50 protein-coding genes and 1 riboswitch (1 of these 51 running past the window's edge) are annotated in these 56,912 nt (G+C 75.4%); of the genes, 37 read left to right on the top strand and 13 right to left on the bottom strand.

The window, feature by feature from the left end:
- Positions 1-208 carry the 3' portion of a sulfite exporter TauE/SafE family protein gene (locus K1Y72_RS31560; RefSeq protein WP_220170180.1) on the top strand. It extends 563 nt beyond the left edge of the window, so the window shows 208 of its 771 coding nt (coding positions 564-771); the start codon falls outside the window, past its left edge; the stop codon is at positions 206-208.
- On the opposite strand, the gene K1Y72_RS31555 is transcribed toward K1Y72_RS31560, so the two are convergent.
- On the bottom strand, positions 187-1,794 hold the full coding sequence (locus K1Y72_RS31555; RefSeq protein ID WP_220170179.1) for a glycoside hydrolase family 15 protein: 1,608 nt from the start codon (positions 1,792-1,794) through the stop codon (positions 187-189). The two genes, K1Y72_RS31560 and K1Y72_RS31555, sit on opposite strands and share 22 nt — an antisense overlap.
- A 283-nt stretch (positions 1,795-2,077) precedes the next feature.
- Here K1Y72_RS31555 and sucC point away from each other — a divergent pair, with 283 nt between their 5' ends.
- The 3 genes from sucC to K1Y72_RS31540 all read left to right on the top strand — a co-directional run bounded on the left by sucC (position 2,078) and on the right by K1Y72_RS31540 (position 4,762).
- A complete protein-coding gene (gene sucC, locus K1Y72_RS31550) occupies positions 2,078-3,256 on the top strand; it encodes an ADP-forming succinate--CoA ligase subunit beta (RefSeq protein WP_220170178.1) in 1,179 nt (392 codons plus the stop codon).
- A 2-nt stretch (positions 3,257-3,258) separates the two neighbouring features.
- Positions 3,259-4,146 carry a succinate--CoA ligase subunit alpha gene (gene sucD, locus K1Y72_RS31545; RefSeq protein ID WP_220170177.1) on the top strand — a complete coding sequence of 296 codons (888 nt, stop codon included), beginning with the start codon at positions 3,259-3,261 and terminating at the stop codon, positions 4,144-4,146.
- 88 nt (positions 4,147-4,234) lie between these two features.
- Positions 4,235-4,762, top strand: coding sequence for a DUF4240 domain-containing protein (locus tag K1Y72_RS31540; RefSeq protein ID WP_220170176.1), 528 nt, complete (start codon positions 4,235-4,237; stop codon positions 4,760-4,762).
- A 313-nt stretch (positions 4,763-5,075) separates the two neighbouring features.
- Here the strand turns inward: K1Y72_RS31540 and K1Y72_RS31535 are convergent, their stop codons facing one another.
- The gene (locus tag K1Y72_RS31535; protein ID WP_220170175.1) at positions 5,076-5,456 is read right to left on the bottom strand and encodes a MerR family transcriptional regulator; all 381 of its coding nucleotides are present in this window, start codon (positions 5,454-5,456) and stop codon (positions 5,076-5,078) included.
- A 104-nt stretch (positions 5,457-5,560) separates the two neighbouring features.
- The gene (locus tag K1Y72_RS31530; protein ID WP_220170174.1) at positions 5,561-6,004 is read right to left on the bottom strand and encodes an Hsp20/alpha crystallin family protein; all 444 of its coding nucleotides are present in this window, start codon (positions 6,002-6,004) and stop codon (positions 5,561-5,563) included.
- A gap of 206 nt (positions 6,005-6,210) precedes the next feature.
- Between K1Y72_RS31530 and K1Y72_RS31525 the strand changes: the two genes are divergently transcribed.
- Positions 6,211-8,268 carry a cell division protein PerM gene (locus K1Y72_RS31525; protein ID WP_308287317.1) on the top strand — a complete coding sequence of 686 codons (2,058 nt, stop codon included), beginning with the start codon at positions 6,211-6,213 and terminating at the stop codon, positions 8,266-8,268.
- A 15-nt stretch (positions 8,269-8,283) separates the two neighbouring features.
- Here the strand turns inward: K1Y72_RS31525 and K1Y72_RS31520 are convergent, their stop codons facing one another.
- Positions 8,284-8,718, bottom strand: a complete 435-nt coding sequence (locus K1Y72_RS31520; RefSeq protein ID WP_220170173.1) for a DUF4190 domain-containing protein — start codon at positions 8,716-8,718, stop codon at positions 8,284-8,286.
- A 149-nt stretch (positions 8,719-8,867) separates the two neighbouring features.
- Between K1Y72_RS31520 and purN the strand changes: the two genes are divergently transcribed.
- The 4 genes from purN (at position 8,868) to K1Y72_RS31500 (ending at position 12,652) form a co-directional block, all read left to right on the top strand.
- On the top strand, positions 8,868-9,557 hold the full coding sequence (gene purN / locus K1Y72_RS31515; protein WP_220170172.1) for a phosphoribosylglycinamide formyltransferase: 690 nt from the start codon (positions 8,868-8,870) through the stop codon (positions 9,555-9,557).
- A complete protein-coding gene (gene purH / locus K1Y72_RS31510; RefSeq protein ID WP_220170171.1) occupies positions 9,538-11,103 on the top strand; it encodes a bifunctional phosphoribosylaminoimidazolecarboxamide formyltransferase/IMP cyclohydrolase in 1,566 nt (521 codons plus the stop codon). Before purN ends, purH begins: the two co-directional genes overlap by 20 nt.
- A gap of 176 nt (positions 11,104-11,279) precedes the next feature.
- Positions 11,280-11,459 carry a hypothetical protein gene (locus tag K1Y72_RS31505; protein WP_220170170.1) on the top strand — a complete coding sequence of 60 codons (180 nt, stop codon included), beginning with the start codon at positions 11,280-11,282 and terminating at the stop codon, positions 11,457-11,459.
- Between the two features lie 198 nt (positions 11,460-11,657).
- Positions 11,658-11,745, top strand: a riboswitch (ZMP/ZTP riboswitch).
- A gap of 52 nt (positions 11,746-11,797) precedes the next feature.
- The gene (locus K1Y72_RS31500; protein WP_220170169.1) at positions 11,798-12,652 is read left to right on the top strand and encodes a bifunctional methylenetetrahydrofolate dehydrogenase/methenyltetrahydrofolate cyclohydrolase; all 855 of its coding nucleotides are present in this window, start codon (positions 11,798-11,800) and stop codon (positions 12,650-12,652) included.
- Positions 12,653-12,703: 51 nt separating this feature from the next.
- Here K1Y72_RS31500 and K1Y72_RS31495 read toward each other — a convergent pair whose 3' ends face one another.
- Positions 12,704-13,447, bottom strand: a complete 744-nt coding sequence (locus K1Y72_RS31495) for an FHA domain-containing protein (RefSeq protein ID WP_220170168.1) — start codon at positions 13,445-13,447, stop codon at positions 12,704-12,706.
- A gap of 288 nt (positions 13,448-13,735) precedes the next feature.
- Between K1Y72_RS31495 and K1Y72_RS31490 the strand changes: the two genes are divergently transcribed.
- Positions 13,736-14,050, top strand: coding sequence for a DUF3017 domain-containing protein (locus tag K1Y72_RS31490; protein WP_220170167.1), 315 nt, complete (start codon positions 13,736-13,738; stop codon positions 14,048-14,050).
- A 134-nt stretch (positions 14,051-14,184) separates the two neighbouring features.
- Positions 14,185-15,402, top strand: a complete 1,218-nt coding sequence (locus K1Y72_RS31485) for an NADP-dependent isocitrate dehydrogenase (protein ID WP_220170166.1) — start codon at positions 14,185-14,187, stop codon at positions 15,400-15,402.
- Positions 15,403-15,473: 71 nt separating this feature from the next.
- Here the strand turns inward: K1Y72_RS31485 and K1Y72_RS31480 are convergent, their stop codons facing one another.
- Positions 15,474-17,570, bottom strand: coding sequence for a prealbumin-like fold domain-containing protein (locus K1Y72_RS31480; RefSeq protein WP_220170165.1), 2,097 nt, complete (start codon positions 17,568-17,570; stop codon positions 15,474-15,476).
- Positions 17,571-17,850: 280 nt separating this feature from the next.
- Here K1Y72_RS31480 and K1Y72_RS31475 point away from each other — a divergent pair, with 280 nt between their 5' ends.
- The 5 genes from K1Y72_RS31475 (at position 17,851) to K1Y72_RS31455 (ending at position 24,846) form a co-directional block, all read left to right on the top strand.
- The gene (locus tag K1Y72_RS31475; protein WP_220170164.1) at positions 17,851-18,840 is read left to right on the top strand and encodes a malate dehydrogenase; all 990 of its coding nucleotides are present in this window, start codon (positions 17,851-17,853) and stop codon (positions 18,838-18,840) included.
- Positions 18,841-18,978: 138 nt separating this feature from the next.
- Positions 18,979-20,751, top strand: coding sequence for an HSP90 family protein (locus K1Y72_RS31470; protein ID WP_220170163.1), 1,773 nt, complete (start codon positions 18,979-18,981; stop codon positions 20,749-20,751).
- The gene (locus K1Y72_RS31465) at positions 20,748-23,381 is read left to right on the top strand and encodes a tetratricopeptide repeat protein (protein ID WP_220170162.1); all 2,634 of its coding nucleotides are present in this window, start codon (positions 20,748-20,750) and stop codon (positions 23,379-23,381) included. Before K1Y72_RS31470 ends, K1Y72_RS31465 begins: the two co-directional genes overlap by 4 nt.
- An 87-nt stretch (positions 23,382-23,468) precedes the next feature.
- Positions 23,469-24,287, top strand: coding sequence for a COG1361 family protein (locus tag K1Y72_RS31460; protein ID WP_220170161.1), 819 nt, complete (start codon positions 23,469-23,471; stop codon positions 24,285-24,287).
- Between the two features lie 40 nt (positions 24,288-24,327).
- Positions 24,328-24,846 (top strand): isochorismatase family protein, encoded by a 519-nt coding sequence (locus tag K1Y72_RS31455; protein WP_220170160.1) that lies wholly within the window; start codon positions 24,328-24,330, stop codon positions 24,844-24,846.
- A gap of 149 nt (positions 24,847-24,995) precedes the next feature.
- On the opposite strand, the gene K1Y72_RS31450 is transcribed toward K1Y72_RS31455, so the two are convergent.
- Both K1Y72_RS31450 and galE read right to left on the bottom strand, forming a co-directional pair.
- Positions 24,996-26,102, bottom strand: coding sequence for a galactokinase (locus K1Y72_RS31450; RefSeq protein WP_308287316.1), 1,107 nt, complete (start codon positions 26,100-26,102; stop codon positions 24,996-24,998).
- Positions 26,099-27,052 (bottom strand): UDP-glucose 4-epimerase GalE, encoded by a 954-nt coding sequence (gene galE / locus K1Y72_RS31445; RefSeq protein WP_220170159.1) that lies wholly within the window; start codon positions 27,050-27,052, stop codon positions 26,099-26,101. The genes K1Y72_RS31450 and galE overlap by 4 nt, the downstream gene beginning before the upstream one ends.
- Before the next feature lie 77 nt (positions 27,053-27,129).
- On the opposite strand from galE, the gene K1Y72_RS31440 reads away from it, so the two are divergent.
- From K1Y72_RS31440 to K1Y72_RS31425, 4 genes are all read left to right on the top strand, one after another.
- On the top strand, positions 27,130-28,083 hold the full coding sequence (locus tag K1Y72_RS31440) for a hemolysin family protein (protein WP_220170158.1): 954 nt from the start codon (positions 27,130-27,132) through the stop codon (positions 28,081-28,083).
- Positions 28,084-28,101: 18 nt separating this feature from the next.
- A complete protein-coding gene (gene trpS / locus K1Y72_RS31435; RefSeq protein ID WP_220170222.1) occupies positions 28,102-29,157 on the top strand; it encodes a tryptophan--tRNA ligase in 1,056 nt (351 codons plus the stop codon).
- Entirely contained in the window at positions 29,147-29,704 is a 558-nt protein-coding gene (locus tag K1Y72_RS31430) for a 2'-5' RNA ligase family protein (protein WP_220170157.1), read from the top strand. Before trpS ends, K1Y72_RS31430 begins: the two co-directional genes overlap by 11 nt.
- A gap of 63 nt (positions 29,705-29,767) precedes the next feature.
- Positions 29,768-30,784: a YihY/virulence factor BrkB family protein gene (locus K1Y72_RS31425; protein ID WP_220170156.1), complete on the top strand. Its 1,017-nt coding sequence runs from the start codon at positions 29,768-29,770 to the stop codon at positions 30,782-30,784.
- Between the two features lie 9 nt (positions 30,785-30,793).
- Here the strand turns inward: K1Y72_RS31425 and K1Y72_RS31420 are convergent, their stop codons facing one another.
- Complete coding sequence (locus K1Y72_RS31420; protein ID WP_220170155.1) at positions 30,794-32,122, bottom strand: D-alanyl-D-alanine carboxypeptidase family protein; 1,329 nt, start codon at positions 32,120-32,122, stop codon at positions 30,794-30,796.
- Between the two features lie 530 nt (positions 32,123-32,652).
- On the opposite strand from K1Y72_RS31420, the gene K1Y72_RS31415 reads away from it, so the two are divergent.
- The 8 genes from K1Y72_RS31415 (at position 32,653) to K1Y72_RS31380 (ending at position 42,454) form a co-directional block, all read left to right on the top strand.
- Entirely contained in the window at positions 32,653-33,819 is a 1,167-nt protein-coding gene (locus K1Y72_RS31415; RefSeq protein ID WP_220170154.1) for a glutamate--cysteine ligase, read from the top strand.
- A 139-nt stretch (positions 33,820-33,958) separates the two neighbouring features.
- Positions 33,959-35,224 carry an amidohydrolase gene (locus tag K1Y72_RS31410; protein WP_258574262.1) on the top strand — a complete coding sequence of 422 codons (1,266 nt, stop codon included), beginning with the start codon at positions 33,959-33,961 and terminating at the stop codon, positions 35,222-35,224.
- 279 nt (positions 35,225-35,503) lie between these two features.
- On the top strand, positions 35,504-36,547 hold the full coding sequence (locus tag K1Y72_RS31405; RefSeq protein ID WP_308287315.1) for a BMP family lipoprotein: 1,044 nt from the start codon (positions 35,504-35,506) through the stop codon (positions 36,545-36,547).
- Between the two features lie 99 nt (positions 36,548-36,646).
- Positions 36,647-38,272: an ABC transporter ATP-binding protein gene (locus K1Y72_RS31400; protein WP_220170151.1), complete on the top strand. Its 1,626-nt coding sequence runs from the start codon at positions 36,647-36,649 to the stop codon at positions 38,270-38,272.
- The gene (locus tag K1Y72_RS31395; protein WP_220170150.1) at positions 38,269-39,384 is read left to right on the top strand and encodes an ABC transporter permease; all 1,116 of its coding nucleotides are present in this window, start codon (positions 38,269-38,271) and stop codon (positions 39,382-39,384) included. Before K1Y72_RS31400 ends, K1Y72_RS31395 begins: the two co-directional genes overlap by 4 nt.
- A gap of 5 nt (positions 39,385-39,389) precedes the next feature.
- Complete coding sequence (locus K1Y72_RS31390) at positions 39,390-40,697, top strand: ABC transporter permease (RefSeq protein WP_220170221.1); 1,308 nt, start codon at positions 39,390-39,392, stop codon at positions 40,695-40,697.
- A 53-nt stretch (positions 40,698-40,750) separates the two neighbouring features.
- Positions 40,751-41,167 carry a cytidine deaminase gene (locus K1Y72_RS31385; RefSeq protein WP_220170149.1) on the top strand — a complete coding sequence of 139 codons (417 nt, stop codon included), beginning with the start codon at positions 40,751-40,753 and terminating at the stop codon, positions 41,165-41,167.
- A 12-nt stretch (positions 41,168-41,179) separates the two neighbouring features.
- Positions 41,180-42,454 carry a thymidine phosphorylase gene (locus tag K1Y72_RS31380; protein ID WP_220170148.1) on the top strand — a complete coding sequence of 425 codons (1,275 nt, stop codon included), beginning with the start codon at positions 41,180-41,182 and terminating at the stop codon, positions 42,452-42,454.
- 61 nt (positions 42,455-42,515) lie between these two features.
- Here the strand turns inward: K1Y72_RS31380 and K1Y72_RS31375 are convergent, their stop codons facing one another.
- Both K1Y72_RS31375 and K1Y72_RS31370 read right to left on the bottom strand, forming a co-directional pair.
- The gene (locus K1Y72_RS31375; protein WP_220170147.1) at positions 42,516-42,764 is read right to left on the bottom strand and encodes a hypothetical protein; all 249 of its coding nucleotides are present in this window, start codon (positions 42,762-42,764) and stop codon (positions 42,516-42,518) included.
- Between the two features lie 112 nt (positions 42,765-42,876).
- Positions 42,877-43,179 (bottom strand): hypothetical protein, encoded by a 303-nt coding sequence (locus K1Y72_RS31370; RefSeq protein WP_308287314.1) that lies wholly within the window; start codon positions 43,177-43,179, stop codon positions 42,877-42,879.
- A 314-nt stretch (positions 43,180-43,493) separates the two neighbouring features.
- Between K1Y72_RS31370 and K1Y72_RS31365 the strand changes: the two genes are divergently transcribed.
- The gene (locus K1Y72_RS31365; RefSeq protein WP_220170146.1) at positions 43,494-44,498 is read left to right on the top strand and encodes a hypothetical protein; all 1,005 of its coding nucleotides are present in this window, start codon (positions 43,494-43,496) and stop codon (positions 44,496-44,498) included.
- A 141-nt stretch (positions 44,499-44,639) separates the two neighbouring features.
- Here the strand turns inward: K1Y72_RS31365 and K1Y72_RS31360 are convergent, their stop codons facing one another.
- The gene (locus tag K1Y72_RS31360) at positions 44,640-45,851 is read right to left on the bottom strand and encodes a hypothetical protein (protein ID WP_220170145.1); all 1,212 of its coding nucleotides are present in this window, start codon (positions 45,849-45,851) and stop codon (positions 44,640-44,642) included.
- Between the two features lie 448 nt (positions 45,852-46,299).
- Positions 46,300-46,533: a hypothetical protein gene (locus K1Y72_RS31355; RefSeq protein ID WP_220170144.1), complete on the bottom strand. Its 234-nt coding sequence runs from the start codon at positions 46,531-46,533 to the stop codon at positions 46,300-46,302.
- A gap of 463 nt (positions 46,534-46,996) precedes the next feature.
- Here K1Y72_RS31355 and K1Y72_RS31350 point away from each other — a divergent pair, with 463 nt between their 5' ends.
- The 8 genes from K1Y72_RS31350 to K1Y72_RS31315 all read left to right on the top strand — a co-directional run bounded on the left by K1Y72_RS31350 (position 46,997) and on the right by K1Y72_RS31315 (position 56,816).
- Entirely contained in the window at positions 46,997-48,484 is a 1,488-nt protein-coding gene (locus K1Y72_RS31350; RefSeq protein WP_220170143.1) for a sugar transferase, read from the top strand.
- Positions 48,481-49,848: an O-antigen ligase family protein gene (locus tag K1Y72_RS37440; RefSeq protein WP_220170142.1), complete on the top strand. Its 1,368-nt coding sequence runs from the start codon at positions 48,481-48,483 to the stop codon at positions 49,846-49,848. Before K1Y72_RS31350 ends, K1Y72_RS37440 begins: the two co-directional genes overlap by 4 nt.
- Positions 49,845-51,464: a lipid II flippase MurJ gene (locus K1Y72_RS31340; RefSeq protein ID WP_220170141.1), complete on the top strand. Its 1,620-nt coding sequence runs from the start codon at positions 49,845-49,847 to the stop codon at positions 51,462-51,464. Before K1Y72_RS37440 ends, K1Y72_RS31340 begins: the two co-directional genes overlap by 4 nt.
- Complete coding sequence (locus K1Y72_RS31335; RefSeq protein WP_308287313.1) at positions 51,461-52,207, top strand: polysaccharide deacetylase family protein; 747 nt, start codon at positions 51,461-51,463, stop codon at positions 52,205-52,207. The genes K1Y72_RS31340 and K1Y72_RS31335 overlap by 4 nt, the downstream gene beginning before the upstream one ends.
- Entirely contained in the window at positions 52,204-53,373 is a 1,170-nt protein-coding gene (locus K1Y72_RS31330) for a glycosyltransferase (protein WP_220170140.1), read from the top strand. The genes K1Y72_RS31335 and K1Y72_RS31330 overlap by 4 nt, the downstream gene beginning before the upstream one ends.
- A 40-nt stretch (positions 53,374-53,413) precedes the next feature.
- Positions 53,414-54,043 (top strand): YveK family protein, encoded by a 630-nt coding sequence (locus K1Y72_RS31325; RefSeq protein ID WP_220170139.1) that lies wholly within the window; start codon positions 53,414-53,416, stop codon positions 54,041-54,043.
- Positions 54,040-55,260 carry a GNAT family N-acetyltransferase gene (locus tag K1Y72_RS31320; RefSeq protein WP_220170138.1) on the top strand — a complete coding sequence of 407 codons (1,221 nt, stop codon included), beginning with the start codon at positions 54,040-54,042 and terminating at the stop codon, positions 55,258-55,260. Before K1Y72_RS31325 ends, K1Y72_RS31320 begins: the two co-directional genes overlap by 4 nt.
- A 443-nt stretch (positions 55,261-55,703) precedes the next feature.
- Positions 55,704-56,816: a glycosyltransferase gene (locus K1Y72_RS31315; protein ID WP_220170137.1), complete on the top strand. Its 1,113-nt coding sequence runs from the start codon at positions 55,704-55,706 to the stop codon at positions 56,814-56,816.
- Positions 56,817-56,912: the final 96 nt, after the last annotated feature.

Here is a 56,912-nt window from a genome sequence, read left to right as displayed (position 1 = left end):
CACCAACCTCGGCGCGCTCGCCGTCTTCGCCGTCCAGGGCCACGTCCTCTGGGCGCTCGGCCTCGCCATGGCCGCCGCGAACATCGCCGGGGCGCAGCTCGGCGCCCGCACCGCCGTCCGGCGCGGCGCGGGCTTCGTCCGCGTCGTGCTGCTCTGCGTCGTCACCGCGATGGTCGCCAAGCTCGGCTACGAGCAGTTCTGGGCCTGACCGGAACCGGCCGCGACCGTGCGGACGCCCGTGCTGGCGCTCGTGCAGACGCCCGGTACCGGTAGCGGCGCCTCCAGCGCGGACAGGCTCAGCACGACCAGCGACGCCGTCCAGCCGAGCGGCGCGACGGCGGCCGGGCGCCCGGCGTCGTCCACCTTCTCGGGCAGCGAGCCGAGCGAGGTGCGGTGCGCGGCGAGCCAGTCCAGGCGGTGGACGGCCTCGGCGGTGCGGCCGGACGCGGCCGCCGACAGCGTGAACAGCGCCATCTCCGGCGTCCAGGCCACCTTCTGGTTGCCCGACCAGCGCTCGCCGGGCAGCACCCCGCCGTTCGGCAGCGCGAGCTTGTCCGCGGCGCGCCGCACGGCGCCCGCCACGAACGGGTCGGCGGGCGCGAACGGCGGCGTGAGGAACGTCACCGAGGTGTCCATGCGGCCGTCCCGCACCGCCGACCGCGGGTAGCCGAGCGGCGCGAACCGCGCGGCCACCGCGCCGTCCAGCCGGGCGGCGGCCGCCTCCCAGCGGGACGCGTCGGCGGCGTGCCCGGTCTCGCGCGCGAACTCCGCCGCCGACCGCATCCCGGCGAGGACGGGCGCGACGACGCCGAGCGTCGCCGTCCCGGGGTCCTGCTCGCTGCCCGGCGAGCGCTCCCAGTAGTCCGAGGACGGCGGCGGCATCCCGTCCGCCCCGAGCGAGCCCGCCAGGCGGTCGGCGGCGCGCCGCACCATCGTCCACAGCTCGGGCATGCCCGCGGCGGCGTCGGGGTCCTTCTCGTGGAACAGCCAGGCCGCCCACAGCACCCAGCCGAGCGAGTCGGACTGCGGCGCCCGCCCGTCGGCGACGGCGCTCCCGCCGGCGTTGTAGCGGGCCGCCCACATCCCGTTCCCGGCCTGCACACCGGCCAGGAACCGCAGGATGCGCTGCGCCTCGACGCGGTGGCCCGTCACGGTGAACGCGGCGGCGGCGAACGCGGAGTCACGCGGCCACGAGTAGCGCCACGCGCCGTACCAGGACGCCAGCGACGCCCCGTTGGGCTGGGTGAGGAGCCGCAGGTCCAGCAGCGCGCGCGCAGCCATGTCCCGGTACTTCTGGTTGGACTGCGTGACGACCGTCCGCGTGGACGGGGCGCGCGTCGCGGGCGCCGTCACCGACGGCGCCTCACCGCCGCGCGGCGCCGTCACCACGTTCTCCGGCAGCACCGGCACCTTCAGGCCGGGCACCGAACCGCGCGCGAGCCACGCCTTGTCGATCGTCACCGCCGACGCCACCCGCGGATCCGACGCCGCCAGCGTGGCCGCGGTCTCGGCGCCGAGCGGGATCAGCCGCACCCGGCCGTCCTTCAGCCGCACCACCGAGCTGTCGGGGACGTAGGCGGCGCCCGCCGCGTCCGCCGGGTCCAGCGGCTGCGAGGCGAACGGCCAGCCGCCCCCGCCGACGAGGCCGGGACTGGCCCACGGCGGCTCGCCGCGCCGCGGCAGCTCGGCCGAGCCGAGCGCCGACACCAGCGCCGCCGCCGCCAGCAGCGCGGTGACCCGCACCGTCCGGCGCGCCCCGCCGCCCGGCGCGAAGCGCCTCCCGCCACCGGCCACCTGCGTCGATCCCTTCTCGCCCCCGCGACCCCGGCCGTCCCCCGGGGCCCTCCAAGTAGATCAAACCGCGGCAAATCACGGGACACCCGGAGGGGGCCGCCACCACCCCCGCCGCCCTGCACCGACCTGCGGGAACGACGGGAACGGCCCCGGCGGCATGACCATGGACCTGGGAGGACTAGGCTGCATCGACGGAGCGGACCGCGAAGTGGCGGCCGCACGGAGATCCCCGTGTACCCCCACTTGAGTGGTCATTTGGCTGTCGATCCGTTAAGGACGCCTCGTGGACCTGTTCGAACATCAGGCGAAGGAGCTCTTCGCCGAGTACGGGGTACCGGTGCCTACCGGCAAGGTCGCCCATACTCCCCAGGAAGCGCGTGCCATCGCGGAGGAGCTGTTCTCCGCGGGCAGCAAGAAGGTCGTCGTCAAGGCCCAGGTGAAGACCGGCGGGCGCGGCAAGGCCGGCGGCGTCAAGCTCGCCGACGACGCCGCCGAGGCCGAGACGCTGGCCGGCCAGATCCTCGGCATGGACATCAAGGGCCACACGGTCCACAAGGTCCTGATCGAGGAAGGCAGCGCGATCGCGCAGGAGTACTACTTCTCCTTCCTGCTGGACCGGGCGAACCGCACCTTCCTGTCCATCTGCTCGGTCGAGGGCGGCATGGAGATCGAGGACGTGCCGCACGACCGGCTCGGCCTCGTCCCGGTCTCCCCGCTGGACGGCGTGGACCTCGCCAAGGCCCGCGCCATCGCCGAGGCCGGGCGGCTGCCCGCCGAGGCGCTGGACGGCGCCGCGCAGATCATCGAGCGGCTCTGGTCGGTGTTCACCGACGAGGACGCGACCCTCGTCGAGGTGAACCCGCTGATCCTGACCGCCGACGGCGACGTCAAGGCGCTCGACGGCAAGGTGACCCTGGACGACAACGCCGGGTTCCGCCAGGAGCACGGCGAGCTGGAGGACAAGGCCAGCGCCGACCCGCTGGAGGCGGCGGCGAAGGCCAAGGACCTCAACTACGTGAAGCTCGACGGCAGCGTCGGCATCATCGGCAACGGCGCCGGCCTGGTCATGTCGACCCTCGACGTGGTCTCCTACGCCGGCGAGGAGTTCGGCGGCCAGAAGCCCGCCAACTTCCTCGACATCGGCGGCGGCGCCTCCGCCGAGGTCATGGCCGACAGCCTGGAGATCGTCCTGTCGGACCCCGCCGTGAAGTCGGTGTTCGTCAACGTCTTCGGCGGCATCACCGCCTGCGACGCGGTCGCCAACGGCATCGTGTCCGCCTACAAGCTGCTGGAGGGCCGCGGCGAGTCCGTGAACCGCCCGCTGGTGGTCCGCCTGGACGGCAACAACGCCGAGCTCGGCCGGCGGATCCTGACCGAGGCGGCGCTCCCCGGCGTCCAGCAGGTCGACACCATGGACGACGCGGCCAAGCGCGCCGCCGAACTCGCTGCGGCAGGTGCATGAGCATGGCCATCTGGCTCACTGAGAACAGCAAGATCATCGTGCAGGGCATCACCGGCTCCGAGGGCACCAAGCACGGGCGCCGCATGCTCGCGGCGGGCGCGCAGGTCGTCGGCGGCGTGAACGCCCGCAAGGCCGGGCAGAGCGTCGACTTCGACGGCACCGAGCTGCCGGTGTTCGGCACCGTGACCGAGGCCATCGAGGCGACCGGCGCGGACGTGTCGGTGGTGTTCGTGCCGCCGAAGTTCACCAAGGACGCCGTCGTCGAGGCGATCGACGCCGAGATCCCGCTCTGCGTCGTCATCACCGAGGGCATCCCGGTGCACGACACCGCCTACTTCTGGGCGTACGCCGAGTCCAAGGGCAACAAGACCCGCATCGTCGGGCCGAACTGCCCCGGCATCGCCTCCCCGGGCGCGTCCAACGCCGGCATCATCCCGGCCGACATCACGACGCCGGGCCGCATCGGCCTCGTGTCGAAGTCGGGCACGCTGACCTACCAGATGATGTACGAGCTGCGCGACTTCGGGTTCTCCACCTGCGTCGGCATCGGCGGCGACCCGATCATCGGGACGACCCACATCGATGCGCTCCAGGCGTTCCAGGACGACCCGGACACCGACGCGATCGTCATGATCGGCGAGATCGGCGGCGACGCCGAGGAGCGCGCCGCGGCGTTCATCGAGAAGAACGTGACCAAGCCGGTCGTCGGCTACGTCGCGGGCTTCACCGCCCCCGAGGGCAAGACGATGGGCCACGCCGGCGCCATCGTGTCCGGCTCGGCCGGCACCGCCCAGGCGAAGAAGGAGGCGCTGGAGAAGGTCGGCGTGCGCGTCGGCAAGACCCCCAGCGAGACCGCCCGCCTCATGCGGGAGATCATGCAGAACCGCTGACCGCTCCGCCGGTCGTCCCGGACGCCCGCACCGCCCTCCCGGCGGCGCGGGCGTCCGCGCGTCCGGGGGCGGTGGCAGGATGCCGGGCATGACCGAGGACGAGTTCTGGGGCCTGATCGACGGGATCCGCGAGACGGGCACGACGGACGCCGAGGAGGTGGCCGACCGCGCCGCCGAGGTCCTCGCCGGCCGCAGCCGCGAGGAGATCACCGGCGTGCAGGCCGTCATCGACGGCCTGCTGGCGCGCTCCCGCACGACCCCGCTGCGGGCCGCCGCGCACCTGATCGGCGGCGGCCGCTCCGACGACGGTTTCGACCACTTCCGCGGCTGGCTGATCACGCAGGGCCGGGTGGTGTTCGCGACCGTCGTCGACGATCCCGACAAGCTGGCCGCGCTGCCCGCCGTCCAGCGCGCCCGCGCCGACGGCGCGCCCCTGGAGTGCGAGGACGCCCTCGCCATCGCCTCCACCGCCCATCTGGCCGCCTTCGGCACCGACCTGCCCCTCGGCTCCCTCCCGGCCGTCCCCCGCCCCCGCCCGGACACCGAGGGCGACTTCGACGACCCCGCCGAACTCCGCCGCCACTGCCCCCGCCTGGCCGCCCTCTACCTCACCTGACCGCCCCGGGACCGCCTCGGGACCGCCTCCGGACCGCCCCGGCCCGCCCGGCAACCCTCCATCGGGCAGGCGACCCGCACTAGCCCAACCGCCGGGGCCGTCTCGGACTCTCCGGCCGTTCTGGCCGTATGAGGCGCCTCGGCCGCCCCGACTGCTCCGGCCGCTCCGGCCGTATGAGGCGCCTCGGCCGTCCCGGCCGCTCCGGCGCCTGCCGTCTTGGCCGTCGCTCCGGCCGTCCTGAGCGCCGTGGTCGTCCTCTTCCCGGGCGGACCGCGCTTGCCCTCCTGCCGTCCCGGCTGCTGCCGGCCGTCCTCTAGGTGGGCCGGCCGGGCCGGTCGAGCTGCTCGGCGGGGTGGCGGGCGTGGAGGGCGCGGAGGCGGGCGGCGAGCTCGTCGCGTTCGCGGGTGATCTCGGCCAGCTCGTGCTCCAGCTCGATGATGCGGCGGATGGAGGGCAGCGTCATGCCCTCGTCGGCCATGTCGGCGACGTGCCGGGCCCGGCCGATGTCGAAGCGGCTGTAGCGGCGCTGCCCGCCCTCGGAGCGGCCGGGGGAGAGCAGGTGCTGCTCCTCGATGCGGCGCAGGAACGCCTGCTGGACGTCCAGCAGGCCGGCGACCTGCCCGATGCTGTAGATCGGCGCGTGCCGGTCGTCCAGGGCCGCGGGGCCGGGCGGCAGCGGATCGTCGTCGGTCATCCGTTCTCCTCTCGTCGCCGGGCGGCGGGCCGTGCGGTGCGGTGCGGGCCGTGCGGTGGTCGGGCGGGCGGCCTCGGGGGTCGGGGCCGCCCGCCCGATGGGCGTCAGCGCGAGAGGGCGCGCTGCCCGCCCTCGCCGGTCCGGATCTCGATCTTGCGGGGCTTCGCGCGCTCCAGGACCGGGATGCGGACGGCCAGCACGCCGTTGTCGTAGGCGGCCTCCACCGCCTCGGCGTCCAGGTGCTCGGACAGGTAGACGCGGCGGGTGAAGACGCCCATCGTGCGCTCGCGCACGAACGGGCGCTCGTCCTCGCCGAGCTCCTCCTCGCGGCGCGCCGACACCGTCAGCACCCCGCGGTCGACGGTGACCTCGACCGAGCCGGGGTCGATGCCCGGCAGGTCGAAGCGCAGGACGACGTCGTCGGCGCGCCGGATCCCGTCCATCGGCATGGGGGCGCCCTCGGCGCCGCGGCCGGACGCCTGCCGCGCGAGCCGGTCGAACTGGCGCTCGAACTCCTGGACGAAGGGGTCGATCGACGTGAGCAGCATCGCCATCACCTCCGAAGAACACCGGGTCCTTCCACCCGGAAGCCTGCCCTCTCGGCGAGAGGAAACCTACAACTGAATTTATAGGTAACCGCCGACCGGGATGTCAAGTCCCGGCGGGGGAGTTTCCGGTGGCGGCTCCGATGACAAAGACGACACGCCGGGCGCGGCAGGTCCCGGCGCGCCCGCGCCGGTGCCAGCATGGGCGGGTGAGCGACGACAATCCCGAATCCCGCCGGGCCCCCGCCCGGGCCGAACCGTCGCGTCCCGCCCCCCGAACGTCCGGACGCCGCCGCTCCGGGGACCGCGCCGAGCCCGGCCGGGCCGAGCCCGAGCGCGGCGGGCCCCGGCGCGGCAGGCCCGCCCCGGAGCGGGCGCCGGACGCGCCGGACCGCCGGCCGCGCCCGCGCGTCGTCGAGGGCGGCGGCGGTGGCCGCCCGATGTTCGGGCCGCAGCAGTTGAAGGCCGACGCCGAGCGCGCCAAGGCGCAGCGCCCCCAGGTCGTCGCGGGGACGGCGGCCGGACCGGCGCCGAAGCCCGGACCGGCGCCGAAGCCCGAACCGAAGCCCAAGCCCGAACCGAAGGCGAAGGCCAAGCCGAAGCCGCCGGCCCGGAAGCCGCCCGGCGGCGGCCCGCAGCGCCCGCTGTACGTGGCGGGGCTCGTCGGGGCCCTGTGGTGCGTCGGCATCGGCCTCGCGGTGCTCACCACGATCACGCTCGTCGGCTGGATCGCCGCGCCCCGCACCGCCCTCGGCCACGGCCTGCCGGGCGTGTTCCGGACGGTGGTCAACTTCTGGCTGGTGTCGCACCACGCCGGGTTCTCCTACAGCGGCGGCCGGTTCGGGCTGCTGCCGCTCGGCGTCCTCGTGCTGCCGGGCGCCCTGCTGCACCGCTGCGGCGGCTGGGTCCTGCGCGCCGCGGGCGGCGCGGACGGCTCCCGGCGCGCGGTGCTGCGGGTCGCCGTGGCGCTGGCGGTGCCCTACGCGGTCCTCGCGGGCATGCTGGCGCTCGCGGCGGCCTCGCCGCAGGTGCACCCGTCGGCCTGGCAGGCGCTGCTCACGAGCTTCCTGGTGGCGGTCGTGGCGGGCGGCCTCGGCGCGGCCCGCGCGCTCGTCGCGGCCCGCGCGCGCGGACGCGGCGTCCGCTCGGGCCTCGGCGCGCTGCTGAAGCTGCTGCCCGAGCGCCCGCGCTCGCTCGTCATCGGGGTGTCCGGCGCGGTCGCGGTGCTGCTCGGGTCGGGCGCCCTGCTCGTCGGCGGCTCGCTCGCGCTGCACATCGGGGAGGCGGGGCGGGTGTACGGGCTGCTCGCGCCCGGCGTCGTCGGCACCCTCCTGCTGATCATCGTGGAGCTGGCGTACCTGCCGAACGCCGTCATCTGGGGCCTGGCCTACGCGGTCGGCCCGGGGTTCGCGGTCGGCGCGGGCACCAGCGTGTCGCCGAACGGCGTGACGCTGGACGCGGTCCCGGCGTTCCCGCTGCTCGCCGCGCTGCCGGAGCCGGGCCAGGCGCCCGCGCTGTCGCTGCTGGCGCTCGCCGCGCCGTTCCTCGCCGGCATCGTCGGCGGGACGCTCACCATGCGCGCCATGCCGACGCTGACGCAGGAGGCGGCGCCGATGTGGGGGTTCGCGTCGGGCGTGCTCACCGGCGCCGTCGCGGCCGTCCTGGCGGCCCTGTCGGGCGGCCCCCTCGGCGGCGGGCGCCTCGTCGCGGTCGGCCCGTCGGCGTGGCAGGTCGGCCTGCTGGCGGCGCTGGAGGTCGGCATCGCCGCCGCCCTCGCGGCCTGGCTGACGAACTGGCGCGTCCAGCGCCGCCCCGCCACCCCGCCCAAGGCCAAAGCGAAGGCGAAGGCGAAGGCGAAGCGCAAGCCGGTCGTGCGCCCGGTGCCGGTCCCCGTCCCGGCCCCGGCGCCCGCCCCGGCGGAGGACCGGTCGCCGCGGCCCGAGCCGCCCCGCCCGGCCGAGCCCGCGCCGCGTCCGGCCGACCCCTTCGCGCCCCCGGCGATGGAGTTCGAGGAGGCCGAGCCCGTCCTCGCCCCGCGCCGCCCCGCCCGCGCGAAGGCCCGCCCGAACACGCCCCCCGCGCCCGCCGAGCCCTACGACGAGGTGGAGGCCACAGAGATCGAGCCCGAGCCCGAAGTGGAGACCGAACTCACCCAGCCGGAGCCGGAGCGCCCCGTCCCGTCGCAGCGCGAGTCGGCCCCCGACCGCACCGAGAACCGGGGCGGCGCCATCTACGTCCTCCGCGACCCCGGCGCCGACGGCGAGTAGCCGCGGCGCGGGGGGTCAGAACGCCCAGTCGAGGGTGCCGGGCTCGGCGCCGAGCCGCTTCTCGATCTTGGGGACGTAGGTGTCGCGGCACTGCTGCTCGTCGGCGACGGTGTTGGCCGCGTCCAGGCAGTCGTTCAGGTCGCTGACCTGCGGGGAGATGTAGAGCAGCACGGCGATGGAGGCGAGCGACAGCAGCACCCCGACCGCGCCGGTGACGATGCCGGTGGTCGCGCCCGCGAGGTGCCGGACGCTCCGGCGGGCGCGCAGCCCGAGGACGAGGCCGGCGATCGACAGGATCAGGCCGAGCGGCATGAAGATCAGCGTGATCAACAGCCCGCCGACGCCGAGCCAGGCGGCGCGGCGGGCCACCACGGCGGCCGCCTCGGCGTCCTGCCGCGGGGGCCGCTCGGGGGTCTGGACACCGTGGCCCTGGCCGGGCTGCTCGCTCACGTGCTCTCCTCCATGTGGCCGCCGTCCCGGCTCGTCCGGGACGGTTTCCGGCTGGTCGTGCGGGGCTGACGAGCTGGGCCTATAGGCTTTCCCACGGCCGCCGCGGGAGACGCCGCGGCCGCCGAACCCGTACCCCACAGCAGGGAGTCATGGTGTCCGCCCGGCTCGTCGTCCTGGTCTCCGGCGCGGGGACCAACCTCCAAGCGCTGCTCGACGCGTGCGCTGACCCAGCCTACGGGGCGCAGGTGGTGGCCGTAGGCGCCGACCGGTCCGGGATCGCCGGCACCGCGCGCGCGCAGGAGGCGGGCCTGCCCGCTTTCACCGTCCGCATCCCCGACTTCGCCGACCGCGCGGAGTGGGACGCCGCGCTCACCGAGGCGGTCGCCGCGCACGCGCCCGACCTGGTGGTGTCCGCCGGGTTCATGAAGATCCTCGGCCCGCGGTTCCTGGAGCGCTTCGGCGGCCGGATCGTCAACACCCACCCGGCGCTGCTGCCGTCGTTCCCGGGCGCGCACGCCGTCCGGGACGCCCTGGCCTACGGGGTGAAGGTGACGGGCTGTACCGTGCACTTCGTCGACGAAGGCGTGGACACCGGACCCGTCATCGCCCAGGAAACGGTCCCCGTGCGCTGGCATGACGACGAGGACTCCCTGCACGAGCGCATCAAGCAGGTGGAGCGGCGCCTCCTCGTCGACGTCGTCGGACGGCTCGCCCGGGACGGGTGGACCGAGCGGGGCAGGCGGGTCTCCATGAAGTGCCGTACCTGTGACACCTCCGCCGCCGCGGGGGACGAGGCCGACAACGAGGGGAGCTCGACCGGTGAGTCGGGTCGCGATTAAGCGCGCGCTGATCAGCGTTTACGACAAGACGGGCCTGGAGGAACTGGCCCGCGGCCTGCACGCGGCCGGGGTGGAGATCGTCTCCACCGGGTCGACGGCGGGGCGGATCGCCGCCGCCGGCGTGCCGGTGATGAAGGTGGAGAAGCTCACCGGGTTCCCCGAGTGCCTGGACGGCCGGGTGAAGACGCTGCATCCCCGGGTGCACGCGGGCCTGCTCGCCGACCGCCGCAAGGACGACCACCTCCAGCAGCTGGAGGACCTGCACGTCGAGCCGTTCGACCTCGCCGTGGTGAACCTCTACCCGTTCGCCGACACCGTCGACTCGGGCGCCCGCCCCGACGAGTGCGTGGAGCAGATCGACATCGGCGGCCCGACGATGGTCCGCGCCGCCGCCAAGAACCACGCGAGCGTCGCCGTCGTGGTGTCGCCGCGCGCCTACGGCGCCGTCCTGGAGGCGGTCGGGCAGGGCGGCTTCACGCTGGCGGAGCGGCGCCGCCTGGCCGCCGAGGCGTTCGGCCACACCGCGTCCTACGACGTCGCGGTGGCGTCCTGGTTCGCGTCGACCTACGCGCCGGACGCGCAGGCCGGCGAGTCGGGCTGGCCGGACTTCCTGGGCTCCACCTGGCAGCGCTCGGACGTCCTCCGCTACGGCGAGAACCCGCACCAGAAGGCCGCGCTCTACACCGACACCGGCCACCGCGGCGGCCTCGCGGGCGCCGAGCAGCTGCACGGCAAGGAGATGTCCTACAACAACTACGTGGACGCCGACGCCGCCCGCCGCGCCGCCGGCGACTTCGCCGAGCCCGCCGTCGCGATCATCAAGCACGCCAACCCGTGCGGCATCGCGGTCGGCGCCGACGTCGCCGAGGCGCACCGCAAGGCGCACGCCTGCGACCCCCTGTCGGCCTTCGGCGGCGTCATCGCGGTGAACCGCCCGGTCACCGCCGCGATGGCCGAGCAGGTCGCCGAGGTGTTCACCGAGGTGCTGGTCGCGCCCGCGTTCGAGGACGCGGCGCTGGAGATCCTCACCCGCAAGAAGAACATCCGCCTGCTGGTCGCGGAGGACGGCGTCCCCGCGCCGTTCGAGTCCCGGCGCATCGACGGCGGCGTCCTCCTCCAGCAGGTGGACCGGGTGGACGCCCCCGGCGACGACCCCGCCGCCTGGGAGCTGAAGACCGGCGAGGCCGTGGACGAGGCGACGCTGGCGGACCTGGCGTTCGCCTGGAAGGCGTGCCGGTCGGTCAAGTCCAACGCGATCCTGCTCGCGCACGACGGCGCGACGACCGGCGTCGGCATGGGCCAGGTCAACCGGGTCGACTCGGCGCGGCTCGCCGTCGCGCGGGCGGGGGAGGAGCGCGCCGCCGCCTCGGTCGGCGCCTCCGACGCGTTCTTCCCGTTCCCCGACGGGCTGCAGGTGCTCGCCGACGCGGGCGTCCGCGCGATCGTCGAGCCGGGCGGCTCGAAGAACGACCCGGACGTCATCGAGGCGGCCGCCAAGGCCGGAATCGCGCTGTACTTCACCGGGACGCGCCACTTTTTCCACTGATTTCTCGCGGCGTTCCCGCAGGCAGGGCCCGGTTCCCAGGGTGGGACCGGGCCCTGCGGCCGGTTGTGGATGTTTAGCGATCACTGGACCCATCACGCCGATCCGTTGATAGTCTCGGGAAGGTCACAGTCGCTTGATGCTTTTGTGACCTCCGTACAGGTTTATCGGGAGGCTCCATGGACGCCCTGCTGACCTTCTGGGCCGGCTCGATCGTGCAGACCGGCTCGCTGCTGCTGGACGCGCGCCAGATGATCGGCCTGGTCGCGGCCTTCCTCGCGGCGATCATGGCGGCCCAGCTCGGCTGGCACGGCACCGACCGCGTCATCGCCTGGCGCGGCCGCACCGACGAGGACTGACCCCTCCCGCGACCCCCTACCGCACCCCCTGCGGCGCGCCCCGCCGCAGCCGCCCCCCGCATCTCCGGCAGCGTCGCCGGCAGCCACCGCCACACCTCCGGATCCCCGCCCACTTCCAGCAGTCCCTCCGCGTGCTCCGGCGCCGGCGGCTCCAGCCGCACATGCCGGATTCCGGGCGACCACTGGCCGGTTAGCATGGGTGTCTCACGCGACTGGCGCGAAGAAGGTGGACTCGACCACCGGGGAGCGACGCAGGACCGGCCCACCGCGCGCCTGGGTGGCCGGGACCGGCGCCGTGGGCCCGTGCCCCGGCGCTCGACCCGCGCGGAGGTACGCACATGACGGCACAGCTCCTGGACGGCAAGGCCACGGCCGCCGAGATCCGCACCGACCTGAAGGGCCGCGTCGAGGCGCTCCGCGAGCGCGGCGTCGGCGTCGGCCTCGGCACCGTCCTCGTCGGCGACGACCCCGGCAGCCACGCCTACGTCAACATGAAGCACCGCGACTGCGCCGAGGTCGGCATCGAGAGCCTGCGCTACGACCTGCCCGCGGACGCCTCGCAGGACGAGGTGGAGCGCGCCGTCGCCGAGCTGAACGGCAACCCCGCCTGCACCGGCTACATCGTGCAGCTCCCGCTGCCGAAGGGCCTCGACGAGCAGCGCGTGCTGGAGCGCATCGACCCCGCCAAGGACGCCGACGGCCTGCACCCGACCAACCTCGGCCGGCTCGTCCTCATGCAGCCCGGCCCGCTGCCCTGCACGCCGAAGGGCATCGTGGAGCTGCTCCGCCGCTTCGACGTGCCGGTCGCGGGCGCCGAGGTCACCGTCGTCGGCCGCGGCATCACCGTCGGCCGCTCGCTCGGCCTGCTGCTCACCCGCCGCACCGAGAACGCGACCGTCACGCTCTGCCACACCGGCACCCGCAACCTCGCCGCGCACACCCGCAAGGCCGACATCGTCGTCGCGGCGGCCGGCGTGCCCGGCCTCATCACCGCCGGCATGGTGAAGCCCGGCGCGGCCGTGCTGGACGTCGGCGTCTCCCGCGTCGACGGCAAGCTCGCCGGCGACGTCGCCGCCGACGTCCGCGAGGTCGCCGGCTGGGTCGCCCCGAACCCCGGCGGCGTCGGCCCCATGACGCGCGCCATGCTGCTCGCCAACGTCGTCGAGGCCGCCGAGGCGAGCGCCCGCGCCTAGCCCGCGCGGAAGCCCCGCGCCGCGGGCTGCGGCGCGGGGCCTCCGCCCTGCTCAGCTGGCCCGGCGGCCCGCCGCGGTGGCCGGGCGGCCCGGCCCGGTCAGGTGCCCGGGACCGTTCCCGGGACCGTGCGCGGCGCCCGGCGGTCCCGGACGGCGGACGCCGCCCGGCCCCGGCTGGCCCTCCATCGGCGGCCGGGTCTGCTGGGGCACGTGCACCGGCGGCAGCGGGCGCACCAGCCCCATCGCGATCACTTCGTTGGCGAGCCGGGTGCGCCGGTTGGCGCCCTCGGGGATGCGGAACTTCTGGTAGAGCCGCAGCAGGTGCTGCTTGACGGCGGCCTCGGTGACCACCAGGTCGCCGGCGATCTCCCGGGCGGTCGCCGGCGCGACGAACGCCTCGTCCGAGAGGGCGGGCCGGCAGAGCGAGGTCAGCACGTCGACCTCGCGGCGGGTGAGCTCGGGAGCCACGGCGCGCCGCAGCTCGACGTCGGGGTCGACCTCCTCGCGGGGGATGCCCCCCATCCGGCAGCGCGCCGTGCCGAAGCTCACGACGTCACCGTCCTCCAGGACGCGGCGCGCGATCGGCCGGCCGTTGACACGTGTCCCGTTGCGGGACAGCCCCATGTCGACGACGTAGACGTACGGGCCGCGCCGAATGATCTCTGCGTGCAAACGGGACACACTCGGGTCGTCGAGACGGACGTCGACTCCTCGTCCGCGTCCGACCGTCGTGACGTCGGGGCGCAGCGGCACCACCAGCCCGCTGTCCTCGATCCGCATGAACGGCCCCTCCACGGCAGTCCTCCCAGCTAGTTAGCGACCCCTGTCTGCCGGGTTACCCGGCCGCCCCACCGTCACACCCTCCTACTGGCGAGTAGGCCAGATGGCGCAAGGGCTCCCGCGCCCCGCCGCGCCCGTCCCGCACCCCTTGTCCCACCTCGTCCCGGGGCCATGTCCGTCAAGGGGTGGAATGTCGCGTCTCATCTGCTGGACGCCCGGCGGCGGCGCGGCGGGCCGTCCGATGTCGTGACCGGACGCCTTTCCCACTACCGTGGAAGGGGACGAAGCGAGCGGAGCGTGGGCATGAGCACCGAGCTGCACCGGCGACGGCGCCGGGCACCCCGAAGCAAGGGCGCGGCGCCGCACTGGCTCGGGCGGCTGCCCTACCTGATCGTGCTCGCCGGCGTCGGCGGCGGCCTCGCGCTCTGCGCGCTCGACTACTTCCGCAAGGGCTCGGGCCTGATGGCCGCCGCCGTGCTGTTCGGCGCGCTGGCCCGGCTCGTCCTGCCGCCCAGCCAGATCGGCATGCTGGAGACCCGCAAGCGCTGGCTGGACGTCACGATGATGGCGGTCTTCGCCTTCGCCATCGCCGGGGTCGCCTACGTGGTGCCCCATTAGCGGTTGAACGGGCGGTACGCCCCTATGGGTACGTATTCGTAGGGCGAGGTCTAGACCTCCGGCCTCGCTCGGATAGCCTCCCCAGTGAGCCTTACAAGGACTGCTGGCCGGTGTAGGAAAGGGACAGCATCACCATGCCCAAGATCAAGGTAGCCGCCCCCGTCGTCGAACTCGACGGGGACGAGATGACGCGGATCATCTGGAAGTTCATCAAGGACCAGTTGATCCTGCCCTACCTGGACGTCGACCTGAAGTACTACGACCTCGGGATCGAGTACCGCGACGAGACCGACGACCAGGTCACCATCGACGCCGCGAACGCCATCAAGCAGTACGGCGTCGGCGTCAAGTGCGCGACGATCACCCCCGACGAGGCGCGCGTCGAGGAGTTCGGCCTCAAGAAGATGTGGCGTTCCCCCAATGGAACGATCCGCAACATCCTGGGCGGCGTGATCTTCCGCGAGCCCATCGTGGTGCGGAACGTGCCGCGGCTCGTTCCGGGCTGGACCAAGCCCATCATCATCGGCCGCCACGCCCACGGCGACCAGTACAAGGCCACCGACTTCGTCGTGCCGGGCCCGGGCAAGGTGACGATCACCTACACCCCGGAGAACGGCGACGAGCCGATGGAGTTCGAGGTCGCGAACTTCCCGGGCGGCGGCGTCGCCATGGGCATGTACAACTACGACGACTCGATCCGCGACTTCGCCCGCACCTCCATGCGCTACGCGCTGGAGCGGGAGATGCCGCTGTACCTGTCGACCAAGAACACCATCCTCAAGGCCTACGACGGCCGGTTCAAGGACCTCTTCCAGGAGGTCTTCGACGCCGAGTTCAAGGCCGACTTCGACGCCAAGGGCCTCACCTACGAGCACCGGCTGATCGACGACATGGTCGCGGCGGCGCTGAAGTGGGAGGGCGGCTTCGTCTGGGCCGCCAAGAACTACGACGGCGACGTGCAGTCCGACACCCTCGCGCAGGGCTTCGGCTCGCTCGGCCTGATGACCTCGGTCCTCATGACGCCGGACGGCAGGACGCTGGAGGCCGAGGCCGCGCACGGCACGGTCACCCGCCACTACCGCCAGCACCAGCAGGGCAAGGCCACCTCCACCAACCCGATCGCGTCCATCTTCGCCTGGACGCGGGGCCTGGAGCACCGCGGCAAGCTCGACAACACCCCCGAGGTCATCGGCTTCGCGCGGGCGCTGGAGCAGGTCTGCGTGGAGACCGTCGAGGCCGGCCAGATGACCAAGGACCTGGCCCTGATCGTCGGCGGCGACACCCCGTGGCTGACCACGGAGCAGTTCCTGGAGGCGCTGGACACCAACCTCCAGAAGAAGGTCGGCGCCTGACGCGCCCGCCCCTTCGCGCCGAAGGCCGCCCCGGTGATCCCGGGGCGGCCTTCGCCGTTATGGTCCCGCCGCTACTTGGTGCGGCGCTTCACCTTGTAGGTGTCGATGAACCGGACGGTGGCCGACTTCGTCCCGCCGGCCTTGACGGTGACCGTGCGCCCCCTGGCCTTGGCGCCCCCGCCGACCTGGTGCCGGACGGTGACGGAGGCGGGGCCGCGCGCGCCGTCGGCGGTCTCGCGGACGGTGCAACTCGCCTCCCTCGGCAGGACGAGCGGCTTCCGCAGGCGGACGAGGCCGTCACGGCCGGGCTCGACGGTGTAGGAGGCGGTCTGCCCGTCCGAGCAGCGCACCTTGATCTTCACCGGGCCGGTGCGGACGCCCCGCGGGTCCTCGATCAGCTTCTCGACGCGCAGCTTCCCCCACGGCGTGAACCTGTCGGTGAACCGGCAGGTGTGGTTCGGCTGCGCGGCGGTGAGGTCGACGGTGGCGGTCGCGTCGCCGACGGGCTGCGTCCTGCCGTCGCAGGTGATCGAGGTCAGCTCCCAGCGGCCGGCCGCGTCGTCGTGGTGCAGCTCGGTGATGAAGTAGCGGCCGAGCGGCAGCCGGTCCTTGGAGGTCGACGCGGGATTGCGGCCGGGTGCGGTGGTGACGCTGCGGAAGTCCGGCCCGACCTCGCGGGAGGTGGCGGCCTCGCCGGTCGGGATCAGCCCGCGGGACTGGAAGTCGGCCCGCCCGTAACCTCCGACGGTGAGCTTCTCGACGGTGATCTTCCCGGTGGGGTGGAAGGTGTTGGTGAACAGGCAGTTCACCGGGGTGTCGGCCAGGTCCACCTTGTAGTCGACGCGGGTGGCGCGCCGGGCGGCGCGGGCGGTCCGGGCGCGGGTGGGCGCGGCCTTGGCGACCTTGCGCGTCGCGGACACGCACTCGACGCCGTCCGCCGTCCAGTAGCCGTGCTCGGTGGCGTCCGGGAGCGTCTCGTGCAGGGTGTAGACGCCGGCCTCGGCGTCCTCGACGCGGCCGGCGAGCTCGGGCCGGCCGAGGACCTGGGTGGACAGGGAGCCGAGGTCGGTGGTCGTGCCGCCGGGGCGGTCCACGGTGAAGGCGAACGGGCCGCCGACGGCGCCGTAGGTGCGCTTGAACACCGAGATGCCGGTGCTGAACACGCGCCGGTCGGTGTAGGTGCAGGTGACGGTGTCCTCGCCGGCGAGGGTGACGGCGGCGTGCGCGCCGCTGATCTCGACGCGGCTCTCATCGGTCGCCGAGTCGCAGGTCAGCGAGGCCAGCTCCCAGCCGTCGGGGATGTCCTCGGTGAACTCCCAGGGGTCGTCCTGCGGGCGGGTCTCGCCGCGGTCGAAGGTCATCGAGCCGGGAGCGCCGGGCGCGGCGTCCTCGTCGAAGGCGCCGCCGGGGTTGTAGGAGACGTTGCCGTGGAAGTGGAAGCGGTGGGTCTGGGCGCCGCCGCCCTCCACCTGCTTCCGCACGATGATCTTGCCGGCGGTGGGCGGCGGGGTGACGGCGTAGTAGTAGCAGAAGATGTGGCTGTAGCCGGACGGGAAGCGCGCCGTCTCGACGTTGTCGCCGTTGAGGTTGTCGACCGAGCAGCGCAGCGCGCCGAACCCGTAGGTGCCGCGGCCGAAGGCGGCGTCCATCAGCGGGTCGGAGACGTAGCCGCCCTGCACCCAGAGGTTGCCGTTCTGCGCGAGCTTCTGCTGCTGGGAGTTCAGGGTGACGGTGACGGCGGCCTGGACGCTCTTCCCGGTCGGGTTGCCGTCCTTGTCGAGCCAGGGCGTGGACGCCTTGGTGACGGGCGTGCGCCCGGCGGAGCCGGTGACGGTGCTGAGCGGGTCGGAGGCGGTGTAGTTGCCGCCCCACTCGAAGCCCCAGCCGACGAGCGGCCGGCAGTTCGGGTCGTTGGGCTCCTCGATCGACGGGTCGATCGGCTGGCCGCTCGTGTAGACGCTGTTCTTGCCGAGATCGCGGAGCGACTCCTGGATGTTGTTGCGGGCCAGGTTGGCCATGATGTCGGTGTACTCGTCGCACTGGCGGGCGACCAGGGTGACCTTCAACTCGTCGGCGCGGGGCTGCGGCGCCTCCGCCCGCGCGGGTGCTGAGGCGAGCCCGAGCAGCAGGGCCGCGCTCGTCAGCAGGCAGGTGAACGTTCTCGGCATGCCGGGGAGCGTGCCCGCGGGCGGGGGCGGGGCCGCCCGGCCTGCCGAATCATGATCGAGAAATGATGATCTTGCGGGGGGATGCTCGCCGGGCGCCCGGCGGGACGCGGCGGGCCGGGCGCGCGATAACCTGAGGGACGGAGTATCTCGACGCCGAGAGATCCGGGCGCGGCGGTCCGGGGCGATCGGCCCCGGGAGCACCGCCCGTCCACACGCCGCACACACGCGACGGCGAGGCCGACCGAGCCCCGTCGGGTCACCGCAGGAGATGAAACAGGCAATGACGCGCACCCCAGTCAACGTCACCGTCACCGGCGCCGCGGGCCAGATCGGCTACGCGCTGCTGTTCCGCATCGCGTCCGGCCAGCTCCTCGGCGCGGACGTCCCGGTCCGCCTCCGGCTGCTGGAGATCCCGCAGGCCGTGAAGGCCGCCGAGGGCACCGCGATGGAGCTGGAGGACGCCGCGTTCCCGCTGCTGTCCGGCATCGACATCTTCGACGACGCCGCGCGGGCGTTCGACGGCGCCAACGTCGCGCTGCTCGTCGGCGCCCGCCCCCGCACCAAGGGCATGGAGCGCGGCGACCTGCTGGAGGCCAACGGCGGCATCTTCAAGCCGCAGGGCGAGGCGATCAACGCCGGCGCCGCCGACGACATCAAGGTGCTGGTGGTCGGCAACCCGGCCAACACCAACGCCCTGATCGCCCAGCAGCACGCGCCGGACGTCCCGGCGGCCCGCTTCACCGCGATGACCCGCCTGGACCACAACCGCGCCCTCGCGCAGCTGTCCAAGAAGGCCGGCGTCTCCGTGTCCGAGATCAGGAAGCTGACGATCTGGGGCAACCACTCGGCGACCCAGTACCCCGACATCTTCCGCGCCGAGATCGCCGGCAAGTCCGCCGCCGAGACGGTGAACGACCAGGCGTGGCTGGAGGACGACTTCATCCCGACCGTCGCCAAGCGCGGCGCCGCGATCATCGAGGCGCGCGGCGCGTCCTCGGCCGCCTCGGCCGCCTCGGCCGCGATCGACCACGTGCACACCTGGGTCAACGGCACCGCCGAGGGCGACTGGACGTCCATGGCGGTCGTGTCCGACGGCTCCTACGGCGTGCCGGAGGGCCTCATCTCCTCCTTCCCGGTCACCACCTCCGGCGGCGAGTGGTCGATCGTGCAGGGCCTGGAGATCGACGACTTCTCCCGCGCGCGCATCGACGCCTCGGTCGGCGAGCTGGCGGAGGAGCGCGACGCCGTCCGCAAGCTCGGCCTCATCTGACGCACCCCCGCGAAAGCCCCGGACGCCCGCGCGCCCGGGGCTTTCCGCTCGATCGCGCCGGAAAATCGGGGCGGCTCTGTCGGCCCCCCTCGATAGGCTGCCCCTCGTACCGGCAGGTACGGGACGAGGGGGACGGGCGTGGCGGAGCGGGCATTCCAGGTCGATCTGCGGGGGGTGGTGGACCTCCTCAGCCGGCATCTGTACTCCAGTCCCCGCGTCTACCTGCGCGAGCTGCTGCAGAACGCGGTCGACGCGATCACCGCGCGCGGCGCCGGCGGCGGGCGGGTGCGGATCGAGACGGGCGGCGGCGCCCTCCGCGTCCACGACGACGGCGTCGGCCTCACCGAGGACGAGGTCCACGCGCTGCTCGCCACGATCGGCCGCTCGTCCAAGCGCGACGAGCTCGGCTTCGCCCGGCACGACTTCCTCGGCCAGTTCGGCATCGGCCTGCTGTCGGGCTTCCTCGTCGCCGACGAGATCGAGGTGGTGACGCGGTCGGCCAAGGGCGGCCCGGCGGTCCGCTGGACGGGCCTCGCCGGCGGCAGCTACCGCGTCGAGCCCGGCGAGCGCGCCGAGCCCGGCACGACGGTGACGCTGCGCGCCCGGCCGGGCTCCGGCGAGCTGCTCGCCCCGGACGTCGTCCGCGAGCTCGCCGCGACCTACGGCGGCCTGCTGCCGATCGACCTCACCGTGGACGGCGCCCCCGTCACCGCCGGCGGCCCGCCCTGGCTCGCCGCCCACCGCGACCCGGCCGCGCGGCGCCGCGCCCTCGACGCCTACTGCCGCGACCTGTACGGGTTCGAGCCGTTCGACGTCATCGACCTCGACGTCCCCGAGGCGGGCCTCACCGGCGTCGCGTTCGTCCTGCCGCGGCCCGTCGCGCCGAGCGCGCGCGGCGCGCACCGCGTCTACCTCAAGCGGATGCTGCTCGCCGAGGGCGTCGAGGGGCTGCTGCCCGGCTGGGCGTTCTTCGTGCGCTGCGTCGTCGACGCCACCGAGCTGAAGCCCACCGCGAGCCGCGAGGCGCTCTACGAGGACGAGCTGCTCGACGCCACCCGCGACGCGCTCGGCGACCGGCTCCGCCAGTGGCTCGTCCGCCTCGCCGAGACCGACCCGGCCCGGCTGCGCGGCTTCCTGCGGCTGCACCGGCTCGGCGTCAAGGCGATGGCGCTGCACGACGACGACATGCTGCGCCTCGTCGACCGCTGGCTGGAGTTCGAGACCTCCGCCGGGCCGATGACGCTCGCCGAGTTCCGCCGCCGCCACCCCGGCACCGCCCGCTACGCGGCGAGCGTCGAGGAGTTCCGGCGGCTCGCGGCGGTCGCGGGCGCGCAGGGCGTCGGCGTCGTCAACGGCGGCTACGTCCACGACACCGAGATCATCGAGCGGCTGCCGGCGATCGACCCCGGCATCGCCGTCCGCCGCCTCGACCCGGCCGAGCTGACCACCGCGTTCGGCGTCGTCGACCCGGCCGCCGAGCTCGCGCTGCGGCCGTTCCTCGCCGCCGCGCAGCGCGCCGTCGACCACCTCGGCTGCGAGGTCGTCGTCCGCGACTTCGACCCCGCCTCGCTGCCCGCCCTCTACCTGACCAGCCGCGCCGCCGAGCACCAGGCCGAGGTCGCCGAGGCCCGCGAGGCCGCCGACGAGCTGTTCGGCGGGCTGCTGGACGCGCTGCACTCGGCGGTCCGCGCCGATCGCCCGCAGCTCGTCCTCAACCACCGCAACCCGCTGACCCGCCGGATCACCGCGCTCGCCGAGGACGGCCTCGTCGAGCTGGCCGTGCAGGGCCTGTACGGGCAGGCGCTGCTGCTCGGCCACCACCCGCTGCGCCCGGCCGACACGGCCGTGCTGAACCGCTCGTTCCTCGGCCTGCTGGAGTGGGCCGTGCACACCCCGGAGGACGGCCGATGAGCGACGTGCACGACCTGATGCAGCGGGCCTACGAGCTGCCCTACGGCGAGCCCCGCACCGTCCTCGTCGAGGAGGCGCTGCGCCGCGCTGAGGGCGGCGACCGCGCGCTGGCGTTCCGCGTCCGGATGGAGCTCGGCACCGCCTACGAGTTCGGCGGCGAGCCCATGAAGCTGTTCACCACCTTCACCCGTGCGCTCGCCGACTTCGACGCCGCGCCCGCCGAGGTGGGCGAGGGCGCCGAGCACCAGCTCCTCTGGCAGTTCAAGTGGATCGTGTCGTCGCTCACCCAGTTCCCCGAGGTGCCGCTCGACCGCACCCTCGCCGTCCTGGACGACATGGAGCGCCGCTACCGCCAAGGCGGGCACAGCCTGCACGCCCTGTACGGGCGGCGCGCCCGCGTCGCCAAGCACCTCGGCGACGCGGCGGCGGCCGACCGCTGGTTCGGGCTGTGGCAGGCGGCGCCGCGCGACGACCTGTCGGACTGCGCGGGCTGCGACCCGTCCGGCAAGGCCGCCCACCTGTACTGGCGCGGCCGCTACGACGAGGCGCTCGCCGTCGCCGGGCCGGTGCTGCTGGAGGAGCTGAACTGCACCGAGCAGCCGGGCGGGATCCTCACCACCCTGCTGCCGCTGTACGCGCGCACCGGCCGCTGGGACGAGGCCCGCACCGCGCACCTGCGCGCCTACCGGCAGTACCGCACGCAGCTCGCGCGGCTCGGCGACATCGGCGCCCACCTGGAGTTCTGCGCGCGGACCGGCAACGAGGCGCGCGGCCTGGAGATCCTCCAGCGGCACCTGGAGTGGCTCGACCGCGCGCCGAGCCCGTCGGCGGCGATGGACTTCGCCGCCCCCGCCGCCCTGCTGCTCGGCCGCGTCGACCCGGCCGCCGAGCTCGTGCGGCGCCCCGGCGAGCCGACGACGGCGGGCGCGCTGCGTACCGAGCTCGCCGGCCTCGCCACCTCCCTGGCCGCCCGCTTCGACGCCCGCAACGGCACGTCCCGGCAGGGCGACATCGTCCGCGAGACCCTCGCCGCCGAACCCTGGACCGACCACCTGCCGCTCACCGGCGGCCCGCGCCGCCGCCCGCCCGCGCCCGCCCCGGCGCCCGCGCCCGTCCCGCCGGGCGTCGACACCCTGGACGCCGCCCTCGACCTCGCCGAGGAGCACCGCAAGGCCGAGGCGATGGACGCCGCCCACGCCGCCTGGCGCCGCTACGACGAGCTCGTCGCGGCGGGCGCCGAGCCGACCGTCCTCCAGCGCGCCCGGCGCCTGGAGGGCACCGGCGCCGCGCACCAGGGCGCGGGCGACTTCGCCGAGGCGGCGGGCGCCTGGTCGGAGGGCGCCGCGCTGTACGAGACGCTCGGCAAGGCCGAGGACGCCGCCACGCTGCGCAACCTCGCCGCGACGATGCGCGCCCTGGCGGGCGACGCGGGCGCCGAGGGCGACGTCCGGGAGACGCTCGCGTGGATGGAGGCCCACGGCACCGAACCGCGCCGCGCCGCGATGGCCCGCGTTCGCCTGGCGATGCTGCTGCTGGAGGGCGGGCGGGGCGCCGAGGCCCTCGCCGTCCTGGACGTGCCGCCCGCCACCGACGACGCTGCCGTGCGCTCCCGGCACCTCATGCTGCGCGCCCAGGCGCACCTCGACGCGGGCGACGTCGAGGAGGCCGCCGGAGCGCTGCGCGCGGCCCGCGAGACGGCGGCCGGCACGGTCCCGGACGTCGCGGCGCAGGCCCCGTTCATCCTCGCGCAGATCCTCGCGCAGACCGACGAGAACGCCCTGGACGAGGCCGCCGCGCTGCTCGGCGAGGCCCTTGAGCACGCGCCCCCGGGCGGGCCGATGGCGGCCACCGCGCACCGCTACCGCGGCGAGCTGCTGCTCCGCCTGGAGCGCCCGGCGGACGCCGCGCCCGACCTCGCCGAGGCCGTCGCGGCCTTCACCGCCCTGGGCCAGGCCGAGGACGCCGCCTGCGTCCGCATCGACCTCGCCGCCGCCCACCACATGACGGGCCGCCACCTGGAGGCCGCCGAGCTCGCCGAGGAGGCGCAGCTCGGGCCGCTCGAACCCGGCGACGACCTGCGCGCCCGGCTCATCGCCGCGAACGCGCAGGAGAAGCTCGGCGAGCCCGGCGCCGCCGACGCCTTCACCGAGCTCGCCGCCCTGGAGGAGCACCCCCTCGGCAAGGGCCACCACCTGCGGCACGCCGGCGAGATCCTCACCGGCGCCGACAAGGACGACGCCGCCGCCGAGCGCTTCACCGAGGCCGCCCGCTGGTTCAGCGAGGGCGGCGACCCCTTCGCCGCCGTCGACGCCCTGCGCCGCGGCGCGATGTGCCGCTGGTGGAGCGGGCGCCCCGACGAGGCCCGCGCCCAGATGCGGGACGCCCGCGCCGCCCTCGCCGGCCTGCCGCCCGACGCCGGGCCCGCCCTCGCCTGGCACACCGCCCTCATCGACTACGACGAGGCGCGGCTCCTCCTCGACGACGACCGCGCGGCGGCGATCGGGAACCTGCACCGCGCGGTCGCCGGTTTCGCGTCCATCGACGAGAAGGACGCGGCGTCCCAGGCCCGCGCCCTCCTCGACGACCTCACCGACACGCCGCACGGGAGCGACGGCGCCGACCCCTCGTAGTCGATAGAATTCCCTGCGTACACGGGCTTTCGCGGTGCGGCGCGTCCCTTCGGGGGCGCGCCGCCGTCGTTCGGGGTGGATGTCACCATGCGGGTTCTGGCCGTCAGCGGCGCTGCCGTCACCATGCTGCTCGCCTCCGGCGCGCAGGCCGGCGCGGTCCCGGGCGCGGACCTCGGCGTCGCCGTCAGCGGCCCCGCCCGCGCGGCGGCGGGCGCCCCGATGACCTACGCGATGACGGTGTGGAACACCGGCCCCGTCGCGTCCCGCGCCGTCGCGGCGACCTTCGCGCTCCCGCGCGGCTTCGCCGTGATCGGCCTGGACGCGCCGTCCTGCACCGACCGGAGCCGCGCCGTCCGCTGCACCTTCCGCGACCTCGCGGCGGGCGCCGCCCGCACCGTCCGCCTCCAGGGCGTCATCGCACCCGAGGCCCGCGGCCCGCTGCACGCCTCGGCGCGCGTCCGGTCGGCGACGGCCGACCCGTCGCGCGACAACGACACCGCGGCCGTGACGACCCCGCTGACGCCCGGCACCGACATGGCCGTCCGGCTCACCACCCCCCGCCGCACCGCCGCCCGCGGCGCCCGCACGCCGCTCACCGCCGTCGTCGCCAACCGCGGCGGCGCGACGGCCCGGCGCGTCACCCTGTACCTGGGCGCGCACGGCGCCCACCTGCTGACCAGCCCCGCCGACCGCTGCGCCGCCACCCGCGCGAGCGGCCGCGACCAGTACCTGCGCTGCGACCTCGGCACCCTGACGCCCGGCACGTCCCGCACCGTCCGCACCGCCACCCAGACCGGCGGCGGCGCCCAGCGCTTCGCCGCGAGCGTCACGAGCGCGGCGGGCGAGACCGCCCCCGCCGACAACACCGCCACCGCCCACCTCACCTCCGGCCCGCGCACCCGCTGACGGGCCCCCGCGCCGCGATCGGGCGCGTACGGTGGCGGGCATGGCCTCCCTTGATCATCAGAAGACCGCATTGGTACTCGTGGACCTCCAGGTGCGGATCGCGGCGCGGCCGCTGTTCCCGCGTGCGGGCGCCGAGGTCGTGGCGACGGCGAAGCGGCTCGCGCGCGGGTTCCGGGCGGCGGGCGCGGCCGTCGTCCTCGTGCAGGCGCACCGGCCCGGAGTGGACGAGCAGCCGCTCGACAGCGAGCTGGAGGCCGGGCTCTGGGAGCACGGCGATCTGGTGTTCACCAAGCACACCGTCGGCGGCTTCCACGACGGCGCCCTGCACGCGCTGCTCCAGGAGTACGGGATCGGGACGCTCGTGTTCGGCGGCATCGCCACCAACCTGGGCGTCGAGTCCACCGCGCGGGCCGCGAGCGACCACGGCTACGGCCTGCTGTTCGTCGAGGACGCCATGGCCGCCCTCAGCGCCCCCGAGCACGAGGCCGCCGTCACCCTCGACCTGCCGCGCTTCGGCGAGGTCGTCACCGCCGACGAGGCCCTCGCCCGCCTCGCCTGACCGTCCCGTCCGCCGGCCGCGTCCGTCCGTCCGGCCCGTCCGTTCGAGCGGTGACCCCCGGTCGTCGAAAGTTGAGATGCGGCGTGTTGGGCACTTTGGAGATCGAAAGTGGCCAACACGCCGCAAGTCGACGGGGGGTGACCGGGGGGTCAGGGGATGGGGTGGGCGGCTGTTGAAGGGGTGCCGTCCAGGAAGACGGGTGGGGGCCAGGAACGGCGGGTGTAGGTGGCCTTGACGGCGTCGCGGACGGTCGGGAGGCGGTCGGCGGCGGCGAGGACCAGGACGCAGCCGCCCGATCCCGGGCCGATCAGCCGGCCGCCTCGTGCGCCCGCGCGGACGGCGGCGTCCAGGGCGGCGTCGGCCTCCGGCCAGGACGCGCCGCAGGAGTCGCGCAGCGACATCTGCGACGCCGTCAGCATCGCGCCGAGCTCGGCGACGGCGCCCGCCCGCAGGAGGCCCGCCGCCGCCTCCACCCGGTGGTGCTCGGTGACGGCGTGCTGGACGGCGCCGCGCAGTGCCGGGTCGGGCAGGGCGGCGAGCGCGGCGGGCAGGTCCGTCACCTCGCGGGGTGACGCCAGGCCCAGCGAGGCCAGGGCCTTCGCGAGCGTCGCGGCGCGGGCGGCGGCGGCGTCCCGGCCGGGGGAGACCCCCGTTCCGATCACCAGCAGCGCGAGGCCCGCCCCGGCCGCGTCGAAGGGGAGGCGGCCGGTGAGGCCGCTCCGGGCGTCGTGCAGCAGGACGTGCCCCGGCTCGGCGCGCGACGGGACCGGGCCGAGGGCCGGGGCGACGTCGTACAGGTCGCAGACGGCCGATGCCAGCGCCGCCCGGAGGGCGCGGGCGGCGCCCAGCCCCGCGCGAGGGAGGATCTCGGAGTCCAGCAGCAGCGACGCCCCGCCCGCGTCGAGGGCGCGCAGCGATTCCGCCAGGCCCGCGGCCCAGGAGGGCGCGTCCCCGCCGGGCAGGAGGACGGGGGCCGCGTCCGCGGCTTGGAGCGAGCGCACCTCCAGGACGCCGTCGTCGCGGCGTGCCGCCGCCGCGCAGGCCCCGAAGGGCAGCGCGAACAGCAGCGACAGCCCATCCCCGGGCGCCTCCAGCAGCGCCGCCTCGGCGGGCGCGCGCCAGACGGCCTCGGGCGGCCGCTGGTACGCCTCGGTGAACGCGGCGGCGAGCGTCTCGGCCGACACCGGCCCCGGGACCGTCCAGGCGGCCCGGGGCGGCGCCGGGGTCCGGCGCCGCCGCCGCAGGAGGGGGCTCACCGGCCCTGGAGGAAGGACCAGGCGTCGGTGACCATGGTCGTGAGGTCGCGCTCGGGCTTCCAGCCGAGCGCCGACTCGATCTTGGCGGAGGAGGCGACCAGCACCGCCGGGTCGCCGGGGCGCCGCGGGCTCACCGTCGCGGGGATCGGATGCCCGGTGACCGCCCGGCACACCTCGACGACCTCGCGCACCGAGTAGCCGGTGCCGCTGCCCAGGTTGAAGATCTGGTGGGTGCCGGGCGCGGTCGCCTCCAGCGCCAGCAGGTGCGCGGCGCCGAGGTCGACGACGTGCACGTAGTCGCGGATACAGGTGCCGTCGGGCGTCGGGTAGTCGTCGCCGAACAGGTGGACGGCGTCGCGCTCGCCGAGCGCGACCTTCAGCACGTTCGGGATCAGGTGCGTCTCCACGGCGTGCCGCTCGCCCTGCGCGCCGCGCGCCCCCGCCACGTTGAAGTAGCGCAGCGACACCGCGCCGAGGCCGTACAGCCGCGCCCACTCGGCGAGCGCGGTGTCGATGGCGAGCTTGGACGCGCCGTAGGGGTTGGTCGGCCGCGTCGGCGCGGTCTCCAGGATCGGGGTGGACTCCGGCTCGCCGTAGGTGGCGGCGGTGGAGGAGAACACCAGGCGCGGCACCGACGCGCGCCGCATCGCGTCGAGCAGCGCCAGCGACTCGCCGAGGTTCTTGTCCCAGTACAGGCCCGGCTTCTCCACCGACTCGCCGACCAGCGACTTCGCGGCGAAGTGCAGCACCGCGTCGAATCCGGCGCCGTCCAGGGTCGCGAACGCGGCGTCGCGCAGCGTGCCGCGGACCAGGGCCGCGCCCGCGGGGACGGCGTCCTCGTGGCCGGTCGACAGGTCGTCGAGGACGACCACCTCGTGGCCGGCCTCCAGCAGCAGGGCCGAGACCACGCTGCCGATGTAGCCGGCGCCTCCGGTGACGAGCAGCTTCACGCGCGGACCTCCGAAAGTCAGGATGGGAGCGGACGGCGCCCAGGCTACCGACCGGGGCATGCGGGAGGGGTCGAGGAATGAGAGCGGTGCGGCTGCTGGCCCGGCTGGCCGTCCGGCTCGGCGCGGGCGACCCCGAGGAGCCGAGCGCCGAGCGGATGCGCGCGCTCGTCGCGGCGAGCACCCGCCTGACCAGCGAGGAGCGCGCCCTCACCGCCCGCGTGTTCGCGGCCGGCGACCGGCCGCTCCGCGAGGTGCTGGTGCCGCGCACCGAGGTCGAGTTCCTGGACGCCGCGCTGCCGGTCGCGGCCGCCGCCCGGGTGGCGGCGCGCAGCCCGCACTCGCGGTTCCCGGTCTGCCGCGGCTCGCACGACGAGGTGATCGGCTTCGTGCACATCCGGGACCTGCTGGTGCCGGGCGCCGCGGACCCGGCGGCGCCGGTCGGCGCGCTCGTCCGGCCGGTGAAGTTCCTGCCGCCGTGGCAGCGGGTGCTGGCGGTGCTGTCGGAGATGCGCCGCGAGGCGTGCCACCTCGCGGTGGTGCTGGACGAGTACGGCGGCACCGCCGGGATCGTCACGCTGGAGGATCTGGTCGAGGAGCTCATCGGGGACATCCGGGACGAATATGATGTGCGGGACGGACAGGCACGGCGTCTGCGCGATGGGGTGGTCGAGGTCGACGGTCTGCTGAACCTCGACGACTTCGCCGCCGAGACCGGGATCAGGCTGCCCGCCGGGCCCTACGAGACCGTCGCCGGGCACATCATGGCCGCGCTCGGCCGTGTCCCGTCCGAGGGCGACGCCGTCCAGGCCGGCGGCCGCCGCCTCGCCGTCGCCCGCATGGAGGGCCGCCGCGTCGCCCGCGTCCGCGTCACGCCCCCCGTGCCCCAGCCCGCGCCGCAGGCCGCGCCCCGCGCGGCCCGGCGGGCCTTTCCCGGTCCGAACACCCTCGGTCGCGGGGGCGTCACAGCAGGGGAGGGCGCCCCCGGGACGGGCGCCCCCGCCACCGGCGACGCCGCCCCGGACGGGGCCTGAGAGAATCGAGGCGTGCACATGCCTGAAGCGCCCACCACCGAAGCCGCCGCCACGCCCCGCGTGTTCTCCGGCATCCAGCCCACCGCGGACTCCTTCCACCTGGGCAACTACCTGGGCGCGCTGCGGCAGTGGGTGGCGCTCCAGGAGACGCACGAGGCGTTCTACTGCGTCGTGGACCTGCACGCGATCACCGTCGAGCACGACCCGGCCGCGCTGCGGCGCCGCACCCGCGTGTCGGCCGCGCAGCTCCTCGCGATGGGCCTGGACCAGGACCGTTCCACGCTGTTCGTGCAGAGCCACGTCCCCGAGCACACCGAGCTCGCCTGGGTGCTCGGCTGCATCACCGGCTTCGGCGAGGCCGGCCGGATGACGCAGTTCAAGGACAAGGCCGCCAAGCAGGGCACCGCCGGCGCCAGCGTCGGCCTGTTCACCTACCCGATCCTGCAGGCCGCCGACATCCTGCTGTACACGCCCGAGCCGCGCGCGGGCGCCGTCCTGCAGGTCCCGGTCGGCGAGGACCAGCGCCAGCACCTGGAGCTCACCCGCGACCTCGCGGGCCGCTTCAACCACCGGTTCGGCACGACGTTCGTGGCGCCCGAGGCCTACATCCCGGAGAACGCCGCCAAGATCACCGACCTGCAGGAGCCGGGCGCCAAGATGAGCAAGTCGGCGTCCTCCCCGCAGGGGATCATCGACGTGCTGGAGGAGCCCGGCCCGATGCGCAAGAAGATCATGCGCGCGGTCACCGACACCGGCACCGAGGTCCGCTACGACGAGGAGGGCAAGGCCGGCGTCACCAACCTCATGCGGATCTACGCGGCCCTCGACGGCACGTCCTACGGCGACATCGAGAAGCGCTACGAGGGCGCCGGGTACGGCCAGTTCAAGAAGGACCTCGCCGCGCTCGTCGTGGACACCTTCGAGCCGATCCGCGAGCGCACCCGCGAGCTGCTCGCCGACGAGGACGCCCTCGACCGGCTGCTCGCGCAGGGGGCGGAGCGGGCCGGCGCGGTCGCCCGCCGCAACATGGAGATCGTGCGCGAGCGGGTGGGATTCGTGGGACGTGGTCGCTGACACGGCCTCGCCGGCCGCCGGCACGCGCACGATCGGGGTCGCCGTGCCGATCCCCGAGCCGTACGGCGGCTGGCTCCAGCGCACCCGGGAGGCGCTCGGCGACCCGCTGGCGCGGGCCATCCCGACGCACGTCACGCTGCTGCCGCCGACCGACGTCCCGGCCGGCGACCTCGGCTGCGTCGAGGACCACCTGCGGTCGGTGGCCGCCGGCCAGCGCGGCTTCCGGATCCGGCTGCGCGGCACCGGGACGTTCCGCCCGGTGTCGCCGGTCGTGTTCGTCGCCCTCGCCGACGGCGCCGGCGGCTGCGAGCGGCTCCAGGCGGCGGTGATGTCGGGGCCGCTCGCCCGCGCCCTGACCTTCCCGTACCACCCGCACGTCACCATCGCCCACCACCTGCCCGACGAGGTCATGGACCGGGCGGTCAAGGAGCTCGCCGACTTCCGGGCCGAGTTCGAGGTGCGGCGGTTCGCGCTGTACGAGCACGGCGCCGACGGCGTCTGGCGGCCGCGCCGCGACTTCGTCCTCGGCGCCGGCGGGGGCCGCTGAAACGCGACCCGATCGACCGGCGCGGCGCCGCATCGACCGTCCGCGGCGGGGTACTTTCCGTACATGCCGCAGGTGGTCAGCACGGTCCAGCGCTCCATCGAGCGGGTCACCGACGCGATCAAGGCCGTGCTGCGGGCCGCCCGCGCCCGCTGGCCCTGGTTCGACCACTGGGGCCGCGCCTACGAGCGCTACCAGGACCGCCGCGGCGACCGCCTCGCCGCCGCCCTCACCTCCTACGGCTTCCTGTCGTTCTTCCCGCTGCTCGCGCTCGCCTACTCGCTGCTCGGCTACCTCGTCGGGATCAGCGACGAGGCCCGCGGCTACTTCATCGAGGCGATCGACTCGATCCTGCCGGGCCTGTCGGCGCCGCTGCAGGTCGACCGGATCGTGCAGTCCAAGACGACCGCCGGCGTCATCGGCCTCGTCGGCCTGCTGCTCACCGGCCTCGGCTGGGTCGCGACGCTGCGCGAGTCGCTCCGCACCATCTGGGGCAAGGAGCCGCAGGCCGAGGGCAACTTCGTGCTGCTGAAGATCTACGACGTGTCGGTGCTGCTGTTCCTCGGCGCGATCCTGATGGCGAGCGTCGCGGTGTCGAGCCTGGCGAGCCAGGCCACCCACACCGTCCTCGGCTGGCTCGGGCTGGAGGACGTCACCGGCGCCGGGACGGTGCTCTGGCTGCTGTCGATGGGCGTCGCGGTCGCCTTCGACACGCTGATCTTCCTGACGCTGTTCTCCCGGCTGAGCGGCACCCGGGCGCCGTGGCGGCGCATCCTGAAGGGCGCGCTGTTCGGCGGCGTCGGGTTCGAGGCGCTGAAGCAGGTCGCCACGCTGCTCCTCGCCCGCACCACCAGCAACCCCGTCTACGCCTCGTTCGCGGTGCTCGTCGGGCTGATGGTGTGGATCAACATCGTGTCGCGGTTCGTGCTCTGGACGGCCGCCTGGACCGCCACCCGCAGCGCCATCCTCCGCGCCGACGGCACCAGGGACGCCGCGGCGGACGCCGACTGCGCGGACGAGGCCGTCCGGGAGATCACGGGCCTGACCGCGGAGCGGCGCGACGGCGCCGCCGCCGCGTCCTGACCGGCACCGTCACTCGTCGCGGCTCGCCGCGCCCTGCGGGTCGTGCTGGTCGTAGGACGCGTCCGGGTCGTCGTCGGGCGCCGGGGCGGGCGGCGGCGGGGAGGCCGCCGGGCGGCCCGGCCGCGCGGCGGCGGGCGGCGTGTGGCGGCGGCGCCACAGCACCAGGATCAGCACCGAGATCGCCAGCAGGACGCCGACGGTGCCGCCGCCGACCAGCCACCGGCTCGCCGTGCCGTCCTTGTTCAGCGGGCTGCCCGGCAGCAGGTTCCTGGTGCCCTTGCCGCCCGGTCCGGTGTCCTTCTTGGCGGCCGGGTCGCCGGGCGCGACGAGCGTCCCGACCGGCTTCACCTTGCCGCGCGCCGCGAAGCCCCAGTCCAGCAGCTTGGCCGCGTACGGCGACGGCGGGACGTCGGCGCGCATCAGCGCGATGATGATGGTGTGGCCGCCGCGCTTCGCGGCCGCCACGAACGTCTGGTGCGCGGCGATCGTGTAGCCGTTCTTCCCGCCGATCATGCCCGGGTAGGACGCGGCCTCGCCCGGCAGCATGTGGTTGTGGGTGTGGATCGGGTAGCCGCCCTGCTGGTGCTTCTTGCGCTGCTTCTTGGTCGGCGGCGCCGGGAAGTGGTGGTCGATCGTCTGCACGTACTTGAGGTAGTCGGGGTTCTTCAGCCCCTCGCGCAGGATCAGCGCCAGGTCGTACGACGAGGTGTGCTGGGTCCGGACGGTCAGCTTCATGTCGACGTCGAGGCCGTTCGGGGACGCGGCCAGGGTGTCGCGGGCGTTGATCCGGCGGGCCTCGGCGTTCATGTCGGCGATGGTCTTCGCCATGCCGCCGTCGGCCTCGGCGAGCGTCACCGCCGCGTCGTTGGCCGACATCATCATCAGCGCCATGAACAGGTCGGACACCTTGTACTGCATCTTGGTCGTCATGCCGACCTTGGTGCCCTCGACGTCGACCGCCGCCTGCGAGGGCCGGACCAGGCGGTTCGGGTCGAGCTTCGGCACGAGGGCGAGCGCCGTCAGCGTCTTCAGCGTGCTCGCCGGCAGGTACTGCCCGTGCGGGTCCTTGGCGGCCAGCACGTCGCCGGTGTCCATGTCGGCGATGAGGTACGACGACGCGTTGATCTTCGGGGGCGCCTTCACCCCGGGCGCGCCGTTCACGACGACGCCCCTGCCGCCGAGCTGCGCCCCGCCCACGGGGTCGCCGGCGGCGTGCTGGGACGCGGCCCGCCGGGCGGCGGCGGGCGGCGCCGCGAGCGCGGGCGTGGCGGGCAGGACGGACGCCGCCGCGACGAGCGGCGCGGCGAGCGCCGCGGCGCTGCGTGTGAGAGCGTGCATGGTTCCCCGAAAGCGTAGGCGACCTGTCAGGGAAACCGTACCGATGGCCCGTATCGCGGTTCTATCGGTCGAGACCTCCCGTGCGGCGGCGGGTCCGGATCGCGTCGGCGCCCGCCGCGCTGGCTATCTGCCCCGGCGATATGACAACGACACGCCCGCCCCCGTCAAGGGCGCTCCCGCCTTGCGCAATGGCGCCCGCGGACCGGGACGGCCCGGTCGAACCGGAGATGGCGGACCCTTCGGACCTCCGTTTCGCTGCGGCGGGGGTCGCCGGGGTGCTAGTCATTTCGGGTGACCGCGGGCGCGTCCCGGGGGGCCGGAATCGGTGACCCGTTGTGATCGTTAGCGGTCAGTGCGAGTCAAATGACCCGCGCGGGGCATGCAAAGCCGCAGCGTGGCGGGCGGCGGGCGGCAGAATGGAGGGGCCGGGGCGGTGCCCGGCCCGGTGTTCGCCCAGGCAGCGGACGCGCGGGCCGGATCGCCCCACGCGCCGCGCGTCGGCCTGGGAGGATTGTGGACGGAGGTTGGCCGTGGCCATTGACTTCACGCCGTCGCGCGGCGCGACCCTCGGCATCGAGTGGGAGCTCCAGCTCATCGACGAGCGCACCCGGCACCTGCGGCAGGACGCCCGCGAGGTGCTGGCCGCGCTGCCCTCCCTCGGCGAGGGGGGCGCGGAGCCGCGCATCCACGCCGAGCTGATGGAGTCCATGGTCGAGGTCGTCACCGGCATCGACCACACCGTCGGCGAGGCCAAGGACGACCTCGCCGCGACGCTCGCCGAGCTGCGCGCGGCCGCCGCCGCCCGCGGCACCACCCTCGCCTGCCTCGGCACCCACCCGATCAGCGACTGGCGGGACGCGGTGATGGCGCCGGTGCAGCGCTACGCCGACCTCATCGAGCAGATGCAGTGGCTCGCCCGCCGCATCCAGACCTTCGGCGTGCACGTGCACGTCGGGGTGACCGGCGCGGACCGGGCGATCCCGATCGTCAACGCGCTGTCGGCCTACCTGCCGCACTTCCTCGCGCTGACCGCCTCCAGCCCGTACTGGAGCGGCGGCGACACCGGCCTCGCGTCGAGCCGCGCGGTCGTGTTCGGGCAGCTCCCGACGGCCGGGCCGCCGCACTCGCTGGACGACTGGCCGGCGTTCGAGGAGTACATGGAGACCCTGCTGCGGGCCGGCACCATCCGCAGCATCAAGGAGGTGTGGTGGGACATCCGCCCGCACCCGGACTTCGGCACCGTCGAGATCCGGATGTTCGACGGGATCCCCACCATGCGCGAGGTCGGCATGGCGGCGGCGCTCTGCCAGAGCCTCGTCGCCCTGTTCGAGCAGCAGCTGGACCGCGGCTACACCCTGCCGCGGCCGGCCGCCTGGGTGGTGCGCGACAACAAGTGGCGCGCCACCCGCTACGGGCTCGACGCCATCGTCATCACCGACGACAGCGGGCGGACCGCGCCGCTGCGCGACGCGGTGTACGAGCTGGTGCGGGAGCTGGAGCCGGTCGCGGGCCGCCTCGGCTGCGCCGAGGAGCTCAAGGTGGCCGGGGAGGTCCTGGAGCAGGGGGCGCCCTACGAGCGGCAGCGCGCCATCCGCGCGGCCGGCGGCACCCTGGAGCACGTCGTCGACGCGGCGATCATCGAGCTGGCCGAGGACCGCTTCGTCACCTTCGGGGAGGTCGTCCGTGGCGAGCACTGAGGAGCCCGCCGATCCGGCGGGACACCGCGAGGGGCCGCCGCGGCGCGGCGGCCCGCGCAACGAAGAGACCACCGGGCGGACGCCTCCGGGCGCCGCCCTCGCGCAGGGGGCGCATATGACCCATCGAGCACCCGGGGTGATGCCCGGCGCCGCACCGACGACGAGCGCTCCGGACGCCGCGCTGCAACCGCAGCTCGACGCGTTCCTGGCCCGCCACGAGCAGCGGCTCGTCGCGTTCCGCCGCGACCTGCACGCCCACCCCGAGCTCGGCTACGCCGAGTACCGCACCACCGGGCGGATCGCGGACGCGCTGGTCGCGGCCGGCCTGAAGCCGCAGGTGCTGCCCGGCGGCACCGGCCTGTTCTGCGACATCGGCCCCGAGGACGGCTACACCGTCGCGCTGCGCGCCGACATCGACGCGCTGCCCCTCCAGGACGAGAAGGAGGGCGTGGCGTACCGGTCGACGGTGCCGGGCGTCGCGCACGCCTGCGGCCACGACGTGCACACCGCCATGGTGCTCGGCGCCGGCCTGTTCCTCGCCCAGCAGGCCGAGGCGGGGCTGCTGCCCGGCCGCGTCCGGCTGCTGTTCCAGCCCGCCGAGGAGACGCCCGGCGGCGCCCTCGACGTGATCGCCGCCGGCGGCGTCGTCGGCGTCGACCGCGCGTTCGCGCTGCACTGCGACCCGCGCGCCGAGGTCGGCCAGCTCGGCCTGCGGACCGGCGCGATCACCGCGGCCTGCGACAAGGTGTACGTGCGGGTGACCGGGCCCGGCGGGCACACCGCCCGCCCGCACCTGACCGCCGACCTCGTCTACGCCCTCGCCAAGATCGTCACCGAGCTGCCGGCGGCGCTGTCGCGGCGCGTCGACCCGCGGTCCAGCCTGTCGCTCGTGTGGGGCCGGGTGTCGGCCGGGTCGGTCGCCAACGCCATCCCCGACGACGGCATCGCCGAGGGCACCGTCCGCTGCCTGGACGACGAGGCGTGGCACAAGGCGCCCGAGATGGTCGAGGCGCTGCTCCAGTCGGTCGCCTCGGCCTACGACGTGGAGGCGACGCTGGAGTACCGGCGGGGCGTCCCGCCGACCGTCAACGAGGCGACGAGCGTGCAGATGTTCCGCGACGCCGCCGCGCTCGTCCTCGGCGAGGACGGCGCGATCCCGACGCCGCAGAGCCTCGGCGGCGAGGACTTCGGCTGGTACCTGGAGTCGGTGCCTGGCGCCCTGGCGCGCCTCGGCGTGAGCACGCCCGGGTCGGGCGCCGACTACGACCTGCACCGCGGCGACTTCGACGTCGACGAGGCGTGCATCGCCGTCGGCGTCCGCGTCCTCACCGCGACCGCGCTCACCGCCCTGTGGGACGGCAACCGCCCCGGCGGCGACCCCGTCGAGGCGACGCCGCTCGCCTGACCGGGCCCGCCGGCCGGGGGCGAGATCCCGGTCACATTCCGGGCCGGCGCGCGCGGGCGCGCCGGCCCGGCCGCCAGGGGGCGTTCCGCCGCGCCCGGCGGCGTTCCCCGCACCCCTGTGACCTGTGGCGATAAGCGTACGCGTTGGTAACGGACGCATTGCGAATCGGTGCACGGCGACCGTTTTACTCTTTTCAGGATGTACGTTCCGATCGATTCCAGCGGCCACGATGACGGCCGCATGCCTGCAGGGGGCTGGGGAACCGAAGGGAGCGCTCTCGTGCGCCGTGCACTCAAGATCTCGCTCGTCACCGTGACGGGCGCCGCGCTGACGCTCAGCGCTTCCGCCTGCGGCGGCAAGAAGGCCGACAGCGGCGACGGCGGCGACACCAAGAAGACCATCAAGGTCGGTCTCGCCTACGACATCGGCGGCCGCGGCGACAAGTCGTTCAACGACGCCGCCTACGAGGGCCTCCAGCAGGCCAAGAAGACCCTGAACGTCGACGTCAAGGACCTCGAGGCCACCAAGGGCGAGTCCGACAACGACAAGCAGCAGCGGCTGGACCTGCTGGCGAGCTCGGGCTACAACCCCGTCGTCGCGGTCGGCTTCGCCTACGCCGGCCCGCTCGGCAAGGTCGCCGCCAAGTACCCGAACACCAAGTTCGCGATCGTCGACGACAGCTCGGTCAAGGCCGCCAACGTCACGAACCTGCTCTTCGCCGCCAACCAGGGCTCCTACCTGGTCGGCGCCGCCGCCGCGCTGAAGTCCAAGTCCGGCACGGTCGGGTTCCTCGGCGGCGTGGACACCCCGCTGATCAAGTCGTTCGAGGCCGGCTACACCGCGGGCGCCAAGAAGGCCAACCCGAAGATCAAGGTCGACGTCAAGTACATCTCGCGCGGCACCGACTTCTCCGGGTTCTCCGACCCGGCGAAGGGCAAGACGATCGCCGAGGGCCAGTACGACGCCGGCGCCGACGTGATCTACCACGCCGCCGGCGCGTCCGGCAACGGCCTGTTCGACGCCGCGATCGAGAAGAAGAAGTTCGCGATCGGCGTGGACTCCGACCAGTACCTCACCGCCAAGCCCGCCGCGCAGCCCTACATCGTCACCTCGATGCTGAAGCGCGTGGACACCGCGGTGTTCAACTTCGTCGAGGACGCCAGCAAGGGCACCACCAAGGCCGGCGAGCAGACCTTCGACCTGAAGAACGACGGCATCGGCTACGCGGTGTCCAACCCCGAGGCGATCAAGGACGTCCAGGCGAAGCTGGACGAGCTGAAGAAGCAGATCATCGACGGCACCATCACGGTGCCGAACAGCTGATCCCCGCGATCGCGTCCGCACCATCCTGACGGCCCGGGCGGCGGCAGCGCCGCCGCCCGGGCCAGTCCCGCGCTTCGGGACACTTCTGGGAGAGCAAGGATGTCCACCACCGAGCGGCCGGCCCACGAGTCCGACCCGCACGCCCCCGCCATCGAGCTGCGCGGCATCACCAAGCGGTTCCCCGGCGTCGTCGCCAACCGCGACATCGACCTCACCGTCGCCGCCGGCACGGTGCACGCCATCGTCGGCGAGAACGGCGCGGGCAAGTCCACCCTGATGAAGACCCTGTACGGGATGCACCGCCCCGACGAGGGCACCGTCCGGCTCGCCGGCGAGGAGGTCGTGCTGCACTCGCCGGCCGACGCGATCGCGCGCGGCGTCGGCATGGTGCACCAGCACTTCATGCTCGCCGACAACCTGACCGTGCTGGAGAACATCGTCCTCGGCGCGGAGCGGCTGCACGGCATCGGCGGCAAGGCCCGCCGCCGCATCACCGGGCTCGCGGAGCGGTTCGGCATGCGCCTGGACCCGGACCGGCTCGTGGAGGAGCTCGGCGTCGGCGACCGCCAGCGCGTGGAGATCCTCAAGGTGCTGTACCGGGGCGCCCGGCTGCTGATCCTGGACGAGCCGACGGCGGTGCTCGTGCCGCAGGAGGTCGAGGAGCTGTTCGGGAACCTGCGCGACCTGAAGCGCGAGGGCCTCACCGTCCTGTTCATCTCGCACAAGCTCGACGAGGTGCTCGCCATCGCCGACCAGATCACGGTGATCCGGCGCGGCACGACCGTCGCGGACGGCGTGGACCCGGCCGGCGTCACCGCGCGCGAGCTCGCCCAGCTCATGGTCGGCAGCGAGCTGCCGGTGCCGGAGCTGCGCGAGTCGACGGTGACGGACCGGCCGGTGCTGGAGCTCGCCGGGCTGACGGTCCGCGCGGGCGGCCGCCCGGTCGTGGACGGCGTCGACCTCGTCATCCGCGCCGGGGAGATCCTCGGCATCGCGGGCGTGGAGGGCAACGGGCAGGCCGAGCTCGTCGAGGCGATCATGGGGCTGCGGGCCCCGGACGCCGGGACGGTCCGGCTGGACGGCACCGACGTCACCGACTGGCCGACGCGGCGCCGCCGGGAGAGCGGCGTCGGGTTCATCCCCGAGGACCGGCACCGGCACGGGCTGCTGCTGGAGTCGCCGCTCTGGGAGAACCGGGTCCTCGGCCACCAGACCGAGAAGCCCAACGTCAAGGGCCCGTGGATCGACCGGCGCGGCGCGCGCGCCGACACCGAGCGCATCGTCGCCGAGTACGACGTGCGCACCCCCGGCATCGACGTGACCGCCGCCGCGCTGTCGGGCGGCAACCAGCAGAAGCTCATCGTCGGCCGCGAGATGTCGGGGAACCCCAAGTTCCTCATCGCCGCGCACCCGACGCGCGGCGTGGACGTCGGCGCGCAGGCCGCGATCTGGGAGTACCTGCGGGCCGCGCGCGCCGAGGGCCTGGCGGTGCTGCTGATCTCCGCCGACCTGGACGAGCTGATCGGCATGTCGGACACGCTGCGGGTGATCCTGCGCGGCCGGATCGTCGCCGAGGCCGACCCCGCCACCGTCACCCCCGAGAGCCTCGGGTCGGCGATGACCGGCGCGGCGGCGGGCGCCGGCGCCCCGGCGGACGCCCCCGCGGAGCCGGTGCCCGCGCCGCGGCCCCCGGCCGAGGACGCGGCGCCGAAGGAGGACTCGTGAACAGGCTGAAGAACTCGCCGCTCGCGCTCACCGTGCTGGCCGCCGTGCTGGCGCTGGTGTTCGCGGTCGCGGTGACGGCGGTCGTGCTGTCGGCGAGCGGGTTCGACCCGCTGTCGACGTTCCAGGCGATGCTGGACTTCGGCACCAAGCCCGACAGCGTCGCCAACACGCTGAACCGGGCGTCGACCTACTACCTGGCGGCGATCGCGGTGGCGATCGGCTTCCGGATGAACCTGTTCAACATCGGCGTGGACGGCCAGTACCGGCTCGCCGCGATGCTCGCCGCCGCGGCCGGCGGCGCGATCGCGCTGCCGCCGGTGCTGCACCAGGCCATGATCATCATCGTGGCGATGCTCGTCGGCGGCCTGTGGGCGGGCATCGCGGGCGTCCTCAAGGTCACCCGCGGGGTCAGCGAGGTCATCTCGACGATCATGCTGAACTTCATCGCGACCGGCGTCATCGCCGTGCTGCTCCAGAAGGGGCGGCTCGGCCACCAGGTGGCGGGCAGCGACAACATCGGCACGAAGACGATCGCCCCGTCCGGCCGCGTCGCGGGCATCCCCTACCCGGGCGCGAACCTCCAGGTCTTCGGGCTGATCTTCCTGGCGGTCGCGGTCGGCGTGGTGTTCCACGTCGTGGTCAACCGGACCCGGTTCGGGTTCGACCTGCGCGCCACCGGCCTGTCGGCGACGGCGGCGTCGGCGGGCGGCGTCAACGCCCGGCGGATGGTCGTCACCGCGATGCTGCTGTCGGGCGCGGCGGCCGGCCTCATCGGCATGCCGCAGCTGCTCGGCGCGTCCTACACCTACGGCCTGGACTTCCCGACCGGGCTCGGCTTCACCGGCATCGGCATCGCGCTGCTCGGCCGCAACCACCCGGTCGGCATCGCGTTCGCCGCGCTGCTCTGGTCGTTCCTGGACCAGTCCTCGCAGATCCTGCAGTTCAACGACATCCCCAAGGAGATCGTGGCGATCACGCAGGCGGCGGTGCTGCTGTCGGTCGTGGTCGTCTACGAGATCGTCCGCCGGCTCGGGCTGCGCTGGCAGCAGCAGACGGTGGCCGCCGAGCTCGCCGAACGCGGCCCGGCCGGCACGAAGGAGGTGGCGGCGTGACCGTCCTGTCCGAACCGCGCCCGGCGGACGCCGCGCCCGCCCCCGCGACCCGGCGGCGCCGCAGCGCCCGCACCTGGCTGCTCTTCCTCGGGGCGGTGTTCGTCGGGCTGGTGCTGCTCCGCGCCCTCACCGGCGAGCGCGCCATCACCTCCAGCGGCACCTTCGGCGCGACGCTCGCGCTCGGCGTCCCGATCGGGATGGCGGCGCTCGGCGGCCTGTGGTGCGAGCGCGCCGGCGTCGTCAACATCGGCCTCGAAGGCATGATGATCTTCGGGACGTGGGGCGGCGCGTACGGCGCCTACACGACCGGCAACGCCTGGGTCGGCCTGGTCGTCGGCGTCGCGATGGGCGCCCTCGGCGGCCTGCTGCACGCCGTCGCGACGGTCACCTTCGGCGTCGACCACATCGTGTCCGGCGTCGCGCTGAACATCCTCGCGCCGGGCGTCGCCCGCTACCTGTCGACGATCGTGTTCCTCGGCCACGAGGGCGGCGGCGCCAACCAGTCGCCGCCGCTGCCGGGCTTCCCCAAGGTCAGCGTCCCCGGCGTGGACGGCCCGCTCGGCGACCTGGAGGGGCACGGCTGGTTCTTCGTGTCCGACCTCGCCGGCCTCGTCCGCGGCCTCACCACCGACCTGTCGGCGGTCACGCTGATCGCGGTCGCGCTGGTGCCGGTCACCTGGTTCGTGCTCTGGCGGACGGCGTTCGGGCTGCGCGTCCGGTCCTGCGGCGAGAACCCGTACGCGGCCGAGTCGCTCGGCGTGCGGGTCTACACGATGAAGTACCTCGCGGTGATCATCTCGGGCGGGCTGGCCGGGCTCGGCGGCGTGTTCCTGGCGATGGTCGGCTCGTCGGCCTACCAGGAGAACCAGACCGGCGGCCGCGGCTTCATCGGCCTCGCCGCGATGATCTTCGGTAACTGGCGGCCCGGCGGCCTGGCCGCCGGCACCGGCCTGTTCGGCTACACCGACGCGCTCCAGCAGCGCGGCGCGACGGGCGCGGTGCACGCGCTGCTGCTCGTCCTCGCGATCGGCCTGTTCGCGTTCGCGGCCCTCCAGGTCTGGAAGGCCGCCCGGACGCCGGCGGCGGCGGGCGAGGCGCCCGCCCCGGCCTGGCGGCGGTTCCTGCGGCCCGCGGTCGCGGTCGTCGCGGGCGTCCTGCTGCTCGTCTGGTACCTGCTGACCGACGAGCTCCCCAAGGAGATCGTCACCTACAGCCCGCACATCACCACGCTGCTGGTGCTGACGCTGGCGTCCCAGCGGCTGCGGATGCCCGCCGCCGACGGGCTGCGCTACCGGCGCGGCGAAGGTCACTGACCGGGCGGTGCGCGGCCGTCCCGCGCACCGCCCCGATCACCGATCATGGACGTATGAACGAGATCGACTGGCCCGCGCTGCGCACCGCGGCGCGGGCCGCCATGCGGCGCGCCTACGCCCCCTACTCGTCGTTCCCCGTCGGCGCCGCCGCCCTGGTGGACGACGGGCGGACCGTCAGCGGCTGCAACATCGAGAACGCCTCCTACGGCGTCGGCCTCTGCGCCGAGTGCAGCCTCGTCTCGGCGCTGCACGGGGAGGGCAAGGCGGACGGCGGGGAGCGGCCCCGGCTGGTCGCGGTGGCGGTGGTGGACGGCCACGGCGACCCGCTGATGCCGTGCGGCCGCTGCCGCCAGCTCCTCTGGGAGCACGGCGGCCCCGCGATGCTGCTGGAGACCGTGTCGGGCATCCGCCCCATGTCGGAGGTGCTGCCGGACGCGTTCGGCCCCGACGACCTCATCGAACGAGCCTGAAAGGGGCCACGCGTGGATGCCATCGACGTCATCCGGGCCAAGCGCGACGGGCAGGAGCTCGCGCCCGCGCAGATCGACTGGGTGATCGACGCCTACACCCGCGACGCCGTCGCCGAGGAGCAGATGGCGGCGCTCGCCATGGCGGTGCTGCTGAACGGCATGACCCGCGCCGAGGTCGCCCGCTGGACCGACGCCATGATCCGCTCGGGGGAGCGGATGGACTGGTCGGCGCTGGACCGCCCGACCACCGACAAGCACTCCACCGGCGGCGTCGGCGACAAGATCACGCTGCCGCTGGCGCCGCTCGTGGCGGCGTGCGGCGCGGCCGTCCCGCAGCTGTCGGGCCGCGGCCTCGGCCACACCGGCGGCACGCTCGACAAGCTGGAGTCCATCCCGGGCTGGCGGGCGTCGCTGTCCAACGCCGAGATGCTGGACGTGCTCGCCTCCGCCGGCGCGGTGATCTGCGCGGCGGGCGGCGGCCTCGCCCCCGCCGACCGCAAGCTGTACGCGCTGCGGGACGTCACCGGCACCGTCGAGTCGATCCCGCTGATCGCCTCGTCGATCATGTCCAAGAAGATCGCCGAGGGCACCGGGGCGCTGGTGCTGGACGTCAAGGTCGGCTCCGGCGCGTTCATGAAGACGCCCGAGCGGGCCCGCGAGCTCGCCGAGACGATGGTCGCCATCGGCAAGGACGCCGGCCTCACCACGGTCGCGCTGCTCACCGCCATGGACCGGCCGCTCGGCGCCGCCGTCGGCAACGCGATCGAGGTCGCCGAGTCGGTGGAGGTCCTGGCGGGCGGCGGGCCCGCCGACGTCGTCGAGCTGACCGTGGCGCTCGCCCGCGAGATGCTGGACGCCGCCGGGGTCGCGGGCAAGGACCCGGCGGACGCGCTCCGCGACGGCTCGGCCATGGACGCCTGGCGCACCATGATCTCCGCGCAGGGCGGCGACCCGGACGCGCCGCTGCCCGCGGCCGCCGAGACGCACGTGATCACCGCTCCGGCGGCGGGCGTCCTCACCCGGCTGGACGCGTTCGGCGTCGGCGTCGCGGCCTGGCGGCTCGGCGCGGGCCGCGCCCGCAAGGAGGACCCGGTGTCGTTCGGCGCCGGCGTGACCTGCCACGCCAAGCCGGGCGACGCGGTGGCCGCGGGGCAGCCGCTGCTCACCCTGCACGCCGACGACCCGGCCCGGTTCGAGCGGGCCCTGGAGTCCCTGGACGGCGCCTGGGAGATCGGCGGCGACGGCGGCCCCGCCCCGCTGCCGCTGATCATCGACCGGATCGCCTGACCCCGCGCACGGCGACGGGGGGCGCGCCGCCGCGCGCCCCCCGTTTCCGCTTGCCCGCGCGTCAGTGCGCGCGGCTGTACACGTGCCGGACGCTCGCGCCGTCGGGGCCGGAGGTGTAGTAGGAGTCCTCGTAGCGGACCTCGCCGTCGTCGCCGGCGAAGACGCGGCGGATGTGCAGCGTGCTGCCGTGCGCGTCGGCCTTCATCGAGGAGGAGCGGTACTCGGCGTCGGCGTGGGCGAGGGAGGGGGCCGCCATGAGGGCCGCGGTGGCCGAGAGGGCGACGGCGGCGGAGCGGGAGATGGAGCGCATGGTGTTCTCTTCCTGAGCAGGGGCGGGCGGCGTCGGCCGAACGGAGACGGTCCCGCCCGGCGTCCGGGCGGGACCGCTCGCGGGTCGTCTAGCGAGACCGGATGGCGACCGGTCAGTCGGCGGCGCTGACCACGCCCGAGGACGTGGCGCCGTTCGGGCCCGCGGTCTGCGCCTTCTTGCCGTAGAAGACGCCGCCGTCGCCGTGGTCGCCGCCGCCGCCGTGGCCGTGGTGGCCGTCCACGGCGCCCGAGACGATGCCGGTCGACGAGGCGCCGTTCGGGCCGGCGGCCTTGCTGCCCTGGCCGTGGAAGGTGTCCGCCATGGCGGCGGGAGCGGCGAGCGCGAGGCCGGCGGTGGCGAAGCCGACGATGGTGAGCTTGTGCAGCGTGTTCATGAACCATTCCCTCTCGTCCACGTCGGGAAGGTGCCGACGCGGGTTGCGGAACCTCCGCCGGATCCTGCGGTGAGGCCGTCCCGGCGAGCTTGCAGGTTCTTCATTACCGACCGTGATCAATCCAACACGCTGTGCGGGTAATGCTTACTTTGGCCAAATGTGGAGCCGCCGGGGGTGAGCCTTCCGGGGTTCTGGCCTATGCGGCGCCGGGGCGCGCGGGCGGCGCGGGGGGCGTGCCGGGCGGGCGGAGCGTGTCTGATTCACTACTCGTAGTCATGATCACGATGCGAGTACCGCGTCCTGGCTGCCGGGACCGCGGGGATCAGGGGGAGACCATGCGCCAGGCCGACACGCGACCGACCGCCGGGACCGCGGACCACGACCGGCGGGCGGGGGCGGTCCGGGGGACCCGCGCCGTCCTGCGGGCGGGCCTCCGCCGGGCGGCGCTCGCCGCCGTCCCGGTGACCGCCGCCGCGGCCGCCGGGCTCGCGGTGACCGCCGCCGCGCCGGCCGCCCGCGCGGACGCGCCGGCGCCGGTCGCCTGCACCGGCACGACCGGCGACGTCGCGGCCCTGGTCAAGGCGTTCCAGACCGGCGGCCCCTACCGGCTCGGCAAGAAGTGCGACTACGAGCTGACCAAGCGGGAGGGCGCCCACTCGGCGCTGCCCACCGTCACCAAGGACACCACCGTCGACGGCGCGGGCTCGTCCATCACCTGGTCGGGCACCGAGCCCATCCGGTCGGTGTTCAGCGTGGCACCGGGCGCCCGCCTGCGCCTGTCCGACGTCACGGTCTACGGCGCCGGCGCGGCGGGCTCGCCCACGGTGAGCCTCGGGCGCGGCTCCACGCTCACCCTCACCGACTCCTCGATCTCGGTCGACGTCGGCTCCGACACCGGCGCGGGCCCGGGCGTGACGGGCACGGGCGTCGGCGTCCAGGGCGTCCCGGTCGGGAGCGGCGTGCGCAGCGCGGGCGCGGCCGGCGTGGAGTGCACGGCGACGGGCGACGGGGCGCGCGGCCCGGCGACCGACCCGGTGTCGGGCGCCCCGCTGCCGCCCGACCCGGTCACCGGCGGCCCGGCGGCCCCGCCCGCGGCCGCCCCGGCGACCGTCCCGGACGCCGCCGGCACGACGAGTCCCCTCGGCGCGACGGACGTCCTGGGCGCGCCGAGCCCGCTGGGCGGGGCGGACGCCCTCGGCACGGCCGGCACGGCCGGCGCGGCCGGCGGGACGTCCGTCGCGCCGTCCTGCCCGGCCAAGACCGTGACGAAGCTCACCGCGGGCCCGAAGAAGGCCACCAGCTCGTCCACCACCTGCTGCGGCACGGCCGCCGGCCGCTGACGCCCGCGCTCCACATGACCGCCCGGTCGTCACACGTCGAGATGCGGCGTGTTGCCCACTTCGAAGATCGAAAGTGGGCGACACGCCGCATCTCGACGGGAGGTGACCGGGTGGTCGCAGGTGGCGGGAGCGGGTGGCCGGTCAGCGGCGCGGGCCGTAGAGGGCGATGAGGCCCCGGTAGTCGCCGCGTCCCAGGGTGGCCATGCGGTCGTCGCACGGGGCGGCGACCGGCGTCATGGTCAGGTTCGCGTGCCGCGCGCCCTTCACGTGGTCGAGGCCGAGCACGTGCAGGGTCTCGTGGGCGACGATCGCCGCCGGCAGGTAGTGGCCCGCCGGGCAGCCGCCCGCGGCCCGGTCCTCGCCGCCCGCGGGCGACCACCACGCCTTGTCGTCGCTCTGGAGCGCCACGTCCGCCTCCACGGTGTTGCGCCAGCCCTGCCAGGTGCAGGTCATGGCGAGGGTGGAGGAGGGCAGGCCGCCGAGCGACAGCCAGCCGAAGGAGTTGGTCCCGTCCGGCTGCTTGCAGCCGCCTCGGCGGCCGATGCCGGGCTTGCGCGCGGTCCGCCCGAGGTAGTGCTGGCGGATGTTCGGCCGGGGCGAGAAGTGGCCGGTGCGGGTGCAGTCGGTCCGCGCGCCGACGGCGGCGGCGACGCCGGACCGCACCGCCTGCTCGGCGTCACCCGCGCTGATGCCGCCCTCGATCGAGGCGCCGCCGTAGTAGCGCCAGAAGATGGTGCGGCCTCTCGTCCATGCCGACGTGGACGCCCGCCAGGTCCTGTCGCGGCAGGCGCGGACGGCGGCCGGCTGGCCCTTGACCTCGGAGCCCGTCCCCTCGGGCTCGTCGCCGGACTCGCCGGACTCGTCGTCGTCGGGGTCGGGGCCGGCGGCCGTCGGTTCGTCCTCGGGATCGGTGGCCGGGGGGCCGTCCGTGGCGTCGGGGGTCGGGGAGGCGTCCGTGAGGCCGGGCGCTCCGGGCTCGGCGGCGGTGCCCGGCGGCGGCGGCGCGGTGCGCTCGATGCGCACCCGTCCGGCCGGCACGTCGACGGCGACCCGCAGGACGTCGGCGCCGTCGGTGCGCAGGCTCTCGGCGGTGACGGCGGCGGTGCCGTCCGGGACGGTCACCGCCAGCCCGCCGGGGCCCTGGACGGTGCGGCCCCGCAGGTCGCAGGAGGCCAGGGGGACCGAGGCCGGGAGCCGCCCGGCGGCGAGGGCGCCGCCGGGCGGGCACCAGGACGGGGGGGCCGTCCGGGCCGGGCCGGCGTCCGCGGGCGGGGCCGCCGCGGCGAGGGCCGGGCAGGCGATCAGGGAGAGGAGCGCCGGCAGGGACCACACGCCGGCGTGTCTGTTGAGCATGCTGTCACCGCAATCCGGAAATCGCCTGGGCGGCGAGGGTGGCCCACGGGCGACGGGAGGCGCTGATCGCGACCGGACCGGAACCCGTGCGGGGCGGGCCGCGAATGCGGTTCCGCGGCGCGGCGCCGCCTTTTCCCGCGCCGCCTTCCGCGGGACCGGACCGGCGGTTCCCGACTGCTCTACGGATTCCCAGCGGCTTGTTCTGGTAACTGGTGACAAAGGTAAAGAAATACGAATGTCGCTTATGGGGAGAGCAAGAGGGGCGGGTTTTTCTGGGGGGTTGCTGGACTAGGTCCGCAATGTCCATTTGGGGGGAGGTGGACGGGCGTGGGGGGAGTGCTGGCGAAAAGGTGCGGAAAAGCTCGCGACCCCTCGCTGCGGGGCCTGCCAGCGAGGGGTCGCGATCTGTACTTCGGGGCGGAGCCCGTCAGTCAGTTACAGCGTCGGTTCAGCGGCCGATGTTGGTCGAGCCGTTGTCGCAGTCGCCCTGCTCGTGGTCGACGCCGAGGATGTTGTGGATCGCGGCGCCGATGACGGCGACGTCGATGGCGCGGCAGGTCTGGGCGCCGATGATCTGGTTGTTGTCCGAGTCGACGCCGTTCGCCATGGCGGGGGCAGCGCTCATCAGGACACCGGCGGCGGTGACGGAGAGCAGGCCCGCGGCGGCCAGTCGCTTGATCATGAGAGTCGTCCTTTCGGGTACTGATCAGAATCTCATTCGATTCGCACACGCGGTGGCTGCGGATCGAGATAAAGAAGTAGCGCGAAAACGCGCCGGTGTCACACCGGAACGGGCGTTATGACGGTTCCTTTGGCAACTGATGGAACGGCCATCGCCTGGCGGTCCGGCGGCTGGCGAAGCGATGACCCGGCGGCCGCGGGAACCGCTCGCGGGGGTCGCCGTCCGTTCCGCTTCCGCCGAATCCGGGGTGATGTCAAAATTTCTATATCCTTGGTCGAAAGGAGCACTGACCGATCATGGAATGCTGCCATCCTTGAGCGCGCCACAGGGGCGGATTCCGGTACCGGTGCGCGAGGACCGTTCGGCAGGCGGACGGGAGCGGCCGGGACGGCCGCGACAGGCCGGCGTCCCGTTTCCCCCGCGCGCCGCGACTCCGTCCCTCCCTTCCGAAAGGACACCCGCGATGCCAGTTCAGGACCTCGGTGTCCCGTCCGCCGCCGCGCCGCCCGCGCCCGCCCCGGCGCCGGGGGCCGGGCGCGGGCGGGCGGCGGGCGCGGCGCGCGCACGGCGCTCGGCCGCCGTGCGGCGGACCGGGCTGGCGCTCTACCCGCTCGGCCTGGCCGGCCTCGACGCCGCCGCCGCGGGGCTCGGGGCGTGGACGCTGGCGCCGCAGGCGGTCGCCGCGGCCGCCGCGACGACCGCGGCCGCGGTGCTGGTCGGCGCGCAGGCCGTCGCGGGCGGCTACCGGCCCTGCCGCACCCGGTCGATCGTCGACGAGGCGTTCTCCCTGGCGGCGCGGACCGCGCTCGCCGTGCTGGTGCCGGTCGCGGCGACCCTGCCGGGCCGGAGCGCCCCGGACCCGGTCCCGGCGGCGGGCGTCGTGCTCGGCTGCGTGGCGGCCGTGCTGCTCGGGCGCGCCGCGGCGCACCGGCTGGTCGGCCTCTACCGGCGGGCCCGCCCGCACGGGCGGCGGACGCTGGTGGTCGGCGGCGGCCCCGCCACCGACCACGTGATCGAGGCGCTCGCCGAGCGGCCCGCCCTCGGCCTCGCGGTCGCCGGCCGGATCGCCGCCGCCGACCGCCCGGCGCCCGGCACCGTGCCCGCGCCGGCGCCCGAGCCCGCGGACGCGCCGGTCCTCGGCCGGCTCCCGGACCTGCGCGCGGTGATCGACGCCGAGCGCGCCCGCACCGTCGTGGTGGTCATGGAGGACGTCCCCGGCCGCCACGGCGACACCGCCGTCCGCGCCTGCCCGCCCGGCACCGAGGTGCTGGTGCTGCCGGCGCCGGCCGGGCTCGCCGCCTCGCCCGGCCGCGCGCCGGGGTACCTGGCGGGCCTGCCCTGCACCCGGCTGGCCGTCCGCGGCCACCGCAGCCCCGCCCGGCTCGCCAAGCGCGCCTTCGACCTCGCCGCGGCCCTGCTCATCGTCCCGGTCCTGCTGCCGGTGCTGCTCGCCTGCGCGGTCGCGGTCCGGCTGGAGAGCGGCCCCGGCGTGCTGTTCCGGCAGCGCCGCATCGGCCTGGAGGGCCGCCCGTTCGTGCTGCTGAAGTTCCGGACGCTGCGGCCGAGCGACGACCGCGAGGCCGACACCCGCTGGTCCGTCGCGGGCGACCACCGGATGGGGCCGGTCGGCCGGTTCCTGCGCAAGACCTCGCTGGACGAGCTGCCGCAGCTGTGGAACATCGTCCGCGGCGACATGAGCCTGGTCGGCCCGCGCCCCGAGCGGCCGCACTTCGTCCAGCAGTTCACCGGCGCGCACCCCGGCTACCCGCTGCGGCACCGCGCCCCGGTCGGCCTGACCGGCTGGTCGCAGGTGCACGGCCTGCGCGGGGACACCTCCATCGAGCGGCGCACCCGGCTGGACAACCACTACATCGACGGCTGGACGTTCTCCGGCGACCTGCGGATCCTCCTCATGACGGTCCGCGAGATCCTCGGCGGGGGCGGGCGGTGACGGCGGCGCTCCCGGCGGGCGCGGCGCCCGTGCCCGCCGCCCGCGCCGCCGCCCGCGCCGCCGCGCTGCTGCGCGCCGCCGGCCCGCCCCGGCTGAGCTGGGCGGTCGCCGCCGCGACGCTGTGCGTCTGCGTCCCGTCGGGAGGCGGCGGCGGCGACGGCGTGCAGGTCACCGCCGCCGACGTGGCGGGCGCGGCGGTCGTCGCGCTGGCCGCGCTGGCGGCCTGGCTGCGCGGCGCGCGCGTCCCGCGCGCCCTCCCGCTCGCGTTCGCGCCGCTGCTGGTCGCGCTGACCGCCTCGACGGTGTGCTCGCAGGACGTCGCGGCGAGCCTGCCGGGGTACGTGCGGGTCGTCCAGATCTTCGTGCTGGTCCCGGTCGCGGTGGTCCTCGCCGTCCGCGACCGCGACGACCTCGCCGTCGTCCTCGGCGCGGTCGTCGCGGTCGGGACCTTCGAGGCCGGCTTCGGGGCCTGGCAGGCGGCGACCGGCACCGGCGCGTCCATCGGCGGCCGCACCGTGCGGGCCGTCGGCACCTTCGGCGCCACCGACGTCATGGCGATGGCGACGGTGGCGGGCTTCGCGACGATCGTCGCGGCGGCCGTCGCGGCCGCCCGGCCGGGGCGGGCCCGGGCCGCGGCCTGCGCGGTCCTCGCCGTCCTCGGCGCCGGGCTGCTGCTCGCGCTCAGCCGGGGCAGCTGGATCGCGGTCGGCGCCGGCGTGCTGATCGTGCTGACGCTGTCGGACCCGCGCGCGGCGCTCCGCACCGTCCTCTGCGCGGGCGCGGCGGCGACCGTCCTCGTCGGCGGGTTCGGCCTCGGCTCGGACGGCCTGAAGGACCGCACCCTGTCGATCGCCAGCTCGGTCGACGCCCCCGACCGGTCGGTCAGCGACCGCTACGACCTGTGGGGGACCGCCGTCGCGATCTGGCGCGACCACCCCGTCACCGGCGTCGGCGTGAAGAACTTCCCCGAGTTCCGCGACACCTACGCGCCGCTCGGCCTGTCGGGCGCCAGCGAGACCGACGACCCGACGCACGGCTACCGCCGCCAGCCGCTGCTGTCGCCGCACAACGAGTACCTGCTGGTGCTGTCGGAGCAGGGCGTCCTCGGCCTCGCCGGGTTCCTGCTGCTGTTCGGCGCCCTCGTGCGCGGCCTGGCGCTCCGCCGGGACCGCACCGACCCGGCGTGGCTGCTCGGCGCGGGCCTGCTCGGCAGCCTGGCGATCAACTTCTGGTACGCCGACCTCGGCGGCCCCACCTGCACCCTCACCGCCGTCATGATCGGGGCGGTGGCGGCCCGCGCCCTGCGCGCCGACCTCGCCCCGGGCGCGGCGGGTACGGCGGGCGCCCCGGCGGCCGCCGCATGAGCGTCGTCCTGGACACCGCGCGGGCGACCGTCCGGCGGCTGCCGCTCCGGCACGCGATGGTGGGCGCCGCCGGCCTGTCGGCGATGCTGATCGCGGGCGGCACCGCGCTCGGCTTCGTCCGCGACCTGCTCATGGCGCACCGGTTCGGGGCGAGCGGCAGCACCGACGCCTTCCTGGTGTCCTGGACGATCCCCGAGACGGTCTCGCCGCTGCTGATCGAGGACGCGATGGCGCTCGTCATGGTGCCCGCCGTCACCCGCGCGATGGCGGGCCCCGACGGGGTGCGGCCGCTCGTGCGCAGCACCCTGCCGCGGCTCGTGCTGACGCTCGCGCTGGTCGCCGTCGGCACCGCGCTCGCCGCGCCGTGGCTGGTGGCGGCGCTCGCGCCCGGCCTCACCGACACCGCCGACGCGGTGCAGTGCGTGCGCTGGACGTCGGTGACCGTCCTCGCGTTCGGCGTCACCGGCTTCATGAACGCCACGCTGCGCGCCCACCACTGCTTCGGGCCGCCCGCCGCGATCTACCTCGCCTACAACGTCGGGATCCTCACCGCGATCGTCACGCTGACCGGGCGCCTCGGCGTCGTCAGCGCGGCCATCGGCGTGGCCGGCGGCAGCCTCCTCATGGCGGCGGTGCAGGCGCCGGCGTTCGCCCGCCGGCTGCGCGCCGCGCCGCGCCCGCCCGCCGGGCCGCGGTCCCGGTCCGCGGCCGCCCGCCCCGAGCTGCTCGCCGTCGTCCCCGTCATCGTCTACACCCTCACCCGGCAGTCGCAGGTGCTGGCCGAGCGGTTCCTCGGGTCGGGCCTCGCGGCGGGCTCGATCTCCTACCTGAACTACGCGCAGAAGGTCGCGCAGGTCCCCATGGTGCTGTCGCTGCTGATCGTGACGGTCACCTTCCCCCGCCTCGCCCGCGCCTCCGCCGACCGCGACACCGACGGGATGCGGCGGCGGATCGAGGCCGACATCGTCGTCGTCGGCGGCCTCGTCCTCTGCGCCGTCGCCTTCCTCACCGCGTTCGCCCCCGCGATCGTCGGCCTGCTGTTCCAGCACGGAAACTTCACCGCCGCCGACACCTCCCGCACCGCCCTCATCCTGCGGATCTACTCGCTCGGGCTGTGGGGGCAGGCGATGGTCGGCGTGTCGGCGCGGGCGCTGTTCGCCCGCAGCCAGCCGCTCTGGCGGCCCGCGCTCTGCGTCGCGGCGGGCCTCGCCGTCACGGTGGTGTTCGGGGCGCTGCTCGTCGGCCGGTTCGGCGCGGTCGCCCTCGCCGCCGGCAACGCGCTCGGCATCACGATCGCGGCGCTGCTGCTGCTCGCGGGCGTGCGCGCCCGGGTCGCCCCCATCGGGCTGCGCCGCCTCGGCCCGGACGTGGCGCGCCTGCTCGCCGCCGCCGCGTGCGCCGCCGCCGTCGGCGCGATGCTCGCCCGCTCCTTCCCTCCCGGTCTCCCCCTGCCGCTGCAGCTCGCGGGCGGCGCGTGCACCGTCACGGCGGTCGTCGCGCTCGTCCTCGGGGCGACCCGCCGCGGCGGGCCCACCCTCGGATTCCGCGCGCTCGCCGCCGACGAAGCCACCGGCGCAGGCAGCGCGCCGGGCGTCCCCAGGGGAGAGGCACCGTGAACAGAACCGCAGTCACGCCGGCCATCGCGCCGGCCCCGGCACCGGCGGCCATGCCGTACGTGCTGATGTACCACTCCGTCGAGGACGCCGCCGAGGATCCGCACCTGCTGGCCGTGCCGCCCGCCATGTTCGCGCGGCAGATGCGCTGGCTGGCCCAGCGCGGCCTCCGCGGCGTCGGCATGGCCGAGCTGCTGCGCGCCCGCGACGCCGGGACGGCCCGCGGCCTCGTCGGCCTCACCTTCGACGACGGCTACGCCGACTTCGCCACCGCCGCGCTGCCGATCCTCCAGGACTTCGGCTTCACCGCGACGGTGTTCATGGTCGCGGGCCGCATCGGCGGCGACAACGCCTGGGACGACGGCCCGCGCAAGCCGCTGATGACGGCGGGGCAGCTCCGCGGCGTCGCCGACGCCGGGATGGAGGTCGCCTCCCACGGCCTCGCGCACCTGTCCCTGCCCGAGACCGGCACCGAGGAGCTGGCCCGCGAGCTCCACGAGAGCCGCTCCCTGCTGGAACGGATCCTGGACCGGCCCGTCACCGGCTTCGCCTACCCCTACGGCCATATCGGGGACCGCGAGGTCGCGGCCGTCGCCGCGGCCGGATACGACTACGGCTGCGCCATCTGGGGCTCCCACCCGAGCCGGCACGCGCTCGCGCGCACCTACATCGGCGACCGGGACGGCGGCCTGCGCCTCCGCGCGAAGCTGCTCCGGCACCGGCTGCGCTGGAGGGTCCGCGTATGACGCGCGTCCTGCACATCATCACCGGACTCGACCGGGGCGGCGCCGAGCAGCAGCTCCTGCTGCTGCTGCGGCACCTGCCGGTGACGAGCGAGGTCGCCGTCCTCACCGGGGACGGCGCGCTGAGCCCGCAGATCGAGGCGCTCGGCGTCCCCGTCCACCGGATCGGCATGCGCGGCAACACCGACCTGGCGGCGCTGCCCGCCCTCGTCCGGCTGATCCGGCGGGGCCGCTACGACGTCGTCCACACGCACCTGTACCGGGCCTGCGTGTACGGGCGCCTCGCCGCGCGCCTCGCGGGCGTCCGGCACATCGTCGCGACCGAGCACTCCCTCGGCACCGGCCACATCGAGGGCCGCGCGACGACGCGCGGCGTCCGGCGGCTGTACCGGGCGACCGAGCGGCTCGGCACCGTCACCGTGGCCGTCTCGCCCACCGTCGCCGAACGCCTCGCCGCCTGGGGCGTGCCGCGCGCGCGCATCGTGACGATCCCGAACGGTGTGGACGCCGCCGCGTTCGCCTACGACGGCGAAGCGCGGGCGCGGGTGCGCGCGCGCTTCGGCCTCGGCGAACGCGACTTCGTCGTCGGTACCGTCGGGCGCCTCGTGCCCACCAAGAACGTCGACGTCCTCATCGACGCGATGGCCGCGACGGCCGCCGCCGTCCTGCTGGTCGTCGGCGACGGGCCCGCCGCCGCCGAGCTGCGCGCGCGCGCAGCCCGGTCGCCGGCGGCTCCGCGCATCGTGTTCGCCGGCGAGACCGGGCACGTCGCGGACGCCCTCGCGGCCATGGACGTGTTCGCGTCGGCGTCCACCCAGGAGACGTTCGGCCTCGGCGTCGTGGAGGCCCTCGCCGCCGGGCTGCCCGTCCTGTACGCGGTGTGCCCGGCGCTGGAGGACCTGCCGGCCGGGCACGCCCCGCACGCCGAGCGCCTGCGGGCCGACGCGGCCGCCTTCGGCGCCGCGATCCAGCGCCTGGCGATGCGGCGGCCGGAGCGCTTCGCGCCGCCGCCCGCGGTCGAGGCGTACGCCGCCGGCGTCCACGCCGCCCGGCTGGCCGCCCTGTACGGGGCCGCGCCCGCTCCCCTTCCCGACCCCGCACCCGCTCCCGCCGCCGTCGGATCCAGGACGGCGGGCTCTCCTCACGAAAGGGACTCGCATGCCTCCTAGAACACGGTGGACCCCCGCGCGTCTCGCCGCACGGGTCGGCGTGCCCGCCGTCCTGGTCGCCGCCGGGCTGCTGGGCGGCGCCGGCTACGCGCTGCTGAAGCCGCCGTCCTACACCGCGTCGGCCTACGCGGTGGTCGTCGCCGACCGCGCGGACGGCGGCCCGTCGGCGACGAACTTCGCGCAGGCGTACGGGCGGCTCGCCGCGCTGCCGTCCACCCTGGTGTGGGCGACGCCCGCGCTGCCGCCGGAGATCGTGCGGGACGCGCGCAGCAGCGTCCAGGCGTCCACCTCGCCCGACACGCCGCTGATCCACATCACCGGGTCGGCGGCGACGCCGGCCCGCGCCGCCGCCTACGCCAACGGCGCGGCGAGCGCCCTCGTCGGCTACGGCACCATGCACAAGGCCGACACCGGCGTGAAGGTCGCCCTGATGAGCCCGGCGGCGGTGCCGGCCGCGCCGTCCTCGCCCGACCTGCCGGTCGACCTGCTGATCGGCGGCGCGACGGGCGTGCTGCTCGCCGCGCTCGCCGCGCTCGGCGGCCTCGGCCGCCGCCCGGCCCGGCCCAGGCCCGCGCAGCCCGCCGCGCCCGCCGGGAGCGGCGCGGCGCCCGTTCCGGTCGCGGCCGGGCCCGCCGGCCGCGGGGACGGCGCGGAACCGGCGGGAGCATGACCGCCGCCACCGGCGCGGCGGCGCGCACCGGGCTCTGGACCGCCGAGGTGCTCCGCGACGACGCGGCGCTCGCCGAGCTGCGCGGCCCGTGGGAGGACCTGCACGGCCGCTGCCCGGCCGCCACGCCGTTCCAGTCGCACGCCTGGGCCGCCTCCTGGTGGCGCCACTACGGGCGGCCGGGGCGGCTGCGGCTCGCCGTGGTGCGCCGCGACGGCCGCCTCGCCGGCCTCGCCGCCCTGCACGCCGTCCCGCGCCGGGGCTGCCTGGTGCTGGAGCCGCTGGCGGCCGACCTCAGCGACTTCAGCGACGTACTGCTGGACCCCGACCACGCCGGCGACGCCGCCGGGCACCTGGCGGCGGCGCTGCTGGGCGAGCCCGGCTGGCACGTCCTCGCCCTGCCCGAGACGGGCCCGGACGCCGCGGCGCACCTGCTGGCCGAGCGGTGGCCGCGGCGCGTCCGGCGGCTGCCGTCCTCGACGTGCCTGCGGCTGCCCGCCGAGGACCCGGCGGCGTTCCTGGCCCGGCTGCCGGGCCGCTCGGCCGGCAAGATCCGGGCGCGGCTGCGGCGGATCGAGGCGGCCGGCCCGACCGCGACCGCCGTCCCGCCGGACGAGGTGCCGCGCGCGGTGGAGGAGCTGCTCGACCTGCACGTCCGGCAGTGGGAGGGGCGCGGCATCAACCCCGAGCACCTGCGCGGGCGGTTCCGCCGCCACCTCGTGGACGCCGTCACCGCCCTGGCGCACCAGGGCGGCGCGCAGGTGTTCCGCTACACCGAGGACGGCGCGCTCGTCGCCGCCGATCTCGCGCTCGTCGGCGGCGGCTTCGTCGGCGGCTACCTGTTCGGCTGCGACCCCGGCCTGCGCGGCCGCGTCGACGTGTCGCTGATGCTGCTCCAGCAGGAACTGCTGCTCGCGCACCGGCTCGGCCGGCCCGCCGTCAACATGCTGCGGGGCGTGGAGGAGTACAAGATGAAGTGGCGCCCGGACCCGGTGCGCAACGAGCGCCTGCTCCTGGCGCGCTCCCCGCTCGCCGCCCCGTTCGTCGCCGCCGAACTCGGCCGCGCCGGCCTCCGCGCCGCCAAGCACCGCCACCGCGACCGCGCCCTCGCCCACCCCGCCGACCCGCACGCGGACCGCGCCAACGACCGCAAGGACGGAGCCGCCCGCCCCACCGCCCGGAACCGCACCCGCCCCAAGGGCAACGGAGCCCCCGAATGACACCCGACCCGCCCGAGCCCGCCATGACACCCGACCCCGCCGGACCACCCGGACCGCCCAGCACACCCGAGCCCGCCGGACCGCCCGGACCGCCCGAGCCCGCCGGACCGCCCGAGCCCGCCGGGCCGCGCAAGACCGCCGGGCCGCCTGGGGCCGCCGGGCCGCCTGGGGCCGCCGGGCCGCCTGGGGCCGCCGGGCCGCGCAAGGCCGCCGGGCTGCCCGGGGCCGCCGGGCCGCGCAAGACCGCCGGGGTGGCCGGGGCCGCCGGGGTGGCCGGGGCGGCTGGGGTGGTCGAGCTGCCCGGGGCGGCCGGGGTATTTGAGGTCGCTGGGCCGATCGGGGTGGCCGGGGTACTTGAGGTTGCCAGGACGAGGGAGGTGGCTGGGGCGGGGATGTCGGGGCGGCCGGGGGTTCTGCATGTGAGTCAGCCGACGCATGGGGGTGTGGCGGTCTATGTCGCGCAGGCGGCGGCGGAGCAGGCGGGGCGCGGGTGGCGGGTCGCCGTCGCGTGCCCGCCCGAGGGCGAGCTCGTCGCCCGGCTCGCCGCCGCCGGCGTGCCGCACCTGCCCTGGCGGGCGGGCCGCTCGCCGGGGCCGGGCACCCTCGCCGAGGCGCGGCGGCTGCGCGGCCTCGTCGCGGCGTTCGACCCGGACGTGGTGCACCTGCACTCCGCCAAGGCGGGCCTCGCGGGGCGGCTGCCGGGCGTCGCGGGCGACCGGCGCGTCGTCTTCCAGCCGCACGGCTGGTCCTGGCTCGCGGGCAGCGGCCCGCTCGGGCCGGTCAGCCTCGCCTGGGAGCGGTACGCGGCGCACCGCGCCGACGCCGTCGTCTGCGTCGGCGCGGGGGAGCTGGAGCAGGGCCGCGCGGCGGGCGTGCGCGGCGCCTTCCACATGATCCGCAACGGGGTGGACCGCGACCGGTTCCGCCCGGCCGGCGCCGAGGGCCGGGCGGCCGCCCGCGCGGCCCTCGGCGTCCCGCCGAGCGCGCGGCTCGCGGTGTGCATCGGCCGGCTGACTCGGCAGAAGGGCCAGGACGTGCTGCTGGCCGCCTGGCCGCTCGTCCGCGAGCGCCGCCCGGACGCCGAGCTGGTCCTGGTCGGCGACGGCGACGCCGCCGATCAGCTGCGCGGGCAGGCCGGGCCGGGCGTGCTGCTCGTCCCCGCCGTCGCCGATCCGCGCCCCTGGCTCGCCGCGGCCGACGTGGTGGTGATGCCCTCCCGCTGGGAGGGGCTGCCGCTCGCGGCGCTGGAGGCGCTGGCGGTCGGCCGGTCGCTGGTGGCGTCCGACGTCCCCGGGCTGGCCGAGGTGGTGGCGCCCGGCAGGGGCGCGCTGGTGCCCGCCGAGGACGCCGCCGCGCTCGCCGCCGCCGTGGCCGAGCGGCTGTCGGCCCCCGGGCTCGCGGACGCGGAGGGCGCCGCCGGTGCGGCCGCGGCCGCCGGGTTCGACATGGCGGACACGTTCGCCTCGCTGGCGGGGCTCGTCGCCGGGCTCGCCGGGACGCCCGCGGCGTCCCTCGGCGCCGGCAGCGGACCGCTGGCCGCCGAGACCAGCGGCTGAGGCACGCACACCTCGGCCGGCACGGACGGGACGGCGGGCGCCGGCGCGGCCGGGCGCGCCGCGACCGGCGACGGCGCCGGCAGCGCGACCGGCGAC

Source organism: Actinomadura parmotrematis (assembly GCF_019458805.1).
Taxonomy (GTDB): Bacteria; Actinomycetota; Actinomycetes; order Streptosporangiales; family Streptosporangiaceae; genus Spirillospora; species Spirillospora parmotrematis.
This window is presented reverse-complemented; position numbering and strand designations above follow the sequence as displayed.

Excerpts from the sequence above, each read along its gene's own strand:
- sucD (WP_220170177.1), top strand. The coding sequence starts at position 3,259 with ATGGCCATCTGGCTCACTGAGAACAGCAAGATCATCGTGCAGGGCATC.
- K1Y72_RS31540 (WP_220170176.1), top strand. The coding sequence starts at position 4,235 with ATGACCGAGGACGAGTTCTGGGGCCTGATCGACGGGATCCGCGAGACG.
- K1Y72_RS31535 (WP_220170175.1), bottom strand. The coding sequence starts at position 5,456 with ATGACCGACGACGATCCGCTGCCGCCCGGCCCCGCGGCCCTGGACGAC.
- K1Y72_RS31530 (WP_220170174.1), bottom strand. The coding sequence starts at position 6,004 with ATGCTGCTCACGTCGATCGACCCCTTCGTCCAGGAGTTCGAGCGCCAG.
- purN (WP_220170172.1), top strand. The coding sequence starts at position 8,868 with ATGGTGTCCGCCCGGCTCGTCGTCCTGGTCTCCGGCGCGGGGACCAAC.
- K1Y72_RS31505 (WP_220170170.1), top strand. The coding sequence starts at position 11,280 with ATGGACGCCCTGCTGACCTTCTGGGCCGGCTCGATCGTGCAGACCGGC.
- K1Y72_RS31500 (WP_220170169.1), top strand. The coding sequence starts at position 11,798 with ATGACGGCACAGCTCCTGGACGGCAAGGCCACGGCCGCCGAGATCCGC.
- K1Y72_RS31490 (WP_220170167.1), top strand. The coding sequence starts at position 13,736 with ATGAGCACCGAGCTGCACCGGCGACGGCGCCGGGCACCCCGAAGCAAG.
- K1Y72_RS31485 (WP_220170166.1), top strand. The coding sequence starts at position 14,185 with ATGCCCAAGATCAAGGTAGCCGCCCCCGTCGTCGAACTCGACGGGGAC.
- K1Y72_RS31480 (WP_220170165.1), bottom strand. The coding sequence starts at position 17,570 with ATGCCGAGAACGTTCACCTGCCTGCTGACGAGCGCGGCCCTGCTGCTC.
- K1Y72_RS31475 (WP_220170164.1), top strand. The coding sequence starts at position 17,851 with ATGACGCGCACCCCAGTCAACGTCACCGTCACCGGCGCCGCGGGCCAG.
- K1Y72_RS31465 (WP_220170162.1), top strand. The coding sequence starts at position 20,748 with ATGAGCGACGTGCACGACCTGATGCAGCGGGCCTACGAGCTGCCCTAC.
- K1Y72_RS31460 (WP_220170161.1), top strand. The coding sequence starts at position 23,469 with ATGCGGGTTCTGGCCGTCAGCGGCGCTGCCGTCACCATGCTGCTCGCC.
- K1Y72_RS31455 (WP_220170160.1), top strand. The coding sequence starts at position 24,328 with ATGGCCTCCCTTGATCATCAGAAGACCGCATTGGTACTCGTGGACCTC.
- K1Y72_RS31440 (WP_220170158.1), top strand. The coding sequence starts at position 27,130 with ATGAGAGCGGTGCGGCTGCTGGCCCGGCTGGCCGTCCGGCTCGGCGCG.
- trpS (WP_220170222.1), top strand. The coding sequence starts at position 28,102 with ATGCCTGAAGCGCCCACCACCGAAGCCGCCGCCACGCCCCGCGTGTTC.
- K1Y72_RS31425 (WP_220170156.1), top strand. The coding sequence starts at position 29,768 with ATGCCGCAGGTGGTCAGCACGGTCCAGCGCTCCATCGAGCGGGTCACC.
- K1Y72_RS31420 (WP_220170155.1), bottom strand. The coding sequence starts at position 32,122 with ATGCACGCTCTCACACGCAGCGCCGCGGCGCTCGCCGCGCCGCTCGTC.
- K1Y72_RS31410 (WP_258574262.1), top strand. The coding sequence starts at position 33,959 with ATGCCCGGCGCCGCACCGACGACGAGCGCTCCGGACGCCGCGCTGCAA.
- K1Y72_RS31400 (WP_220170151.1), top strand. The coding sequence starts at position 36,647 with ATGTCCACCACCGAGCGGCCGGCCCACGAGTCCGACCCGCACGCCCCC.
- K1Y72_RS31385 (WP_220170149.1), top strand. The coding sequence starts at position 40,751 with ATGAACGAGATCGACTGGCCCGCGCTGCGCACCGCGGCGCGGGCCGCC.
- K1Y72_RS31375 (WP_220170147.1), bottom strand. The coding sequence starts at position 42,764 with ATGCGCTCCATCTCCCGCTCCGCCGCCGTCGCCCTCTCGGCCACCGCG.
- K1Y72_RS31365 (WP_220170146.1), top strand. The coding sequence starts at position 43,494 with ATGCGCCAGGCCGACACGCGACCGACCGCCGGGACCGCGGACCACGAC.
- K1Y72_RS31360 (WP_220170145.1), bottom strand. The coding sequence starts at position 45,851 with ATGCTCAACAGACACGCCGGCGTGTGGTCCCTGCCGGCGCTCCTCTCC.
- K1Y72_RS31355 (WP_220170144.1), bottom strand. The coding sequence starts at position 46,533 with ATGATCAAGCGACTGGCCGCCGCGGGCCTGCTCTCCGTCACCGCCGCC.
- K1Y72_RS31350 (WP_220170143.1), top strand. The coding sequence starts at position 46,997 with ATGCCAGTTCAGGACCTCGGTGTCCCGTCCGCCGCCGCGCCGCCCGCG.
- K1Y72_RS31340 (WP_220170141.1), top strand. The coding sequence starts at position 49,845 with ATGAGCGTCGTCCTGGACACCGCGCGGGCGACCGTCCGGCGGCTGCCG.
- K1Y72_RS31330 (WP_220170140.1), top strand. The coding sequence starts at position 52,204 with ATGACGCGCGTCCTGCACATCATCACCGGACTCGACCGGGGCGGCGCC.
- K1Y72_RS31320 (WP_220170138.1), top strand. The coding sequence starts at position 54,040 with ATGACCGCCGCCACCGGCGCGGCGGCGCGCACCGGGCTCTGGACCGCC.